The following is a 40,783-nucleotide window of genomic DNA, read 5'->3' as shown; positions in this document are numbered from 1 at the left end:
GCGCCGCGATGGCCGCCCTGATGGTGGGCGACCTCGACGGCGCGACCGCCGCCAGCGGCCTCACCTTCCCGCCGGACCTGGCCGACGGCCGGATGCTGGGCGTCTGGGCCCGCCGCTACCACCAGATCGGTGACGACCCGTCGAGCGCCGAGTGGGTGACCCGGGCGGTGCTGGCCGACGGCGTGGTGATCGGCGCGGCCGGCTTCCACGGCCCGCCGGACGAGCGCGGCATGGTGGAGGTTGGCTACGGCGTGGCCGAGGGGCGGCGCCGCCAGGGGTACGCCAAGGCGATCCTGGCCGCGCTGCTCCGGCAGGCCACCGCTGAGCCGACGGTGACCGTACTCCGGGCCACCATCAGCCCGGACAACGCCGCCTCGCTGGCCACGGTCGCGGGCTTCGGCCTGGTCCACGTCGGCGAGCAGTGGGACGACGAGGACGGTCTGGAGCTGATCTACGAACTCCCCACCGCAGCCGCGTAGTCGGCGGCCGCCCGGACGAACCGCGAGGCGAGTTCGGGCGCCCCGGCCCAGTGCAGGTGCAGGTACGAGGCGTGCACCGAGCCGCTCACGAAGCCCTCGGTGCATGACCCGGCCGGGCCCCGCCAGCCCCAGCCCGGCGGATCGCCCGCGCCCGGTTCGCAGACCGTCCGGTGGAACTCGTGCCCGCGCAGCCGCGACCCGGTCGGCGCCAGCACGCTGTCGGTGAGCGCGACCGCCTCCCGGTAGCCCAGGGTGAGCCGCTCGGTCATCCGGGCCGTGGTGTTCAGCACACCGCACATCGGCGCACCGTCCAACTCCTGCCCCAGATACAGCAACCCGGCGCACTCGGCGCTGACCGGCGCCCCGGCGGCGGCCAGCGCGGCGATCGAGGCGCGCAGCCCGGCGTTCGCGCTGAGCTCCTTGACGTACATCTCCGGGAACCCGCCGCCGATCACCAACCCGGCTGCCCCAGTGGGGAGTTCAGCCTCGTGCAGCGGATCGAACGGCACCACCTCCGCGCCCGCCGCCGCCAGCAGCTCCGCGTTCTCCGCGTACGAGAACGAGAACGCCGCCCCGGCCGCCAGTGCCACCCGCGGCCGTCCCGCCACCGGCGAGACCTCTTCCGCGGCCGACCACGGCTCGGCATCCAACGGCGGCGCACTGCGCGCCAGTTCGAGCAGCGCATCCAGGTCGACCGAGGCGCCGATCAGCTCGCCCATGTCCCGGACAGCGCGCAGGGCGTCCGCCGAGCGCTCCACGGCCGGGATCAGGCCCAGGTGCCGGGACGGCGTGGCGACGGCGGCCGAACGCCGGACGCAGCCGAGTACCTGCACCCCGCCGCCCTCCTCCAGCGCCTCCCGGAGCAGCTGCTCGTGCCGGTCCGAGGCGACCCGGTTGAGGATCACCCCGGCGAGCCTGACCTCGGGGTCCCAGGAGGCGAAGCCGTGTACCAGCGCGGCCACCGAGCGGGACTGCGAGGAGGCGTCCACCACCAGCACCACCGGTGCCTTGAGCAGCTTGGCTACGTGCGCGGTGGAGGCCAACTCGCCCCGCCCGGCTGCTCCGTCGTACAGGCCCATGACGCCCTCGACCACGGCCACGTCGGCCCCGGCAGCCCCGTGCAGGAAGAGCGGGGCGATCCGCTCGGGCCCGCACATGAAGGCGTCCAGGTTGCGGCCAGGACGCCCGGCGGCGAGCGCGTGGTAGCCGGGGTCGATGTAGTCCGGGCCGACCTTGTGCGGGGAGACCGCCAGGCCGCGCGCGGCGAGGGCGGCCATCAGGCCGGTGGCGACGGTGGTCTTGCCCGCGCCCGAGGAGGGCGCGGCGATCACGAGGCGGGGGATGTTGTTCAACGGGCTACCACTCGATACCGCGCTGGCCCTTGCGGCCGGCGTCCATGGGGTGCTTCACCTTGGTCATCTCGGTGACCAGGTCGGCGAGTTCGAGGAGTTCGTCCTTGGCGTACCGGCCGGTGATCACCACGTGCTGGTTGCCTGGACGGTTCCGCAGCACCTCGACCACCTCGGCCACGTCGACCCAGCCCCAGTGCATGGGGTAGGTGAACTCGTCCAGCACGTAGAAGCGGTACGTCTCGGCGGCCAGGTCGCGCTTGACCTGCTCCCAGCCCTCCTTGGCCGCCTCCTCGCTGGACTCGACCATGTCGGCGGAGCGCTGGACCCAGGACCAGCCCTCGCCCATCTTGTGCCAGTCCACCGTGCCGCCCTCGCCGGAGGCGCCGAGCACCTTGAGCGCGTTCTCCTCGCCGACCTTCCACTTGGCCGACTTGACGAACTGGAACACCCCGACCGGCCAGCCCTGGTTCCAGGCCCGCAGCGCCATCCCGAAGGCGGCGGTGGACTTGCCCTTGCCAGGTCCGGTGTGCACGGCGGTGATCGGCAGCGTACGGCGCTGGCGGGTGGTCAGACCGTCGTCGGGGACGGTCTCTGGCTGGCCCTTCGGCATGGTCAGGCTGCCTTTCGGATCGAAGAGGAGGAGGGCCGGTGCGCGTGCACCAGGGCGGCGACGCCCTCGGCCCGGAGGTCGTCCAAGGTGACGGCGGAGGCGTTCAGTTGGGCCGCCAGTGTGTGCGCGAGGCCGAGCCGGACGTGGCCGGACTCGCAGTCCAGTACGACGCTCGCCACGCCCTGGGCGGCCAGCAGTCCGGCCGCCCGCCCGGCCTGCGGCAGGGCGTCCTTGCCGCCGGTGGCCCGGCCGTCGGTGACCACCACCAGCAGCGGGCGGCGGTGCGGGTCGCGCATCCGCTCCACCCGGAGCGTCTCGTGCGCCCGGAGCAGCCCGGCGGCCAGTGGAGTCCTTCCCCCGGTGGGGAGTTGCTCCAGCCGGGCCGCGCCGACCTCGACCGAGGAGGTCGGCGGCAGCGCCAGCTCGGCGCCGCTGCCCCGGAAGGTGATCATGCCGATCTTGTCCCGCCGCTGGTAGGCGTCCATCAGCAGCGAGAGCACCGCGCCCTTGACGGCGGTCATCCGCTGCCGGGCCGCCATCGACCCGGAGGCGTCCACCACGAACAGCACCAGGTTGGACTCCCGCCCCTGGCGCACCTGTTCGCGGAAGTCGTCCTTGCGCAGCACCAGCGCCCGCGAGTCCCGCCCGCGCGCGGCCTGGTGCGGCGCGGCCGCCTGGAGGGTGGCGCTCAGGTGCAGTCGGCTGAGCTGGCCCTGTGGGCGGCGGGAGCGGATGGTGTGCCCGCCGTCCGTCTCGGCGGGCGAGCGGCGCCCCTGGGCGCCCTTGCCGGTGCCGGGCACCTTGAACAGCCGGGTCCGGTACGGCTCCCCGGCCGTGGCCACCGGCGCCTTCGTGCCGCCGCCCTGCGCCTGCGAGGGCAACTCCGGTTCCCCGGCGGGTTCTTCGGCGGCCGTCGAGCCGTCGGGGGCGTCGCCCTGCGGCTCGGGTGCGCCGCCGCCGTCACCGTCGGGGCCACCGCCGTCCGGGTCCTCGGGGCCTTCGGAGTGCTCGTCCAGGGTGCGGTCGAGCTGCTCCTCGTCCAGCCCCGGAGCGTCGAACGGGTTGCGCCGACGGCGGTGCGGCAGGGCGAGCTGGGCGGCCTTGCGGACGTCCTGCTCGTTCACCTCGGTCCGGCCCTCCCAGGCGGCCAGCGCGATGGCGGTGCGGGCCATCACGATGTCCGCGCGCATCCCGTCCACCTCGAACGCGGCGCAGACGGCGGTGATCTGACGCAGTGCCACATCGGTCAGTACCACGCTGGGCAGCAACTCCCGGGCGGCGGTGATCCGTTCGGCGAGCTCCCGCTCCTCGGCCGCGAACCGGGCCGCGAAGCCGTCCGGGTCGGCGTCGTACGCCAGTCGGCGGCGGACCACCTCGGCCCGCTCGTCCGGCTCCCGGGTGGCGGCGATCTCCACCGTCAGGCCGAACCGGTCGAGCAGCTGCGGCCGCAGCTCGCCCTCCTCCGGGTTCATCGTGCCGACCAGCAGGAAGCGCGCCGCGTGCCGGACCGACACGCCCTCGCGCTCGACGTACGAGCGGCCCATCGCGGCGGCGTCCAGCAGCAGGTCCACCACGTGGTCCTGGAGCAGGTTCACCTCGTCGATGTAGAGCACGCCCCGGTGCGCCTTGGCCAGCAGGCCGGGCTCGTACGCCTTGACGCCCTCGGCCAGTGCCCGCTCCAGGTCGAGCGAGCCGACGATCCGGTCCTCGGACACGCCGACCGGCAACTCGACCAGGTGGGCCGGGCGTCGGTGGCCGTCGACCGAGGCGTGCGGGCCGTCCGGGCACCCCTGGTCGGGGGAGGCCGGGTCGCAGGAGAAGCGACATCCCGGCACGGTGTCGATCGAGGGCAGCAGCCCGGCCAGGGCCCGCACCATGGTCGACTTGGCGGTGCCCTTCTCGCCGCGCACCAGCACCCCGCCGACGGCCGGCGAGACGGCGTTCAGCAGCAGCCCGAGCCGCAGGTCGGCCATGCCGACGATCGCGGTGAAGGGGTAACGCACGTCGGTCATCGGTCGGTCTCCGTAGCTCGGGGTGCCCCGGGTGGGACGAACGGCAGGTGGGCGGGGGCGCCGCCCTCGATCAGCTTCCACAGTGCGTCGGTGTCGGCGTGCTCCTCGATCAGGTCGCCCAGCCGGTCCAGGCGTTCCTCCCGGGCGGCGGCGAAGGACGTGTCCGGCGCCGGGACGAAGGCCCGACCCGCCAAGCCGGCCACCGTACGCAGCAGTTCACGCCGGAAGCCGTCGTTCTCCAGCGCGCCGTGCCAGGTGGTCCCCCACACGGAGCCGACCCGGCAGCCGTCCAGGAAGGGGTCCCCACCCTCGACCGTCACCACGCCGTGGTGGATCTCGTACCCCTCCACCCGCTCGCCGAAAGCCTCGCCGACCGGACGGGCCAGCACCTTCTCCCGGCCGAACACCACCCGGGTCGGCAGCAGGCCGAGACCTTCCACCGTGCCCGCCTTCGACTCCACCTGATCCTCGATCAGCTGACCGAGCATCTGGTATCCACCGCACACCCCGAGCACCGGCAGCCCCGCCGCCGCCCGGGCCTTGAGCACCGGCTCGATCCCGCGCTCGCGCAGCCAGGCCAGGTCGGCCACGGTGGCCCGGGTGCCGGGCAGCACCACCAGATCGGCGTCGGCCAGCTCCTCGGCCCGGGTGGCCCAGCGCACCAGTACGCCCGGCTCCTGGGCCAGCGCATCCAGGTCGGTGAAGTTCGACAGCCTCGGGAAGCGCACCACCGCCACTCGCAGCACGTCGGCCCCGACCGGACCGCGCACCGAACCCTGGTCCACCACCGTGGTCAGGTCGAGCGAGTCCTCGGCGTCCAGCCACAGGCCGGACAGCATCGGCAGGGTGCCGAGCACCGGACGGCCCGTCAGCTCGCGCAGCATCTCAAGGCCGGGCGCCAGCAGGCGCGCATCGCCCCGGAACTTGTTCACGAACCAGCCCGCCACCAGCGCCTGGTCCTCGGCCGAGAGCAGCGCCAGCGTCCCGTACATCGCGGCGAACACCCCGCCCCGGTCGATGTCGCCGACCACCACCACCGGCAGCTTGGCTGCCGTGGCCAGGCCCATGTTGGCGATGTCCCGGTCCCGCAGGTTGATCTCGGCGGGCGAGCCCGCGCCCTCGCAGACCACCACCTCGTACCGGCTGCGCAGGTCGGCCAGGCACTCCAGCGCCCGCTCCAGCAGGACGGGCTTGCGCTCGCGGTAGTCCAGCGCACCGACCTCGGCCACCGCCCGACCGAGCAGCACCACCTGACTGCGGCCGTCCGCGCCGGGCTTGAGCAGCACCGGGTTCATCGCCGCCTCCGGCTCCACCCGGGCGGCCTGCGCCTGCATCGCCTGGGCGCGGCCGATCTCGGCGCCGTCGGCGGTGACGAAGGAGTTCAGCGACATGTTCTGCGCCTTGAACGGGGCCACCCTGACGCCCTGTCGGGCCAGCCAGCGGCAGATGCCCGCGGTGACCACGCTCTTGCCCGCGTCCGAGGTCGTTCCGGCGACCAGCAGTGAACCGCTCACGACTTCCTCCACGAGTAGCACGAGTACAGGGCCCGGCCGGTCACGGTGACCGCCAGCGCCAGGGCTCCGACCCGCCGGGACAGCGCGCAGGCCCGCTCGATGTCATCGACCGTCACCGGCCGCAGCTCGCCGCCGAGTACGGGCCGGTGCTCCACTCGCTCGCCGTACCGGAGCGTGCCGCCCAGCCGCACCCCGAGCGCCCCGGCGAAGGCCGACTCGGCCTGTCCGGCGTTGGGGCTCGGGTGTGACGAGCCGTCACGGCGCCAGACCCGCCAGGCGGTCCGCGGCTCGGCCGCGGCCGCCACGGTGAGCAGTGCGGTCAGCCGGGCGCCCGGCCAGCCCGCCAGGTCGTCCAGCCGGGCCGACGCCCAGCCGAACCGCAGGTGGCGCGGGGAGCGGTGACCGACCATCGCGTCCAGGGTGTTGACGGCCCGGAAGGCGAGCAGTCCGGGTGTACCGGCCAGCGCGCCCCAGGTGAGGGCGTTGACCACGGCGTCGGCGGTGTTCTCGGCGACCGACTCCACCACCGCGCGGGCGATCTGCGGCCCGTCCAGCGCGCTCGGGTCCCGGCCGCACAGGTGCGGCAGCCGCTCCCGGGCGGCCGCCAGGTCGTCCGCCGCCAGCGAGCGGCCGATGGTGCGGGCCTCCCGGGTCAGCGAGGTGCCGCCCAGCACCGTCCAGGTGGCGGCGGCGGCCAGGCAGGCCCGGGTCAGCGGCGCCCGGCGCAGGGCCCGCTCGGCGAGCACCGCCCCGGCCGCGACGGTGCCCACACAGGCGGCGGTGTACGCGGCGCCGGTCGCACGGTGGTCACGCCAGAGGCGGCGCTCCAGCCGGGTGGCGGCGGAGCCGAAGACGGCGACGGGGTGACCCCGACGGGGGTCGGCGAACCGCGCGTCGGCGAGGTAGCCGGCGACGGAACCGAGCAGGAACGGGAGCGCGGGGGTCAGTCGGCGCACGACGGCGACGGGTCGGCTCGGTCCTGGGTGGCCGGCATGGCGTGGGTGTCCTCACTCAGGGTCCGCGCCCTGGATCGACGTACCGGGGGTGAGAGTCTCCTGGCTTCCGGGTCCGACACACCCTCGGGCCTTCCAACAGCCGCCGCAGCGGGCCGTCGTGACCATATGTCGAGAGTGCTCCCCGGTGACAGTGGCGGGACCGCGCCGGACTCGCACCGGCTTCCTCTACTTGCCTCCGTTTGGCTGAAGGATCCCATCACGCGGCCGGACAGGCAGTCAACAACGGGCGCGGAGGGGTTGGTCACACGTCTGTTCGCCCCACCGAGCGAGGCGCTCCCGGGCGGGTGAAGCTGGCCCTGGCGCGGCGTCGGTCCGCGCCCGAACTGGAGGACGGTCATGACCGATCTCGGCAAGCTTCTCGGGGGACTGCTCGGCGGCACGGGCGGAGGCGGGGGAAACCTGCTGGCGATGCTGCTCGGCACACTCGGCGGCGGCCAGGGAGCGGCGGGCGGTCTGGGCGCACTGCTCCAACAACTGACCCAGGGCGGCCTCGGCTCCCAGGCCCAGTCCTGGGTCGGTACCGGCGACAACCACCCGGTCACCGGCGCCGAACTCGCGGCCGCCCTGCCCGACCGCGAGCTGGACGCCCTGGTCGAGCAGTCCGGCCTCTCCCGCGACCAGGTCGCCCAGCAACTCGCCGCCCAGCTCCCCACCGCCGTCGACCAGCTCACCCCGACCGGCGAAGTGCCGACCCCGGCCACCCTCGACGAGCTCTTCGGCAAGCAGAGCTGACGCAGCCGGGCAAGGTGGCACACGCCAGGGGCTCGGGGAACTGCGACGCCGACCTCGGAACAAGGTGATCCTTGCGTAGGTGGTCAGGCACTTTCGCAGTGACCCCGGCGCCAGATCTCCTCGCAGTTCCCCGAGCCCCTGGACCGTAGATTGCTGAGCATCTGCCTACAGCGCAGCCCTGCAACGTGGCTACCTCCGAGTACGGGGGCTGATCAGGCGTCAGCGGCTGTAGGAATCACCAATGCCCCGGCAGGGCGGCCCCAGGGGCTTCGTGTGTTCAGCGGGTGATCGGGCAGCCCGCCCCGGGCCTAGCGTCTGGTGGCATGCGACGAAGACCGCCCGCCCCCACCCCCGTGCCCTTCTCGCCGACTGCGGCGCGGTCCCACCGGGCCGGCCTCGGCCTGACCCCCGATCAGGTCGCCGAAGGGATGGCCGCGCACGGCGTCCGCCTGCTGCCGACGCACGTGATCGGCTGGGAGACCGGTGAGTTCCGGCCGTCCGAGGAGGAGTTCATCGCGCTGGCCCGGGCCCTCTGGTGTCCGCCCGCCCAGCTGATGGGCGCTGCACCGGCCACCCTGCGGGACTTCCGGGTGAGCCGAGAGCTGTCCCAGGACCAGGCCGCCCAACGGATCGGCGTGACCCTCCGGGCGTACGAGCAGGCCGAGCTGACCGGCAAGTGGGGCGGTGACGCCGCTCAGACGTACGCGTTGGCCCACGCGCTCGGCATCGGCCTGCGGATGCTGGTGCACGTGACCCACCGTCAGGACGAGCTCGACCGCTGCCTGCGCCAGTGCGTGGACGGCCGCTGGCAGTCCCAGGTGAAGCCGATCGCCAAGATGGTGCCGGCGCCCCGGCCGGTGCTGGAGCAGGCCCTCGCGGAGCTGCAGGGCGAGTACCTGGTGCCGATGCACTGGGGCTCCTCGCCGAGCCCGGCCGAGCAGCAGCCGGTGAAGCCGCACGCGCAGCGGTTCTGGGAGCTGCTGTCCGGGCACCCCACCGACATCCCGGTCTGACGGACCGTCCGCTCCCAAGACCGTCCGCTCCCGGACGGCCCTGCCCCGGTGGCACCGCGGCGCCCGTGCCGATGGAATGGACCGCATCGTCCCGTCCGCCACAGCACACCGGGGAGCGCAATGCGTTGGGGAACCGCGGCCATGGTGGCCGCCGCCGCAGTCGGAGCAGGTGCCGCGGCCGTCCTGCTGCTCGGCCGCAAGGCGTCCGACGGGGTGGTCAGGCCCGGGCGGGCCGAGCCCGGTGCCGGCGCCGACCTGCGGGTGCACGACCTGGCCCCCGGCGGGGTGGTGATCACCCGCAGTACCGCCACCGCCCGACCCGGCCGGTACGCGCTGGAGTGGCGCGACGGCGGCCACGCGGTGGTCGGCGAGGTGCTCGGCACCGGCCCGCAGACCGTCACCCGTCGCCTCGAACGGGTGGACGGCGGATCCCTGCAGATCGGCGACAAGGTCGAACTGACACCCCGGGTGTACGTCGGCGACCCGCGCTCGGCCCTCGGTCTCCGCTACACCGAGACCGTGGCCAAGGGCGACCTCGGTGAGCTCCCGGCCTGGTACATCGACGCCACGCGCGGTACCTGGGTCATCCTGGTGCACGGCCCCGGCGCGGACCGTTCGCAGGCGCTGCCCGTCCTCCCGCTGCTGCACACACTCCAGCTGCCCACCCTGACCGTCACCTACCGGGGTGACGGGGACGCCCCGGCCTCGCCGGACCGGCTCGGGCACTTCGGCGAGACCGAGTGGCAGGACGTCGAAGCGGCGATCCGGCTGGCCCTGGACAGCGGCGCGGGCCGGGTGATCCTGTACGGCTGGTCGGTCGGCGCCACCATGGTGCTGCAGGCCGCCGCCCGGACGGCCTGGCCGGAGGCGGTGGCCGGGCTGGTGCTGGACTCCCCGGTGCTGGACTGGTCGCAGACCGTCCGCCGGGAACGCGCCAAGGCCGGGGTGCCCGCCGCGCTCGCCGAACTCGGCGCCCTGGCCGCCGAGGGCCGCAGCAAGGTCGACCTGGCCGGCTTCGCCCGGCTCGCCTCCGGCGCCGACCTGCACGTGCCAGCTCTGCTGCTGCACAGCCCCGCCGACTCGATCGCCCCCTGGGACGCCGCCGCCAGGCTGGCGGAGCTGCGCGGCGACCTGGTCAGCCTGCACCCCGTCCCGCACGCCGAGCACGCCGCACTCTGGAACGCCGACCCGGCCGGCTACACGGAGACCCTCCGCCGCTGGCTCACCCCGCTGCTCTAGCGGTGGCCCCGAATCGGGGAACGAGCTCGTGAAATGACCGCTGGCGTCTGGTTTGCCCCTTGCCCGGGAAAAGGCGATGTGACAGAAGGCCCACGCACGGGGAAGACTGCACGGCGTGACGTCTCGGAATTCGCGCGACCGTGATGCCCCGCTCCCGCCGACGATCGGTACCGGGGCGACGGTGACCCGTCTCCCCGGCACGGCCCGCCGCGGTGACACCGCACAGCCGGGCAGCACCCCCAGTACCACCTCCGCCCCCCGCCGCCGTACCCCCGCACCCAAGCCCGGCCGTGGCCGGGCCCCGGTCCCGGAGGGCTTCCCCGCACCCGCCGAGCTGGCCCCACTGGCCCGCCGGATGCTCGCCGACGCGGTCCGGATCGCCCGCTGGGCCGGCGAACTCGACGAGGTCGACAAGCGCGGCGAGCTGCTCCCCGAGGACGCTCGCGCGGCCGGCCGGGCGCTCGCCATGACCGTCGGCGCCGCCGCCAACGCCTGGGGCCAGGCCCTGCTGGTCGGCCTGGTCGAGGCCCGGGACGGCGGTGCCACCCCCGGGTGGCGGCTGCATGCCTGGGAGCACGACGACGAGGCCGTGGTCCGTGGCTGGTCCGCGCTGTTCGACGCCTGGACCCTGGTCGCCCCGATGCCGCCCGCCGCGATGCGCGGCGTCTTCGCCGTGCTGGCCGGGCAGGCCGTGGACCAGGCACCCCAGCTGCTCTCCTTCCTGCACCTGGTGGACGGTCCGGTGGCCGACAGCGAGCTCCTGGAGCTGCTCCGCCGGGGCCTGGACGAGCGCAGGGTGGCCGCCGGGGCCACCCCGCTGTCGCCCGTCCCGCACGCCGCCTCCGCCGTCTCCGCGGTCCGCGGCACCTGCCGCGAGCCGCAGATCGACACCCCGCACTCGCCCGCCGACGTGGCGGCCGTACTGGACTGGATGCTGGACGGCCTGGCCGCCGTCGGCGCGCTCACCCGCCAGGACGAGGCGGCCGAGCTCTCGCCGCTCGGGCACTGGGCGGTCCGGGCCAAGCTGGAGGAGATCTGCACCGTCGCGCAGACCGCCGCCGGCCACATCGAGCAGAGCGCGCTGGAACTGCTGGACGCCTGCGCCAGCTACTCGCCAGGACCTGCCAGGGCCGAGTACCGCGCCTGGGTCGCGGCCCGGCCGGTGGACCGCGCGGTGGCCGAGCTGCTGGACGCCGCCCGGGGCGACGACGCGCTGCTGCGCGGCCTCGCCTTCGAGGCGCTCCGGGTCGCCGGGGGCACCGCCGAGCAGGCGGTCCGGGCGGCCGTGGACGAGGGCGTCCTGCGCCCCTACGCGCTGCTCTGGCTGGCCGAGCAGTCGGACGAGGTCGGTGTGCTGCCCTCGGACGTCCTGACGGCCGAGGACGCCGCCTGGCTCTGGGTCGACACCGCCGCCGCCGTGCTGGACCACGGCGAGACCGGCCTGCTGGTCGGTCACGTCGAGGGCGCCTCGGCGGGGGAGCCGGTCCGGCTCTTCAACCGGGCCCGGCAGTCCGGTCACCCGCGGGCCGCCTCGGTCCTCACCGCCGTCGCCGGGGTGCACCCCGACCCCGCGGTGGCCCGGGCGGCGCGACGGTCGGCCTTTAGCGTGCACAAGGGCGGCGCTTAAGCCGTCCGGCCTAGCCTCGGTCCCAGGAGCTCGGGGAGGGGCGGCGGGTATGCGGAGTGCGGACCGGCCCGCGACCGCGCCTGGCCTCCTGAACGGGTGCGCCGTTCTGCGAAGTCGGCGCTGCTGCTCCCCGAGCCCCTACACGTGTGACGAGACGCGGAAGGGCCCCTCTCCCGAGCGGGAGAGGGGCCCTTCGCGTGCTGTCCGGGATCCGGGGTCAGCAGCCGCGCGACTCGGCGCGGCGGGCGCGGACGTCCCCGACCTTCTGGCCCACCTTGCGGCGGATCACCAGCAGCGGTGCCATCGCGGCCAGCGTGATCTGGGCGATCGCACCGACGTGCATCAGGGTGTCACCACCGGGCAGACCGGCGGCCCAGGCCGCCAGGCAGCCGATCGAGACCACGATCCAGCAGAGCGTGGCGGTGGCCAGCAGGCCCTGTGGCTTGGGGTACTCGATCCGACTGACCATCAGGTACGCCACCCCGAAGATCATCAGCAGACCCGGCACGAACGGCGGGTCCAGCAGGACGATCGCGATCACCGTCATGGCACCCATCGGGCAGGGCATGCCCTGGAAGATCCCCGGCTGCATCTTGACGGCCGAGAACCGGGCCAGCCGGAGCACCACCGCCAGCAGCACGGTGAGGGCGATCAGCGCGGAGAAGCGCTGGTCCTGGCCCGGGCTGACGATGCCCCAGACCGCCACGAAGTAGGCGGGGGCGATGCCGAAGCTGATCAGGTCGGCCAGGTTGTCGAGCTCCGCACCCAGCGCCGAGGAGCGCAGCTTGCGGGCCACCAGGCCGTCGAACAGGTCGCACATCGAACCGATCAGCAGCAGCGTCACCGCGGTGGCGGCACTGTGCTTGTCGGGGCCGGCGGCGGATGCGCCGGTGATGTGCGGCATCAGGACCCCGGTGGTGATCGAGTAGATCGCCAGGAAGCCGCAGACGGCGTTCCCCAGGGTCAGGAAGTCGGCGGTGGAGAGGTGCTGCGGCGAGCGCGGCGCACGGAGCTCGCGGTCGCGCGCCCAGCGGCGGCGGCGCAGGTCCGTCTCCTCGTCCTCGTTGAGGCCGACTAGCGTCTCAGGATCAGTCACGGTCAAGGCGCGTCACCCCGGCAGTGGTCTTCTGGCCGACCTCGACGCCGACCTCGACGCCGGCCGGCAGGTAGGTGTCGACCCGGGAACCGAAACGGATCAGACCGATCCGGTCACCCTGCTCGACCTTGGTACCGGCGTCGACGTACGGCACGATGCGACGGGCCACGGCCCCCGCGATCTGCACCATCTCGATGTCGCCGAGCTCGGTGTCGAAGTGCCACACGACCCGCTCGTTCTGGTCGCTGTCCTTGTTGAACGCCGGGACGAAGCCCCCGGCGACGTGCTCGACGGACGTCACGGTGCCGGGCAGCGGTGCGCGGTTGACGTGCACGTTGAGCGGGCTCATGAAGATCGCCACGCGGGTGCGGCCGTCCGGCCAGGCGTCGATCGACTGCACGACACCGTCGGCGGGTGAGATGACCCTGCCGGTCCCGATCTCACGCTCGGGGTCGCGGAAGAACCACAGCATGCCCGCGCTGAGCGCACAGGCCGGTACCGCCGCCACGGCCCACTTGCCGCTCCGCCTGGTGAGGGCGGTGGTGAGGGCGGCGGTGGCCAGCGTGGGGACGAACCAGGGGGTGGCTCCGCGCGCGATGGTGACGCGTGGGCGCCGACCGTTCGCCGGGGCGAGGGCATCGCCGACCGGAGCGGAGGAGTGAGGGGACGGGCTGATGGGCATCGAATACCTTAGTCGCGGGCCCCGACTGGCGGAGCTTGGCACCTGGACGGGGGCCAACCGCGGGATCGAGTGATAAAGGGACGGCGTGCTGTCCCGGAGGATGCTATCGGGACCAGGCGGTAGGTGGGCAAGCCGCCTGCTGCTTGAGGTGTCCTGTGCGGTGCCGATCCGTGCCTGCTATGTGTACGACCGTAGCTCGGCCGACACCGGTTCCCCAAGGGGTCCGACATGCCGCGTGACCCATGTCTCAGTGCGTACGCGGCCCACGGAGGGGCCTCCGGGGGCGTGCGGATGCAGCCGTAGGGCGCATACCGACCGGTACACGCCCTACGGTTCCGCCGGGGCCGGCCCGCACGCCGGGCCCCGGTATTCCGTGCCGGACTCAGTCCGCCAGGCGGTACTCCTCCAGGAGCCGGCGCCCGACGATCATCTTCTGGATCTCCGCAGTGCCTTCACCGATCAGCAGCATCGGAGCCTCCCGGTACAGCCGCTCGATCTCGTACTCCTTCGAGAAGCCGTAGCCGCCGTGGATCCGGAAGGAGTCCTCGACGACCTCCTTGCAGTACTCGGAGGCCAGGTACTTGGCCATTCCGGCCTCCAGGTCGTTCCGCTCGCCGCTGTCCTTCTTGCGGGCGGCCATCACCATCATCTGGTGCGCGGCCTCGACCTTGGTGGCCATCTCGGCCAGCTTGAACTGGATCGCCTGGTGCTCGCAGATCTTCTTGCCGAAGGTGGAGCGCTGCTGGGCGTACGAGATGCCCAGCTCGAAGGCGCGACGGGCCACTCCGCAGCCACGGGCGGCCACGTTGACCCGGCCGACCTCGACGCCGTCCATCATCTGGTAGAAGCCCTTGCCGGGGACGCCGCCGAGCACGCGGTTGGCCGGAATGCGTACGTCCTGGAGCACCAACTCGGTGGTGTCGACGCCCTTGTAGCCCATCTTCTCGATCTTGCCGGGCACGGTCAGGCCCGGGACGGTCGGGTTCGGTCCGAAGCCCGGCGTCTTCTCGATCAGGAAGGTGGTCATGTTCTTGTACGGGCTGGAGCCGCCCTCGTCGGTCTTGCAGAGCACCGCGACCAGGGTGGAGGTGCCGCCGTTGGTCAGCCACATCTTCTGGCCGTTCAGGACGTACTCGTCGCCGTCCCGGACGCCCTTGGTGGAGATCGCGGCGACGTCGGAGCCGAGGCCGGGCTCGGACATCGAGAACGCGCCACGGATCTCACCGGCGGCCATCCGGGGCAGGAAGTACTCCTTCTGCTCCTGGGTGCCGTGCGCGTTGATCATGTGGGCCACGATGAAGTGGGTGTTGACGATGCCGGAGACCGACATCCAGCCACGGGCGATCTCCTCGACCACCAGCGCGTAGGTGAGCAGCGACTCGCCGAGCCCGCCGAACTCCTCGGGGATGGTGAGGCCGAAGAGGCCGAGCTGCTTCATCCCCTCCACGATCGCGGTGGGGTACTCGTCCTTGTGCTCCAGCTCGTTGGCGACCGGAATGATCTCCTTGTCGACAAAGTCCCGCACGGTGGCGAGGATGTCCCGCTGGATCTCGGTGAGGCCGTCGGTCTGTGCGAGGCGTCCCATCGTGCGGCTCCGAATGTCTAAGAGGGTGGGCGGTGATTGCGGGGCCCCACCGGCGTGACTCGGTGGGGCCCCATGACCGGAGAGGAGCCGATGACGGCGGCTCCTCGGCCGGGGCTCTGGGTGGCCGGTCTCTAGGAGAGCGGCTCGGGGCGGCCGGGCTGCTCGCCGCCGCGCGCCTTGATGTACGTCTCGGTCGGCACCATCACCTTGCGGCGGAAGATGCAGACGACCGTGCCGTCCTGCTTGTAGCCCTTGGTCTCGACGTAGACGATGCCGCGGTCGTCCTTGGACTTGGACGGCCACTTGTCGAGCACCACGGTCTCGCCGTAGATCGTGTCGCCGTGGAAGGTCGGCGCGATGTGCCGCAGCGACTCGATCTCCAGGTTGGCGATCGCCTTGCCGGAGACGTCCGGGACGGACATGCCGAGCAGCAGCGAGTAGATGTAGTTGCCCACCACGACGTTCTTGCCGAAGTCGGTGGTGTTCTCGGCGTAGTTGACGTCCATGTGGAGCGGGTGGTGGTTCATGGTGAGCAGACAGAACAGGTGGTCGTCGTACTCGGTGACGGTCTTTCCGGGCCAGTGCTTGTAGACCGCGCCGACCTCGAACTCCTCGTAGGTGCGTCCGAACTGCATCGCGTCAGGCCCCCGGAATCTCGAACTTGCTGGTGCGCTCCATGCCGGCGGCCCGGCCCTTGCCCGCGATGACCAGGGCCATCTTGCGGCTGGCCTCGTCGATCATCTCGTCGCCGAGCATCGCGGAGCCCTTGGCGCCGCCCGCCTCGGAGGTGCACCAGTCGTACGCGTCGAGGATCAGCTCGGAGTGGTCGTAGTCCTCCTGCGAGGGCGAGAAGATCTCGTTCGCCGCACCGACCTGGTCCGGGTGCAGGACCCACTTGCCGTCGAAGCCGAGGGCGGCGGCGCGGCCGGCCACCTCGCGGTAGCCGTCGGGGTTGCGGATCTGCAGGTACGGGCCGTCGATGGCCTGCAGGTCGTGCATCCGGGCGGCCATCAGGATCCGCATCAGGATGTAGTGGTACGCGTCGGCCGGGTAGCCGGGGGGCTGCTGGCCGACCACCAGGGTCTTCATGTTGATCGAGGCCATGAAGTCGGCCGGGCCGAAGATGATGGTCTCCAGCCGGGGGGAGGCGGCGGCGATCTCGTCGACGTTCACCAGGCCCTTGGCGTTCTCGATCTGCGCCTCGATGCCGATCTTGCCGACCTCGAAGCCCATGGTCTTCTCGATCTGGGTGAGCAGCAGGTCGAGCGCCTTGACCTGGGTGGCGTCCTGGACCTTCGGCAGCATGATGCAGTCGAGGTTCGGGCCGGCGCCCTCGACCACGGTGATCACGTCGCGGTACGTCCAGTGGGTGGTCCAGTCGTTGACCCGGACGACCTTGGTCTTGTTGCCCCAGTCGCCGTTGTTCAGGGCGTCCACGATGTTGTGGCGGGCGCTCTCCTTGACCAGCGGGGCGCAGGCGTCCTCCAGGTCGAGGAAGACCTGGTCGGCCGGGAGGCCCTGGGCCTTCTCCAGGAAGCGCGGGTTGCTACCCGGCACGGCCAGGCAGGAGCGGCGGGGGCGCAGGCGGTTGACAGTCATGAGGGTGGGTCGGTCCTTCCGGGTCAGCTGGTCGCGGCGGTGGAGGTCGCGGCCCAGGGCTGAAGCCTGTTGGCGAGCCGGATCTCGTCGACGATCCGGCCGATGATGGTGGTGATGCCGAAGTCCTTCGGGGTGAAGACGGCAGCGACGCCGGCGGCCTTGAGGGCCTCGCCGTCCGCTGCGGGGATGATGCCACCGACGATCACGGGCACATCCTCCACCCCGGCCCGGCGGAGCCGGTGCAGGACGTCCGGAACCAGCTCGGGGTGAGCACCCGACAGGATCGAGAGGCCGACGCAGTGCACGTCCTCGGCGACGGCGGCGGAGACGATCTGCTCGGGCGTCAGACGGATGCCCTGGTAGACCACCTCGAAGCCGGCGTCGCGGGCCCGGACGGCGATCTGCTCGGCGCCGTTCGAGTGCCCGTCCAGGCCGGGCTTGCCGACCAGCAGCCGGAGCTTGCCGGTGCCCAGCTCGGCGGCGGTGGCCGTGACCGCCTCACGGACGGCCGCCAGCTCGCCGCCGGGCTCGGCCGCAACCGCGACCGGGGCGCCGCCGACGCCGGTGGGCGCGCGGTACTCGCCGAAGACGTCCCGCAGGGCGAAGGACCACTCGCCGGTGGTGACGCCGGCACGGGCGCAGGCGAGCGTGGCCGGCATCAGGTTGTCGGTGGTCACCGCGGTGGCCTTGAGAGCCGCCAGGGCGGCCTGGGCGGCCGTCTCGTCCCGCTCGGCGCGCCACTGCTGAAGCGCAGTCAGGACGGACTGCTCGGAGGCCGGGTCGACCACCATGATGGCGGTGTCCAGGTCGGCGGTGAGCGGGCTCTCCTCGGTGGTGTCGAAGCAGTTCACCCCGACGATCTTGTCCTCGCCGGACTCGATCCTGGCCCGCCGGGCGGCGTGCGAGGCGACCAGGTTGGACTTGAGGTAGCCGGACTCGACGGCCGGGATCACCCCGCCCATCTCCAGCACCTTGGCGATCTCGGCCTCGGCGCCGGCCAGCAGCTCGGCGGTCTTGGTCTCGATCACCTCGGAGCCGTTGAAGATGTCGCCGTACTCCAGCAGGTCGGACTCGTAGGCCAGCACCTGCTGGATCCGCAGCGACCACTGCTGGTCCCACGGCCGGGGCAGGCCGAGCGCCTCGTTCCACGCGGGCAGCTGGACGGCGCGGGCGCGGGCGTCCTTGGAGAGCGTGACGGCGAGCATCTCCAGCACGATGCGCTGGACGTTGTTCTCCGGCTGAGCCTCCGTCAGGCCGAGCGAGTTGACCTGGACGCCGTAGCGGAACCGGCGCTGCTTGGGGTCCTGGATGCCGTAGCGCTCCAGGGTGACCTGCTCCCAGAGCCGGGCGAAGGCGCGCATCTTGCACATCTCCTCGACGAAGCGGACGCCCGCGTTCACGAAGAAGCTGATCCGGGCCACCACCTCGCCCATCCGCTCGGCCGGGACCTGCCCGGAGTCGCGGACCGCGTCGAGCACCGAGATCGCCGTGCACATCGCGTACGCGATCTCCTGGACCGGGGTGGCCCCGGCCTCCTGGAGGTGGTAGCTGCAGATGTTGATCGGATTCCACTTCGGGATGTTCCCGACCGTGTAGGCGATCATGTCGGTGATCAGGCGCACCGAGGGGCCGGGCGGGAAGACGTGCGTCCCGCGGGAGAGGTACTCCTTGACGATGTCGTTCTGGGTGGTGCCGGTGAGCTTGGCGATGTCGGCGCCCTGCTCCTCGGCGACCACCTGGTAGAGCGCCAGCAGCCACATCGCGGTGGCGTTGATGGTCATCGAGGTGTTGGTCTGCTCGACCGGGATGCCGTCGAACAGCGCCCGCATGTCGCCGACGTGACCGACCGGCACACCGACCCGGCCGACCTCGCCGCGGGCCAGGATGTGGTCCGAGTCGTAGCCGGTCTGGGTGGGCAGGTCGAAGGCGACCGAGAGACCGGTCTGACCCTTCGCCAGGTTCTTCCGGTAGAGCGCGTTGGAGTCACTCGCGGTCGAGTGGCCCGCGTAGGTCCGCATCAGCCACGGACGGTCCCGGTCGGCCATCAGACGTTCCTGAAGCGGTTGATCGCCGGCAGGTGCTTCTCCCGGAGCTCCTGGTCGCGGACGCCCAGGCCCTCCTGCGGGGCCAGGCAGAGCACGCCGACCTTGCCCTGGTGCCTGTTCTGGTGCACGTCGAGGGCGGCCTGCCCGGTCTGCTCCAGGGTGTAGACCTTGGAGAGGGTCGGGTGGATCTTGCCCTTGGCGACCAGGCGGTTGGCCTCCCACGCCTCGCGGTAGTTGGCGAAGTGCGAGCCGACGATCTTCTTCAGCGACATCCACAGGTAGCGGTTGTCGTACTGGTGCATGAAGCCCGAGGTGGAGGCGCAGGTGACGATGGTGCCGCCCTTACGGGTGACGTAGACCGAGGCGCCGAAGGTCTCCCGGCCGGGGTGCTCGAAGACGATGTCCACGTCCTCACCACCCGTCAGCTCGCGGATCCGGCCGCCCAGGCGCTTCCACTCGCGCGGGTCCTGGGTGTTCTCGTCCTTCCAGAACTTGTAGCCCTCGGCGCTCCGGTCGATGATCGCCTCGGCGCCCATGGCCCGGCAGATCTCGGCCTTGGCGTCGTTGGAGACCACGCAGATCGGGGTGGCGCCGCCGGCCAGCGCGTACTGGGTGGCGTACGAGCCGAGGCCACCGCTGGCGCCCCAGATCAGCACGTTGTCCCCCTGCTTCATGCCCGCACCGTTCTGCGAGACGAGCTGGCGGTACGCGGTGGAGTTGACCAGGCCGGGGGAGGCGGCCTCCTCCCAGGTGAGGTGCTTCGGCTTGGGCATCAGCTGGTTGGTCTTCACCAGGGCGATCTGGGCCAGGCCGCCGAAGTTGGTCTCGAAGCCCCAGATCCGCTGCTCCGGGTCCATCATCGTGTCGTTGTGGCCGTCCGAGGACTCCAGCTCGACCGAGAGGCAGTGCGCGACGACCTCGTCGCCCGGCTTCCAGGCGTTGACCCCGGCGCCGGTGCGCAGCACCACGCCCGCGAGGTCGGAGCCGAGCACGTGGTACGGCAGGTCGTGACGCTTGGTCAGCGGCGAGAGGCGGCCGTACCGCTCCAGGAAGCCGAAGGTGGAGACCGGCTCGTAGATCGAGCTCCACACGGTGTTGTAGTTCACCGCGCTGGCCATCACCGCGACCAGGGCCTCGCCCGGGCCGAGCTCGGGCAGGGCGACGTCGTCGAGGTGGAGGGACTGGCGCGGGTCCTTGTCGCGGCTGTCCAGGCCGGCGAACATCTGCTCCTCGTCCTTGTGGAGCGTCACCGCCCGGTAGGACTCCGGCAGCTTGAGCCCGGCGAAGTCCGCCGGGGTGCTGTCGGTGCTGAGGATCGCGTCGAGGATTTCCTTCATGGCTGCCTCCGAAGGCGTACCTGTGTGAGGGCGCACAGGGCGTCTGGGGGAGCCGGGAGCGGACACCGGCTTCGCTGGTTCGGTCTGTGGGTGGGAAGTCTGGAGTGGCTGCGACGGATGGTGGTGTCGCACCCGGACACGGCGCGCCGAGGTGGGGAGCCGCGGCGCCGCGACTGGTGAGGAACAAGGTAGTGGCACCCTGTGCCACTAGTAAAGACACCGGGTGCCATCAATTCGAGTGAATCCGACGACCGTTCGACCGGACCCCAAGGGGCGCACAGAGGGCCCGCCCCGGCGAACCGGAACGGGCCCTCTGAAACTGCTCTGACCTGCGTAAACCTCAGCCTGCGGCCGAAGTCAGGGCGGCCCTGATCCGGTCCACCACCTGCTCCAGCGGGGCGTCCGTCCGGGTCACTGTGATGAGAACCTCACCACCGGGGCTGGCACTCAGTGCGCTCACCGTGGCGGCCTCCAGCGACGACCCGGGTGCCACAGTGGCACCGGGTGCCACTGTCGTCCCACGCCGTCGCACCCCGGTCGGGGCCGTCGCCCAGAAGGTCGTGCGGATGACGTCGAAGGAGTGGTCGAGCTGCGCCTCCACGTCGCCCATCCCGCCGGCCCGCAGCCAGCGCCGCAGCACGTGGTTGTGGGCCGCCACCACCGCCGCCGCCGAGACCTCGGCCAGCATCGAGTCGTCGTCCCCGCCGCGCTGCCAGCCCGGCGGGATCTCCTCGGCCGCGTCGAAGCGGCCCAGCAGGTAGCGGGTGAACAGCCGCTCGTACCGGGAGACCACCGCGATCTCCCGCTCGCGCAGTGCCGCGACCTGACGGATCAACTGGTACCTGGCCACCGAGACGCCCGGGGTGGAGGCGTACATCCGGAGCACCTCCTTGATCCCGCGGCACACCACGTCGAGCGGGTGCTCCTCGGAGTCGGCGCTGGCCAGCAGGTCGGCCACCCGGACCAGGGTGTCGTCGTGGTCCGGGAAGATCGCCTCCTCCTTGGACCTGAAGTACCGGAAGAAGGTCCGCCGGGCCACCCCGGCGGCGGCCGCGATCTGGTCGACCGTGGTCTCCTCGTACCCCTGGGTGGCGAACAGCTCCATCGCGGCCGAGGCGAGATCCTGCCGCATCTGCTGTCGCTGGGCGGCCGCCCGGCGGTTGCCGGCCCCGGCCTCGGTGGCCGGCCGGACGCCCTCCGGACGCTCCGGGGCTGACTGTTCGGATGACTGTTCCCGGTCCATGGCCGGAACGCTACACGTACCGGGTGGCGGGCCAACCGGCTTTGTCCGGCGCAGTGGCGGCACCGGGGCGGCCACCACCGGACGGGGCCACCGCCCGGTCACCGAGCCCGGACCCCAAGCAGGCCGTACGGCCCGTCCGCCGACCGGGTGCTGACTGCCCGGCAGCCCGCCCGGAGGTGGCGCCTGGCCGGTCATCGGCGGGCGTGGTCGCGGAATCCGCGACCGGTCTTGCGGCCCAGGCAGCCGGCCGCGACGAGGTGTTCCAGCAGCGGTGCGGCGGCCAGTCCCGGCTCGCGGAACTCCTGGTGCAGCACCTTCTCGATGGTCAGCGAGACGTCCAGACCGACCACGTCCAGCAGCTCGAACGGACCCATCGGGTAGCCGCAGCCGAGCTTCATCGCGGTGTCGATGTCGTCCACCGTCGCGTAGTGCTCCTGGAGCATCCGGACCGCGTCGTTCAGGTACGGGAAGAGCAGCGCGTTCACGATGAACCCGGCCCGGTCGCCGCACTCCACGGCGTGCTTCTTCACCGTGCCGCAGAGCGCCAGCACGGTGCTGGTGACGTCCGGCGCGGTCAGCACGGTGGAGACCACCTCGACCAGCTTCATCGCCGGGGCGGGGTTGAAGAAGTGCATGCCGATCACGTCCTGCGGCCGCGAGGTGGCGGTCGCGCAGCTGATCACCGGCAGGCTGGAGGTGGTGGTGGCGAGCACCGCGCCGGGCTTGCAGATCTTGTCCAGGGTGGCGAACAGCTCGCGCTTGACCGCCAGGTCCTCGGCCACCGCCTCGACCACCAGGTCGACCTCGGCCAGTTCGGCGTACCGGCCGCTCGGGGTGACCTGGGCCAGCGCGGCGTCGCGCTGATCGGCCGTCAGCCGGCCCTTGGCCACCGAGCGCTCCAGCGAGCGGGCCAGCTGGGCCTTGGCCTTGTCGGCCTTCTCCTGGCTGCGGGCGGTCAGGATCACCTGGTAGCCGGCCTTGGCGAACACCTCGGCGATGCCGGTGGCCATCGTGCCGGAGCCGCAGACCCCGACGCTGCGCACCACGCGCCCGGCCACCCGGGCCGCCTGCGCGGCGCCGGACTCGGCGACCACCCTGGAGGAGCCGGGTGCCTCGTAGGTGTAGAAGCCGCGGCCGCTCTTCCGGCCCAGCAGCCCGGCCGCGACCAGCTGGCCGAGGATCGGGGCGGGGGCGTGCAGCCGGTCCTTGGACTGCTCGTACATCGCCTCCAGCACCGTCCGCGCGGTGTCCACGCCGATCAGGTCGAGCAGCGCCAGCGGGCCCATCGGCAGGCCGCAGCCGAGCCGCATCGCGGCGTCGATGTCCTCCCGGGTGGCGTACTTGGACTCGAACATCGCGGCGGCCTGGTTGAGGTACGCGAACAGCAGCCCGTTCACCACGAAACCGGCCCGGTCACCGGCGGCGACCGGCTCCTTGCCCAGCTCGCGGGCGAAGTCGGCGGCCTGCTCGGCGACCTGAGGAGTGGTCAGCACGGTGCGGACCACCTCGACCAGCTTCATGGTGTGCACGGGGTTGAAGAAGTGCAGGCCGAGCACCCGCTCCGGGCGGGCGGTGGCGGCGGCGATCCGGGTCACCGAGAGTGCGGTGGTACCGGTCGCCAGCACCGTTTCGGGCGGGCAGATCCGGTCCAGCTCGGCGAAGATCTCCCGCTTGAGCTCCAGCTGCTCGGGGACCTCCTCGATCACCAGGTCGGCGATCGCGGCCGCGTCCAGCTGGTCGCCGACCGAGATCAGCGCCAGCAGCGTGGTGCGCTCCTGCGGGGTCAGCCGCTCGCGGCGGACCGCCTCGGCGGTGGCCTCCTCGATCCGGGCCAGCGAGCGGGCCGCGCTGTCGGGGCCGGCCTCGATGCCGATCACCCTGCGCCCGCTGTGTGCGACGGCGACGGCGATGCCGGCGCCCATGGTGCCGAGTCCGACGACCGCGACGGTGGGGAAGGGACGCTCCATTGTCCTGACTCCTTGTCATGGGGCCCCGCGCCGCCCGTCCGCGCCGGGCGCATCCGCTCGTCGTCGAGCAGCGGCCGTCAGGGCAGGGAGGAGGGTACGGCGGAGCGGGGAGAAGGTGATGACGGTTGCGGCGTCACGCGGCATGCCGGTCCGCTCCGGCTGTGCTGCGGCTGTGCCGTGGTACTCAGGCGCACTGAGAGATGTCGCTGTGCGAGATGTCGTTGTCGCGCTGAAGTCCCGTACCGCGTCCGGAAGGCGTGCGATGGCACGTCGGACGGCGGCCCCGCCAGTGCGGCTCCCGAAGCCCGGCGGTGGTGCGTGCGGTCACTGTAGCGAAGTTACTTCGAGGTAGGAAGGGTGCCCAGGGTTTCCTTCCGGCGCAGGGTGCGCACCGCCGGGACGCTCAGCAGGACCAGGAAGGTCAGCAGGCAGATCACGCTCGATCCGAACAGCGCGGGCCGCGCCCCGACCGCCTCGCTGACCGGACCGGCCAGCACCTGGCCCGATCGGGAAGGCGATCAGCGAGCCGCAGACGTCGTAGCCGTACACCCGGTTCAGCCCCTCGGCGGGCACCTGGGTCTGCACGCTGGTCGCCCACATCACACGCCGAGCACGCTGCCGATCCCGAACGCCGTCCAGACCAGGCCGAGACCGGCCGAGCCGTGGTCCTCCGCCACCAGCAGGGTGGTCAGCGGGTGGATCGGGCCGAAGGCGGTGACGCCGTTCACCACCCAGGCCAGGATCACCGCCCAGAGCCAGGTCCTGGAACGGAACTCCTGCCAGCCCTCCCGCAGGTTCTGCCAGGTGGAGGCTGTGCGGGCGGCGGTGGTCGTGGCGGCCTGCGCGGCGGTGGGCAGCCGGAGCAGCAGCAGGCAGAGCCCGCTGACCGCGAACGTCCCGGCGTCCAGCGCGAGCACCAGCGGGACGCTGCCCGCCGTGAGCAGCAGCGCGGCCAGTGCGGGACCGCCCATCGCGGCCAGCGACTCGGCCACCCGCAGCGTGCCGTTGGCACGTTGGATGTCAGTCGCCACCTGCGGCACCACGCCGGCCACGCCGGGCTGGAACATCGCGGCGGCCGGGAAGGGCTCCTTCTGGTCCGGACGCCAAGGGATCACCCGAGGGCTGGACAAGGGCCGTCTCGCGGGGCGAACGAACGGCCGACGGCCCCCGCTCCTCGGTGGGAGCGGGGGCCGTCGGGTGGAGCAGAGCGGTATCAGTGCACGAGCACCGGGACGGCCTCGTCCGCACCGGCGGCCGCGGCCTGGTGGGCGTCCGGGCGACCGGTGTTGATCAGGACCGCCGCGATCGCGGCAGCCAGCAGCATGATGCCGAAGGACCACCAGATGGCGACCTGGGTGCCGTGCACCATGGCGTTCAGCTGGAGCAGCTGCGGGCTGGTGGCACCGGCCGCGTGCGAGGCGACGTACGCGGTGCCGGCACTGGCCGCGATGGTGTTCAGCAGCGCGGTGCCGATGGCGCCGCCGACCTGCTGCGAGGTGTTCACCATGGCCGAGGCGACGCCCGCGTCCCGCGGCTCGACGCCGTAGGTGGCCAGGCTCATCGCGGGCATGAACGCGGTGCCCATGCCGAGGCCCATCAGGATCAGACCGGGCAGGATCACCGCCGGGTAGGAGGTGTCGGTGCCGATCTGGGTGAAGATCAGCAGGCCGAGGGCCGCGGTCACGAAGCCGGGAGCCATCAGCTTGCGCGGGGCGACCCGGGTCATCAGCCGGGTGCCGATCTGGGTGGAGCCGATGATCATGCCCGCCACCATCGGCAGGAAGGCGACGCCGGTGGTCACCGGGCTGTAGTGCAGCACCTTCTGCAGGTAGTAGGTGAGGAAGAGGAACAGCCCGAACATTCCGATGATCGCGACACCGAGCGAGAGGTAGACGCCGCCCCGGTTGCGCTCCAGGAGCACGCGCAGCGGCAGCAGCGGGGCCTTCACCTTGGACTCGACCAGGACGAAGAGCGCGAGCAGCACGGCGGAGGCGACGAACAGACCGATCGTCACACCCGCGGCCCAGCCGTCCTCGTTGGCCCGGGTGAAGCCGTAGACCAGCGCGACCAGACCGGTGGTGACCAGCAGCACGCCGGGGATGTCCAGCTTGTTGCGGTTGCGGCCCTCGGCGGGCTCACGGATCACCATGATGGCCCCGGCCGCGGCGACCACCGCGAACGGGATGTTGACGAAGAAGGTCCAGCGCCAGTTCAGGTACTCGGTGAGCAGACCGCCGAGGATCAGACCGATGGCGCCACCACCACCGGCGATCGCACCGTAGATGCCGAACGCCTTGGCCCGCTCCTGGCCGGTGGTGAACATCACCGCGAGCAGCGAGAGGGCGGCCGGGGCGAGCAGCGCGCCGAACACACCCTGCAGGGCGCGGGCGCCGAGCAGCATGCCGGTGTTGGCGGCCGCGCCACCGAGGGCGGAGGCCAGCGCGAAGCCGATCAGGCCGACGATGAAGGTGCGGCGACGGCCCCAGAGGTCGGCGATCCGGCCGCCGAACAGGAGCAGGCTGCCGAAGGCGAGCGCGTAGGCCGTGATGACCCACTGGCGGTTGCCGTCGGTGATGCCGAGGTCCGCCTGGGCGGACGGCAGGGCGATGTTCACGATGGTGGCGTCGAGGACGACCATCAGCTGCGCGAGGCCGATGAAGCCGAGCGCCTTCCAGCGGCGTGGATCGGGCGGTGCGACGGTTCCGGACATGGAGGTACCCACTTAGGTGCGAGGTTCTGTGAAAGCTGGGAGAACTGGGCGCGCCGGATCGCTGGTACGGCGCAGAAGTCGATGAGGTGTCAGGTGCGGCGTCGGAGCTGGTGTGGCGCTGGTGTGGCGTCAGGTGGCGCGAGGTGTGGCGTCAGTCGGATCGGCGGAGGTCCTCCATGGTCACGGCGTGACCTGGCAGCTCGGAGCGGGCCGGGGCCCGCATGCCGTCCAGCAGGATCTGGAGGTGGCGGTGGACGAAGCCGTCCACCGCCATGCAGTCGGTGCCGGGCAGCGGCCGGGTGAGCTGGGTGACGGTGGCCAGGTAGTCGCCGGGACCGATGTCGGTACGGAACAGCCCCGCCTGCTGGGCCCGGGTGATCAGCTCGACCACGGTGTCCTTCAGCTGCTCACCGGCCTGCTCCAGTTCGAGGGCGTCCGGGTCGCCGTGCTGCGAGATCAACGGGCAGAGCGCACTGATCCGCTCGTCGGCGGCCGCGTGCGTGAAGCGGGCGACCGCCGCGAAGGCGTCCGGCTCCTCGGCCGTCGCGGCCCGAGCGTGGCCGATCATGTTGTGCATCACCGAGAGGGTGACGTGGTGGATCAGCTCACGCCGGTCGGCGAAGTTGCGGTAGACCGTCGCGTTGCCGACGCCGGCCCGACGGGCGATCTCGTCGAGCGGGACATCCGGCCCCTGCTCGACGAACGCCTCCCGGGCGGCTTCGATGATCCGCGCCCGATTGCGTGAGGCGTCGGCCCGTAGGCGTGGCGCGGTCGCCTTCTCGGCAGCGGTGACAGTCATGGTCCAACTCCCCTCGGGCCCCCGTACCGGGGACTGGTTCCCCGGATAACTCGAACATAGCGTCAAACGGGGAGGATGTCCCCGGATATTTCGGCTGATGATGTGACCTGCGTCACAGATGAAAACCAGTGGGTTGACAGGGCCCCGGCCGCTTAGGGTGAGCGCCGCGGGGGCGGCTCCGCGGCGTGCTTCCTTCTCACTCACTCCTATTGAATCCGAGTGCGCCCATTCTCCGCCCCCGCACTGACATCTCCGCCCGGGGCACCGCCCCGTGAGGCGTCCCGAGGGGGAAGAAGCCACCGCGATGAGCCGCGATCTCGACACACTCCTGCTGCACCGCCAGAGCCTGGTCGTCGTCCCGACCCGCCCCGGCGCCGAACCGGACCGGCGCAGCCGGGACGGGCTGGCCGTGCTGGAGTCCGACCTCGCACTCCGTGGTTACCGGCTGACCGCCCCGCTGCACGCCGCGCTCGCCCGGCAGAGCCCGGTCGCGCTCAAGCAGACCGGCACCGAACTGCTCCGCCGGATCGACCTGCTGACCGGCAACGAGCGCCGCCACCAGCCGCTGTTCCACGGCTTCCCGGACAGCGTCTCCCGCGAGGCGCACTCGCTCTACTCGGCCCGGATCCACGCCTTCCTGCGCAACCAGCCCGATCTGACGTGCAGTTGGTGTGACCTCGGGCGCTCCGTCGAGGTGCTGGCCCCGTGCGGGCACCTGATCTGCGAGGACTGCCTGGACGAGGTGGTCTCGCTCGCGGGCTGCCCGCTCTGCGGGACGGCGCTGACCCGCGCCGATGCACCGCCGGCACCGCTCGCCAGCCGCGAGATCCGGGCCGACGCCGTACTGCACCGCCTCCGGCTGGCCGTCGACCCGGCTGCCGCTGCCCTGCTGGAGCTGGGCCGACTGCTCGCCCGGCAGACCCCGCTCAGCCCGCAGGACCGTGACGACCTCGCCGTTCTGCTCGACAACGCGTCTGCCGATCCCGGCAGTTGGCTGCCCGAGGCGATCCCGGTCCGGGAGACCAAGGCCACCGTGCTGGCCGAACTCCTGCACCGTGACCTGCCCGGCACACTGCCCGCCCTGGCGGCCAGGCTCGGCACCGCCACCGACGGGCTGCGGTTGCTCTGGGCCTGGTGCGGCGCCGACCCCGACCTGCTGGCCGACAAGCCGCCCCGGCTGCTCGGCGTCCCGCGCCCGCTCCGCCGGGCGCTGCTCGCCGCCCTGGACGCGCTGCCGCTCGCCGGTGCGGCCGAGGACATGCTGCGCCACCGCGCCGCCTGGCAGCGCGCGGGCGAGGCACTGCACCCGTACGAGTACCACCGCCGGTTCCCGAACGCGGCTGCCGCCTTCGCCGTGATCCGGGGCACCGACCTGCTCCAACACCCGCTGGGCGACAGCCTGTTGGCCGCCTCGCTGCCGACCGCGGGCACCGCCGGCGGACGGAACCGACTGACCGTCACCACTTTCGCGTCCCGGATCGAGGCCGCGCTGGCGACCGGCGACGTACCCGGAGCCGTCACCCTGCTCGCCCACCGCCCGGGCGAACTGGCGCGCCGACTGCACCACCTGCTCCGCACTCACCACCGCTGGGCGCCCGACGCACCCTGCCCGCCCGCACTGCTCGCCGTCCTCCCGGAGACATTGCGCAAGGTCGCGCCCGGCCCGCTGCTCGGCGCGTACGGGCGGCTGCGCGCGCCCCGGCCGGACAACGAGCGCCGGCTGTACTTCCCGCGCGGCCACACCGCGCACACCCACGCCCGTACCGACTGGGGCGCCGCGCTGCCCGCGCGGCTCAGCGCACCGGTCTGCGCGCTGATCGAGGCCGAGCTGCTCCGCCGGGCCGCCGCCGGTCAGGACCGGTACGATCTCGCGCTGCTGGACGAGGAGTTGACGGGTCTGACCGTACCGGCCGTGGAGCGGGCCAGTGCCCGCTCGCTGGTCGCGGTGCCGCGCGGCAGCGTGCTGTCGCTGCCCGACGGTGGCCGCCTGCGGCTTTTCCTGCACTGGCTCCAGCCCAAGGGCGTCCGGGTCGACCTCGACCTCTCGGTGGCGTTCTACGACGCGGACTGGGCGCTCACCGGTCTGTGCGACTACACCAAGCTGGTGTACGGCGCCCGGACGGCGGTGCACTCCGGCGACTTCACCTCGGCGCCGAACGGCGCGACCGAGTTCGTCGACCTCGACCTGGCCGGGCTGGCCGCCGCCGGCGCCCGGTACGCCGTGGTCGTGGTGTTCAGCTACAACGACGTCGCCTTCGACGAACTCCCGGACGCCTACACCGGTTTCATGACCCTGAGCGAGCCCGGCCGGTCGTCCGGCCCGCTCGACCCGAAGCACGTCACCCAGCGGCTCGACCTGGCCGGCGCCGCCAAGGTCGCCGTTCCGATGATCATCGACTGCACGACGTCCGCCGCCACTCCGGCCGCCTCGGCGTGCTCGCCTCCGACGTCCTGAACCACTTCGCCCCCGGCGCCCGGGCCACCCTCGGCGACCTGGCCGTCGCCACCGCGGCCGCCACCACCGACCAGGTCCTGATCCGCTCCGGCAGCACCGTCGCCACCTACCACCGCGCCCCGGACGAGCCCGTAGCCACCTTCGCCACCCGCATCCGCGACCGCCACCACCCCGACCACACCGGCCCGTTCGACCCCGCCGATCTCACCGACCGGTGCGCCTTTCTGGCCCTCCTGAACGCCGACCTCCCCGCCGTCCCCGCCCTGACCGGTACCCTCTACCGCCTCTACCCCGGCGCCCTCGACTCCACCTCCGGCCTCGACCGGCTCACGGCCGGTGACCTGGTCGCCCGCTTCGCGCCGGAGGCGTAGGGAGGATGGGGGCATGGCCCAGCTATCCGCACGCCACCTCCGGCTCCTGGAGTATGCGCAGAGCCTCAGCCCTCCACCGGGCTTCAAGGTGGAAGTCTCCGGCGACGCGATCATCGTGAAGGCGGTGCCGTCGCTGATTCATCAGCGCAACCTGCTGGTGGTCCGTCAGCAGTTTGACGCCCACCTACCGTCCGACCTGAGGCCCACGGAGAACACCGACCTCGCGTCACCGACGGTCGGCAAGCTGCGCAACCCCGACCTGGCGTACCTTCCGTTCGAAGCGACGCTTGCCGCCGCGAACGAGATCCCGGCCGACCTCGCGGTGATAGCGGTCGAGATCGTCTCGCCGTCGAACCCCGAGAACGACTGGGTGGGTAAGGTCCGTGATTACCCTCTGATGGGGATCCCGGTGTACCTGCTCATCGACCCGAGGGACAGTTCCATCGCCCTGTTCACCGAACCCGGCCCCGATGGCTACCGGCAGCGCTACACCGCGAAGTTCGGGCAGTCGGTGCCGATTCCGGAGCCGTTCGGCTTCGATCTCGCCACCACCGGGCTGGTCCCGTACGCGTAGCCACCCGCACGGGTGGCCGACTGCCGCCGGACGAGTGACAGGGCGTTCTCCGAGCCCTTGTGATGCGTGAGCATGGCGGCATGAACAGCGCCCCGTCCCGCGCCGAGCGGGCTGCCCAGGCCAGGTTGGCCGCCGCCAGGCTGACCGGTGAAGGTGTCGACGGGGTGGCGACCAGCTGGGTCGACAACTCCGGGATCAGCCGGGTGAAGACCTTCCCCGTACGGCAGTTGGAGCATGCCGCCGAGTGGGGAGTGGGCGCGGCGCCGTGCTTCGACATGTTCCTGCTGGACGACTCGATGACCAGCAGCCCGTTCAGTCAGGGCCCGGACGGCGACCTGCGGTTGATCCCCGACCTCGACCGGCTGGTGCCGCTGGCAGCTCAGCCCGGCTGGGCCTGGGCCCCGGCGGACCGGTACGCCCAGGACGGGACGCCGCACCCCGGCTGCCAACGGCGGTTCGCCCGGCGGATGGTGGAGGCGGCCGGGCGGCATGGCCTCACCGTGCAGGCCGGGATCGAGGTCGAGTGGGTGGTCACCGACGCGACCGGGGCGCCGGCCACCACCGCACCCGCGTACGGGCTGCACCGGTTCGCCGACCTCTCCGACTACCTGCGGGACGTGCTCCGGGCGCTGACGGAGCAGCAGTTGACGGTGCTCCAGCTCCACCCCGAGTACGCGCCGGGCCAGTTCGAGGTCTCGGTCGCCCCGGAGGCCCCGGTCGAGGTGGCCGACACGACCGTGCTGGTCCGGCACACCATCCGTGCCGTCTCGGCCCGGCACGGTCTGCGCGCCACCTTCGCGCCCGCGCTCACCCCCGACGGGGTCGGCAACGGCGGCCACCTGCACTTCAGCCTCTGGCGCGACGGCCAGAACCTCGGCCACGGCGGCCCCGGCCCGCACGGCCTGCACCCCGAGGCCGAACACTTCCTGGCCGGAGTGCTGGACCACCTGCCCGCACTGCTCGCGCTCGGTGCCCCGAGCGTCGCCAGCTACCTGCGGCTGCAGCCTTCCCGCTGGTCGGGACCGTTCCGCTGCTGGGGGCTGGAGAACCGGGAGGCCGCACTGCGCCTGATCAAGGGCTCCATCGCCGGCCAGGCCAACGCCGAACTCAAGTGCTTCGACGCCATCGCCAACCCCTACCTGATGATCGGCGGAGTGCTGGCCGCAGGTCTGGACGGCCTGGACACCGGAAAGCCGCTGCCCGACGAGGTGAACGGCGACCCGGCCGCCCTGGGCACCGTCGAGCGCCTGCCCGCGAGCCTGGCGGAGTCGGTGGCGGCGTTCGAATCCTCGGTGCTGCTCCGCGAAGCGCTCGGCGCCTCCCTCCACGCCGCAGTCCTGGCGGTCCGTCAGGCGGAGATCGAGCTCTTCGCCGGCAGCACACCCGAGCAGGTCATCGCGGCGACGGTCGACAGGTACTGAGACCGTGATCGACCAGCACTGTCACAGCATCACCCTCGCCGACCTCGACGACGCCTCCTTCGCGAGCCTGCTCACCGAGTCCGACCGCCCACCTGCGCCCGGGACTTCACCCTTCGACAGTGCGCTCGGCCTGGCCGTCCGCCGCTGGTGCGCACCGGCCCTCGGCCTTCCCGCACACACTCCGATGGCCGACTACCTGGCCCGTCGCCGCGAGCTCGGCCCGGCCGAAGCCGCTCGCCGCCTGCTCGCCGCCACCGGTATCAGCCACTGCCTGATCGACACCGGCCTCACCGCTGCGGCCGGCCACCCGCTGCTCCCGCTGCCCGCCTTCGCCGAGCTGTCCGGTGCCCAAGTCCGGGAAGTGGTACGGCTGGAGAGCATCGCGGAGCCGATCGACGCCCCGGCTGCGGACTGGGCAGCCGCCGTCGAGGCGGCCCTCCGCACAGCTGCCGCCTCCGCCGTTGCCTTCAAGTCGGTTCTCGCCTACCGCCACAGCCTCGCCATCCCCGCCGAACGCCCCGACCGGGCGGAGGTCACCCGTGCCGCCGCCACCCATCGACCCGGCCGCCGCCTGACCGATCCGGTCCTGCTCCGCAAACTGCTCTGGACCGCCGTGGACCTGGGCCTGCCGATCCAACTCCACACCGGCTTCGGCGACCCGGACCTGACCCTCCATCACGCAGACCCGTCGCTGCTCACCGACTTCATCCGCGCCGTCGAACCGACCGGCACCCCGCTGGTCCTGCTGCATGCCTACCCGTACCACCGCCAGGCTTCCTGGCTCGCCCAGGCCTTCCCGCACGTGTACGCAGACCTCGGCCTGACCCTCTCCTACGCGGGCCCCCGGGCCACCACCGTCCTCGGCGAGTACCTCGAACTCGCCCCGTTCGGCAAGCTGCTGTTCTCCACCGACGCCTACGGCCTCCCCGAGCTGTACGTGGTCGGGGCCGCCCAGTACCGCCACTCCCTGCACCGGCTGCTGACCGACTGGCAGGGCGAGAGCGCCTGCACCGCCACCGACGCCGAGCGGATCACCCAGCTGCTCTCGGTGCAGAACGCCCAGCGGCTCTACCGGCTCTGACATCCCGTGTCAGGCCCCGACAGGAGGATCGACCGCCTGCACCAGCACCCCCGTACCACCGCCTGGCTGCGCCGCTGGAGCGCGGCTGCCCTGGAGGAGAAGCGGTTGTGACGCTGCTCCCCTGTGAGGGGCGGCAGGGCGCGCCTCGGGCCGGCTGACGGGCGTTGCCCTCAGCGCCTGCCGGGATGGCGGGTCAGGGGCAGCTGGTGCCGGGCCGGACCGGGTAGCGGTTGACCACCAGGTGCCAGTTCTGGAGCTCGAACACCGCGTTGGTGCTGGCGAGCACCTGGACCTTGGTGGTGGCGTCCCGGGGTTCGAATTGGCCGGGAAGACAGACGGTGCGGGTGTAGCCGTGCGCGCTCCACTCCGGATTGCCTCGGGCGGTGACGAACCGGGCGTTGGTGTCGCCGGGCCGGCCGACCTTGTCGCCGACCAGAATGCGGACGCTGCAGACGGCGTTGTCACTGCCGGGAATCGTGCACAGGGCATCGGCGTCGAAATGCACGACGAAGACTCCGTCGTATCCGACGGTCTGACCGGTGGAGTCCGTGATGGCGGCGCCGGGCAGGTCGATCCAGGAGTTCGACCCGGTGGAGAAACGGGTGGCGTCCCAGACCGAGTTGACGGTGGGTGTGCCGCTGCCGGAGGCCGGGGCCTGCGGTGGCACCCGGTCGGCGGCCTCGGTGGCGGGGACGAAGAGCGCGAGGCCGGTCAGTGCGGCGACGGCGGCAATGGTCCTGTTTCGGGGCAGGCGGAATCGCATGGCGAGGTGACCTCCGTGGGGTGCGGCCAGGGAGATGCGGCCCCGGACGGCCACACTCTGTCCTCGCCCGGAAACAGAGTCAAGGAACGAAGTTCGTGTCCGATCTCATGTGAAAAAGTGATGGCCCGTCCGAAGTGGACCGGACGGGCCATCAGTGGTCAGCCGAGCGCCAGCAGGTGGTCGCGGAAGCCGATCCCAAAGCCGGTCGGGGTGCCGTCGTAGTTGGAGATCAGGGCTGGGCCGGAGTTGCAGTTCCAGGTGTTCCAGGTCCAGCCCAGGTAGGAGATCTTCTTGCTGTCGAGCCAGGACATCACCTGGTCGATGAAGGCGTGGCCGCAGGTGTTCTCGCCGATCTCACCGGCCAGCAGCGGGACCTGGGCCGCGACCGGGGCCAGCGTGGAGTCCCAACAGGCTGCGGTGGAGCAGGTGTTGAAGTTGTACACGTGCCAGGCCGCGCCCAGGTTGCCGGTCGGGTCGGTGGGCTTGTGGGCGAGCCACTGGCCGAGGTCGTTGGAGTAGGCCAGGCCGCCGAGCAGGATGACGTTGGTGGAGCCGGTGGCCCGGACGGTGTTGACCAGGGTCTGCATGCCGCTCACCTGGTACCCGATGCCGGGGCAGGCGCCGCCGCCGTCCCGCCAGCAGAGCCAGCCCTGGGCGAGCGAGGACTCGGACCGGTCCGCGTACGGCTCGTTGAACAGGTCGAAGACCACCGAGTTGGTGCCCTTGAAGGTCTCGGCGACCGAGGTCCAGAACGGGACGGCGTTCGCGCCCGGCATCGGCTTCTGGCAGGTGGCGTTGGTGTCGGAGCAGCCGGACGAGTTGCCGGTGTAGAGGCCGCGGCTCCAGTGCATCTCGACGATCGGGGTCAGCCCGGCAGTGCGCAGCGAGTCGACCCAACCCTTGATGGCGGAACGGTAGTTGGCACCGCCGTAGGCTGGGCTGACGTTCGACTGGCCGAGCCAGCAGTCCTCGTTGAGCGGGACTCGGACGGCGTTCACCTTCCAGCTCTTGATCGCGGCGATCGCGGCGGCGTCCACCGGACCGTCGAAGAATCCGTACCCCTGGACGCACATGTACTCGGTACCGGAGCGGTTGACGCCGTGCAGGGCGACCGGCGAACCGGCCGCGTTGACCAGGGAGTTGCCGGAGACCTTGAGGTCGGGCGCGACCCCCGGGGGTGTGGACGTGGTCGGCGAGGGCGACGGGGAGGGCGAAGGTGAAGGAGAGGGCGACGGAGACGCGGAGGGCGAAGGTGACGCCGCCCCGTTGCACGCCACCCCGTTGACCGCGAACGACGTGGGCGCCGAATTCGCCCCGCTGTAACTGAAGTTGGCACCGGGGGTGGCACTCCCGCCGGGCGCGATAGCCGCGTTCCAGGAGAGGCTGCTGACGGTGACGTTCTTGCCGGTCTGGGCCCAGGTGCCGCTCCAGCCGCTCCCGGAGAGGGTCTGGTTGCCGGTGTAGGCGTAGCTGAGGGTCCAGCCGTTGAGGGCAGCGGTCCCGACGTTGTTAATCTTCACATTGGCACTGAAGCCACTGCCCCAGTCGTTCACGGAGTAGTCGACGGTACAGGCGACGGTGGCGGCCGAGGACGAACCGGCGATCGGTCCGACCAGTGCGACCGTGGCGGCGAGCGCGCCGCCGAGGGCGAGCGCGGTGTGGCGCAGGGACATGTCCCGCTCCTAGCAACTGACGAAATATGGGCGCGCTCCCACAGGCCCGCCCAGAAACATAGCCAGCCGCAGGGGAGTTGCCAACTGTCCCGGCTGCGCAATCTCTTGACAGGCGCTCAGCTGCTCCCGATATTTGGGAGCGCTCCCACAGTTGCGAGTGCCATGCCTCGCGCTCAGCGAACAGTTCCCCACACGCAGCCCCCACCCCGCAGGAGCCGTCATGTCACCCCCCACCTCTCGCAGTTCCCGCCTGCCCGCACTCGGTACAGCGCTCGCGCTGCTGGCCGCCGGGCTCACCACGATGGTCGGCACGCCGGCCTCGGCGGCCGTGATCCAGTGCGCCGTCGACTACTCCGTGAACGACTGGGGTAGTGGCTTCACCGCCAACGTGAAGATCAACAACGTCGGGACCGCCGCCGTCGACGGTTGGACCCTCAGCTACGCGTACAGCGGCAACCAGACCCTCTCCGGCAGCGGCTGGGGCGGCACCTGGGCCCAGACCGGCAATAACGTCACCGTCAGCAGCCTCTCCTGGAACGCCACCATCGCGCCCGGCGGCAACGCCACCCCAGGCGCCAACTTCGCCTACAGCGGCACCAATGCGGCTCCCACCGCATTCGCCGTCAACGGCACCACCTGCGCCGGCGCCCACCAGCCGCCGGTCACCGCGCTCACCAGCCCGGCCCCCGGGGCGAGTTACGCCGCCGGAGCCGCTGTCCCGCTGGCCGCCACGGCGACCGCGAGCGACGGTGCGAGCATCAGCAAGGTGGAGTTCTACGACAACGCCACCCTGCTCGCCACCGACACCACCGCGCCGTACTCCTTCAGTTGGGCCGGTGCCGCCTCCGGCAGCCACTCGGTCTACGCCAAGGCGTACGACAGCACCGGTGCGACCGGTGAGTCGGCCCCGTCGGGCATCACGGTGGCGACCGGGCCGGCCATCACGGCCACGCCGGTCAGCCTCTCGGTCACCCAGGGGAAGACCGGTACCTTCACCGTCAAGCTCTCCGCCCAGCCCACCGCCAACGTCACGGTGACCACCGCCCGCACCTCGGGCAACACCGGGCTGACCGTCAGTGGCGGCGCCAGCCTGACCTTCACGCCCACCAACTGGGCCACCGCACAGACCGTCACGCTCACCGCCGACGCGACCGGCACCGGCTCGGCGACCTTCACCGCCTCGGCCACCGGCCACACCGCCGCCGCCGTCACGGTGACCGAACTGGCCGCCGGCACGGGCGTGTACAACGACCGCTTCCTCCAGCTCTACAGCAAGCTGAAGGACCCGGCGAACGGCTACTTCTCGCCGGAGGGCATCCCGTACCACTCGGTGGAGACCCTGCTGGTCGAGGCGCCGGACCACGGGCACCAGACCACCTCGGAGGCCTACAGCTACCTGCTCTGGCTGGAGGCCCAGTACGGCCGGGTCAGCAAGGACTGGTCCAAGTTCAACGCGGCGTGGACGCTCATGGAGACGTACATGATCCCCACCCACGCGGACCAGCCGACCAACAGCTTCTACAACGCGGCCAAGCCCGCCACCTACGCCCCCGAGATGCCGCTGCCGGGCAACTACCCGGCACCGCTGGACACTTCGGTGACCGCGGGGCAGGACCCGATCGCGGCCGAGCTGTCCAGCGCGTACGGCACCAGTGACATCTACGGCATGCACTGGCTGCAGGACGTCGACAACGTCTACGGCTTCGGCAACTCGCCCGGCAAGTGCGAGGCCGGACCGACCGACACCGGTCCTTCGTACATCAACACCTACCAGCGCGGTTCGCAGGAGTCGGTCTGGGAGACCATCCCGCAGCCGACCTGTGACAAGTTCGCCTACGGCGGCAAGAACGGCTTCCTCGACCTGTTCGTCAAGGACAACTCCTACGCGAAGCAGTGGAAGTTCACCGACGCTCCGGACGCCGACGCCCGGGCGGTCCAGGCCGCCTACTGGGCGGACACCTGGGCCAAGGCGCAGGGCAACGGCGGCGAGGTCTCGACCACCGTCGCCAAGGCGGGCAAGATGGGCGACTACCTGCGGTACTCGTTCTTCGACAAGTACTTCAAGAAGATCGGCAACTGCGTCGGCGCCTCCACCTGCCCGGCGGGCAGTGGCAAGGACTCCTCGCACTACCTGCTCTCCTGGTACTACGCCTGGGGCGGCGCGACCGACACCAACGCCGGCTGGGCCTGGCGGATCGGCGACGGTGCCGCGCACGGCGGGTACCAGAACCCGATGGCGGCCTACGCCCTGGCGAACGACCCGGCGCTGGCTCCCAAGTCCGCCACCGGCAAGGCGGACTGGGCCACCAGCCTGGGACGTCAGGTGGAGTTCCTGCAATGGCTGCAGTCCAGCGAGGGTGCCATCGCCGGTGGGGCGACCAACAGTTGGGATGGCAGCTACGCCACCCCGCCCACGGGTACCTCCACCTTCTACGGGATGTTCTACGACGAGGCGCCGGTCTACCACGACCCGCCGAGCAACCAGTGGTTCGGCTTCCAGACCTGGGGTCTGGAGCGGCTCGCCGAGTACTACTACGCCAGCGGCGACGTCAAGGCCAAGGCGGTACTGGACAAGTGGGTGACCTGGGCGCTGAGCAAGACCACCTTCAACGCCGACGGCACCTACCAGATCCCGTCCACGCTGGCCTGGAGCGGCAAGCCGGACACCTGGAACGCTGCCACCCCGGGTGCCAACACCGGTCTGCACGTGAGCGTGGTCGACTACACCAAGGACGTCGGGGTGGCCGGCTCGTACGCCAAGCTGCTCTCGTACTACGCGGCGAAGTCCGGCAACGTGGCCGCGAAGACGGCGGCGCAGAAGCTGCTGGACGGGATGTGGAGCAACAACCAGGACGCGCTGGGCATCGCGGTGCCGGAGACCCGGACGGACTACAGCCGCTTCAAGGACACCGTCTCGGTGCCCTCGGGCTGGACCGGGACCATGCCGAACGGCGACCCGGTCAACTCCAGCTCCACCTTCCTCTCGATGCGTTCCTTCTACAAGAACGACCCCGCCTTCGCCAAGGTCCAGGCCTACCTGGACGGCGGTCCTGCACCGGTCTTCACCTACCACCGGTTCTGGGCCCAGGCGGACATCGCGACCGCGATGGCCACCTACGGTGAGCTGTTCGGGTAACTGACCCACCGTCAGTGAGTGCTGGGCACACGGTCGGAAGATCGTGTGTCCAGCACGAGCCGGCGGTGCGTACCTCTTGCGGAGGGCGCTCCTTGGTCACTACCGTCCCGGGCAGCTCATGCGCCTGCCATCCGCAGGCGCGGGCGGAGACTCGGGAGGGCCAACCCCTATGAGAGTTCCTAGGACAGGCCGGTTCGGACGCGGGATGGCCGGGCTGGCCCTGGTGGCGGCGGGGACACTGACGCTGCCGACCGGCACCGCCGTCGCTGCGGGCAGCGCCACGGCGGAGACCGGTCCGCTGCTCAACTACCTGGTCAACACCAAGGCCAACCACGGCCAGGTCATGCTGGCCGAACGTGCGATAGCCAGGCTCGGCGGCACGGTGGTGCAGTCCTACGAGCAGATCGGCGTGATCATCGCCCGCTCGGACTCCACCACCTTCGCAGCCGCGCTGCGCGCCTCCCACCAGGTCGACTCGGTGGGCGCCAGCCGGACCAAGGCGGTCACCGCGGGCATCGGCGACGACACCGTCGAACTCGCCGCCCCACCGGCCGGGTTGCTGGCCGCCACGCCGGCCGCCGGAACGGACGAACCGCTGCAGGCGGACCAGTGGTCGCTGGGCACCATCGGTGTCCCCGAGGCGCACCGGACCAGCCTCGGCAGCCGCCGGGTGACGGTCGGCGTGCTCGACTCGGGCATCGACGCCACGCACGAGGATCTGGCCGCCAACGTCGACGCGGGGCAGTCGGTGTCCTGCATCGACAACGGCCGGCCGAACACCGACTTCCAGGCCTGGCAGCCCACCACCAGCGACCACGGCACCCACGTCGCGGGGACCATCGCCGCCGCCAAGAACGGCAAGGGCGTGCTCGGGGTCGCCCCGAACGTCAAGCTGGCGGCGGTGAAGGTGGTGGACGACGGCGGGTTCATCTACCCGGAGTACGCGGTCTGCGGGTTCGTCTGGGCCGGTGAGCACCACTTCCAGGTCACCAACAACAGCTACTACGTGGACCCTTGGCTGTTCAACTGCGCCAGTGACCCGGACCAGGCGGCCATCCTGACCGCCGTCCGGCGGGCCACCGCCTTCGCCGAGCGCAACGGTGTGCTGAGCGTCGCGGCGGCGGGCAACGAGAACATCGACCTGGCGCACAAGACCACAGACGACAGCAGCCCGGACGACACGGTGCCGCTGCCCCGGCCGGTGGACGCCGGCTGCCTGAGCCTGCCGACCGAGCTCCCCGGCGTGGTGAACGTGGCCTCGACCGGTGTGAACGGCGACAAGTCCTTCTTCTCCAGCTATGGCCAGGGCAAGATCACGGTCGCGGCCCCCGGCGGCGACTCCCGCTACCAGATCCCGAACACCCCGGCGAGGAACGGTCGCATCCTCTCCACCGTCCGGGGCAACAAGTACGGCTACATGCAGGGCACTTCGATGGCCTCCCCGCACGCGGCGGGTGTCGCCGCGCTGCTCGCCTCCAGCCACCCGTTCGCCGGTCCCGACCAGCTCCGGCGGATGCTGACCGGCCAGGCCACCGAGCACGCCTGCCCGGCGGTGTTCGACCCGAGCGGTGACGGCGCCTGGGCGGCGGTCTGCGAGGGCGGCACCGGGCAGAACGGCTTCTACGGTGCGGGCATCGTCAACGCGGCCACCGCCGTGCAGTGGTGGCGCGGCTGAGGCGCTGACCCCCTCGCCTGAGTACTCGTACTCAGGCGAGGACGCTGCCGGGTGGGGATGCTGGTGCCCATGGAAATGAACAGCGCCGAACACCCGGCCCGCCACCGTCGTCAGAGCCTGGCCGTGCTGACGGTCAGTCTGGTGGCGGCCCTGCCCGTGTTGGCGGGGCTGACGCTCGTGGTCAGCCACGGAGTGGGCAGTGCGGCGCGCGGGGAGCAGCCGGTCAGGGCGCTCGGGACGGTCGGCCTGTCGCTGACCGGGTCGGTGCTCGGGCTGCTGGCGGCGGGGTTGGTGATCCGGTACAGCAAGGTCCGCCGGATGGACGGGATCGCGAAGGTCGCGCTGCTCGCGGTCGGGCTGTGCATCGGGACGTACGGCGAGTTCCTGGTGCCGTACCTGATGATGGACCTGCCCGCTTTCGAGCCGGAGCAGGCGCCGCCGGGCTGGACGCCGTACACCGGCCCGGTGCCGCCGGAGCTGCCGCTGCTCCCCGACCCGGCGGCTTCGTAAACGGTAGGGCCGGTCAGCGCGCTCGGGGCCGGCCGGAGAGGTCGGGGACCTCCTGGAGCCAGCTCGGGCGGCCCGCCCGGGTGGCGGCGGCGCGGTCGGCGGCGGTCTGCCTGAGCTGATCGGGTGTGGCGAAGCCGTCCGGCAGCCAGGCGGCCGACTGGGCGGCACGGGTGGCGAGTTGGGTCACGTACGCGTCCCTGAGCTGCTCGACCGAGTCGAAGCCGGGCTCGTCCGTCAGCCACTCCTCGGGCACCAGGGCGACCACCTCGCGCAGCAGCTCCGGGGTGACCAGCGGGGCCAGCGCGGCGTCGGCGGCCCTGACATCCGGGTGGTGGGCGCCGAGTGCGTGGTCGCTGAGGTCGTACCGCTTGAGCAGTGAGCCGGCCGCGCCGGACCAGCGGTGGTGGAAGATCAGCCCGGCGCCGTTGTCGATCAGCCAGAGCCGGTTGTGCCAGACCATCAGGTTG

General features: G+C 71.8%; 34 protein-coding genes and 1 riboswitch (1 of these 35 cut by a window edge). Of the genes, 13 read left to right on the top strand and 21 right to left on the bottom strand.

From position 1 onward, the window contains the following. Positions 1-479: GNAT family N-acetyltransferase (locus ASC99_RS36030; RefSeq protein ID WP_369825218.1), on the top strand; the 479-nt coding region annotated here is incomplete at its 5' end. Here ASC99_RS36030 and ASC99_RS36025 read toward each other — a convergent pair. The 5 genes from ASC99_RS36025 to ASC99_RS36005 are packed head-to-tail and all read right to left on the bottom strand — an operon-like array spanning position 452 to position 6,914. Beyond that, complete coding sequence (locus tag ASC99_RS36025) at positions 452-1,831, bottom strand: cobyrinate a,c-diamide synthase (protein WP_057240207.1); 1,380 nt, start codon at positions 1,829-1,831, stop codon at positions 452-454. The two genes, ASC99_RS36030 and ASC99_RS36025, sit on opposite strands and share 28 nt — an antisense overlap. Positions 1,832-1,835: 4 nt before the next feature. After that, on the bottom strand, positions 1,836-2,441 hold the full coding sequence (cobO, locus tag ASC99_RS36020; RefSeq protein ID WP_057240205.1) for a cob(I)yrinic acid a,c-diamide adenosyltransferase: 606 nt from the start codon (positions 2,439-2,441) through the stop codon (positions 1,836-1,838). 2 nt (positions 2,442-2,443) lie between these two features. After that, positions 2,444-4,453, bottom strand: a complete 2,010-nt coding sequence (locus tag ASC99_RS36015) for a putative cobaltochelatase (RefSeq protein ID WP_057240204.1) — start codon at positions 4,451-4,453, stop codon at positions 2,444-2,446. Further along, positions 4,450-5,967 carry a cobyric acid synthase gene (locus ASC99_RS36010; protein ID WP_057240202.1) on the bottom strand — a complete coding sequence of 506 codons (1,518 nt, stop codon included), beginning with the start codon at positions 5,965-5,967 and terminating at the stop codon, positions 4,450-4,452. Before ASC99_RS36010 ends, ASC99_RS36015 begins: the two co-directional genes overlap by 4 nt. Continuing rightward, complete coding sequence (locus ASC99_RS36005; RefSeq protein ID WP_082598930.1) at positions 5,964-6,914, bottom strand: cobalamin biosynthesis protein; 951 nt, start codon at positions 6,912-6,914, stop codon at positions 5,964-5,966. Before ASC99_RS36005 ends, ASC99_RS36010 begins: the two co-directional genes overlap by 4 nt. Before the next feature lie 81 nt (positions 6,915-6,995). Then, a riboswitch (cobalamin riboswitch) is annotated at positions 6,996-7,196 on the bottom strand. A gap of 123 nt (positions 7,197-7,319) precedes the next feature. On the opposite strand from ASC99_RS36005, the gene ASC99_RS36000 reads away from it, so the two are divergent. The 4 genes from ASC99_RS36000 (at position 7,320) to ASC99_RS35985 (ending at position 11,594) form a co-directional block, all read left to right on the top strand. Beyond that, positions 7,320-7,715, top strand: coding sequence for a YidB family protein (locus ASC99_RS36000; RefSeq protein ID WP_057240201.1), 396 nt, complete (start codon positions 7,320-7,322; stop codon positions 7,713-7,715). A 323-nt stretch (positions 7,716-8,038) separates the two neighbouring features. Next, positions 8,039-8,728: a helix-turn-helix transcriptional regulator gene (locus ASC99_RS39265; protein WP_157531971.1), complete on the top strand. Its 690-nt coding sequence runs from the start codon at positions 8,039-8,041 to the stop codon at positions 8,726-8,728. Positions 8,729-8,848: 120 nt separating this feature from the next. Then, entirely contained in the window at positions 8,849-9,967 is a 1,119-nt protein-coding gene (locus ASC99_RS35990) for a S9 family peptidase (protein ID WP_057240197.1), read from the top strand. A 181-nt stretch (positions 9,968-10,148) separates the two neighbouring features. Beyond that, positions 10,149-11,594, top strand: a complete 1,446-nt coding sequence (locus ASC99_RS35985; RefSeq protein ID WP_057240195.1) for a hypothetical protein — start codon at positions 10,149-10,151, stop codon at positions 11,592-11,594. Positions 11,595-11,811: 217 nt separating this feature from the next. On the opposite strand, the gene ASC99_RS35980 is transcribed toward ASC99_RS35985, so the two are convergent. The 13 genes from ASC99_RS35980 to ASC99_RS35925 all read right to left on the bottom strand — a co-directional run bounded on the left by ASC99_RS35980 (position 11,812) and on the right by ASC99_RS35925 (position 26,657). Further along, the gene (locus ASC99_RS35980; RefSeq protein WP_057240193.1) at positions 11,812-12,696 is read right to left on the bottom strand and encodes a phosphatidylcholine/phosphatidylserine synthase; all 885 of its coding nucleotides are present in this window, start codon (positions 12,694-12,696) and stop codon (positions 11,812-11,814) included. Beyond that, positions 12,683-13,372 (bottom strand): phosphatidylserine decarboxylase, encoded by a 690-nt coding sequence (locus ASC99_RS35975; RefSeq protein WP_221503563.1) that lies wholly within the window; start codon positions 13,370-13,372, stop codon positions 12,683-12,685. The genes ASC99_RS35980 and ASC99_RS35975 overlap by 14 nt, the downstream gene beginning before the upstream one ends. A gap of 382 nt (positions 13,373-13,754) precedes the next feature. Beyond that, on the bottom strand, positions 13,755-14,957 hold the full coding sequence (locus tag ASC99_RS35970) for an acyl-CoA dehydrogenase family protein (protein ID WP_057240191.1): 1,203 nt from the start codon (positions 14,955-14,957) through the stop codon (positions 13,755-13,757). Between the two features lie 131 nt (positions 14,958-15,088). Further along, positions 15,089-15,592, bottom strand: coding sequence for a MaoC family dehydratase (locus tag ASC99_RS35965; protein ID WP_057240189.1), 504 nt, complete (start codon positions 15,590-15,592; stop codon positions 15,089-15,091). A 4-nt stretch (positions 15,593-15,596) separates the two neighbouring features. Next, positions 15,597-16,556: a CoA ester lyase gene (locus tag ASC99_RS35960; protein WP_057240187.1), complete on the bottom strand. Its 960-nt coding sequence runs from the start codon at positions 16,554-16,556 to the stop codon at positions 15,597-15,599. Between the two features lie 23 nt (positions 16,557-16,579). Continuing rightward, a complete protein-coding gene (locus ASC99_RS35955) occupies positions 16,580-18,601 on the bottom strand; it encodes a protein meaA (protein WP_057240185.1) in 2,022 nt (673 codons plus the stop codon). Further along, positions 18,601-19,938, bottom strand: a complete 1,338-nt coding sequence (gene ccrA / locus ASC99_RS35950; protein WP_057240183.1) for a crotonyl-CoA carboxylase/reductase — start codon at positions 19,936-19,938, stop codon at positions 18,601-18,603. The genes ASC99_RS35955 and ccrA overlap by 1 nt, the downstream gene beginning before the upstream one ends. Positions 19,939-20,278: 340 nt before the next feature. Further along, positions 20,279-21,181: a TetR family transcriptional regulator gene (locus tag ASC99_RS35945; protein ID WP_057240181.1), complete on the bottom strand. Its 903-nt coding sequence runs from the start codon at positions 21,179-21,181 to the stop codon at positions 20,279-20,281. Between the two features lie 191 nt (positions 21,182-21,372). Continuing rightward, positions 21,373-23,148: a 3-hydroxyacyl-CoA dehydrogenase family protein gene (locus ASC99_RS35940; RefSeq protein ID WP_057240179.1), complete on the bottom strand. Its 1,776-nt coding sequence runs from the start codon at positions 23,146-23,148 to the stop codon at positions 21,373-21,375. Between the two features lie 338 nt (positions 23,149-23,486). Further along, complete coding sequence (locus ASC99_RS39260; protein WP_157531970.1) at positions 23,487-23,645, bottom strand: hypothetical protein; 159 nt, start codon at positions 23,643-23,645, stop codon at positions 23,487-23,489. A gap of 102 nt (positions 23,646-23,747) precedes the next feature. Beyond that, a complete protein-coding gene (locus tag ASC99_RS35935; protein ID WP_157531969.1) occupies positions 23,748-24,263 on the bottom strand; it encodes an MFS transporter in 516 nt (171 codons plus the stop codon). Between the two features lie 98 nt (positions 24,264-24,361). Further along, positions 24,362-25,858, bottom strand: coding sequence for an MFS transporter (locus ASC99_RS35930; protein ID WP_057240175.1), 1,497 nt, complete (start codon positions 25,856-25,858; stop codon positions 24,362-24,364). Between the two features lie 151 nt (positions 25,859-26,009). After that, positions 26,010-26,657 carry a TetR/AcrR family transcriptional regulator gene (locus tag ASC99_RS35925; RefSeq protein WP_057240173.1) on the bottom strand — a complete coding sequence of 216 codons (648 nt, stop codon included), beginning with the start codon at positions 26,655-26,657 and terminating at the stop codon, positions 26,010-26,012. Positions 26,658-26,961: 304 nt separating this feature from the next. Here ASC99_RS35925 and ASC99_RS35920 point away from each other — a divergent pair, with 304 nt between their 5' ends. From ASC99_RS35920 to ASC99_RS35900, 5 genes are all read left to right on the top strand, one after another. Continuing rightward, positions 26,962-29,112, top strand: a complete 2,151-nt coding sequence (locus ASC99_RS35920) for an MXAN_6230/SCO0854 family RING domain-containing protein (RefSeq protein WP_057240171.1) — start codon at positions 26,962-26,964, stop codon at positions 29,110-29,112. Continuing rightward, positions 29,091-29,483 carry a hypothetical protein gene (locus ASC99_RS41620; protein ID WP_057240169.1) on the top strand — a complete coding sequence of 131 codons (393 nt, stop codon included), beginning with the start codon at positions 29,091-29,093 and terminating at the stop codon, positions 29,481-29,483. Before ASC99_RS35920 ends, ASC99_RS41620 begins: the two co-directional genes overlap by 22 nt. Positions 29,484-29,496: 13 nt before the next feature. After that, entirely contained in the window at positions 29,497-30,057 is a 561-nt protein-coding gene (locus ASC99_RS35910; RefSeq protein ID WP_057240167.1) for a Uma2 family endonuclease, read from the top strand. Between the two features lie 80 nt (positions 30,058-30,137). Continuing rightward, positions 30,138-31,478, top strand: coding sequence for a glutamine synthetase family protein (locus tag ASC99_RS35905; protein WP_057240166.1), 1,341 nt, complete (start codon positions 30,138-30,140; stop codon positions 31,476-31,478). Between the two features lie 4 nt (positions 31,479-31,482). Then, a complete protein-coding gene (locus ASC99_RS35900) occupies positions 31,483-32,559 on the top strand; it encodes an amidohydrolase family protein (RefSeq protein ID WP_057240164.1) in 1,077 nt (358 codons plus the stop codon). Between the two features lie 193 nt (positions 32,560-32,752). Here ASC99_RS35900 and ASC99_RS35895 read toward each other — a convergent pair whose 3' ends face one another. Together ASC99_RS35895 and ASC99_RS35890 are read right to left on the bottom strand one after the other, a co-directional pair. Continuing rightward, positions 32,753-33,322, bottom strand: a complete 570-nt coding sequence (locus ASC99_RS35895; RefSeq protein WP_057241158.1) for a hypothetical protein — start codon at positions 33,320-33,322, stop codon at positions 32,753-32,755. A gap of 158 nt (positions 33,323-33,480) precedes the next feature. Then, entirely contained in the window at positions 33,481-34,995 is a 1,515-nt protein-coding gene (locus tag ASC99_RS35890; RefSeq protein ID WP_157531968.1) for a cellulase family glycosylhydrolase, read from the bottom strand. A 220-nt stretch (positions 34,996-35,215) separates the two neighbouring features. On the opposite strand from ASC99_RS35890, the gene ASC99_RS35885 reads away from it, so the two are divergent. From ASC99_RS35885 to ASC99_RS35875, 3 genes are all read left to right on the top strand, one after another. After that, on the top strand, positions 35,216-38,131 hold the full coding sequence (locus ASC99_RS35885; RefSeq protein ID WP_057240160.1) for a glycoside hydrolase family 48 protein: 2,916 nt from the start codon (positions 35,216-35,218) through the stop codon (positions 38,129-38,131). A 205-nt stretch (positions 38,132-38,336) separates the two neighbouring features. Continuing rightward, entirely contained in the window at positions 38,337-39,806 is a 1,470-nt protein-coding gene (locus tag ASC99_RS35880) for a S8 family serine peptidase (protein ID WP_235502796.1), read from the top strand. A 69-nt stretch (positions 39,807-39,875) separates the two neighbouring features. Continuing rightward, positions 39,876-40,316 (top strand): hypothetical protein, encoded by a 441-nt coding sequence (locus tag ASC99_RS35875; RefSeq protein WP_157531967.1) that lies wholly within the window; start codon positions 39,876-39,878, stop codon positions 40,314-40,316. Positions 40,317-40,329: 13 nt separating this feature from the next. Here ASC99_RS35875 and ASC99_RS35870 read toward each other — a convergent pair whose 3' ends face one another. Further along, positions 40,330-40,783 carry the 3' portion of a HipA family kinase gene (locus tag ASC99_RS35870; protein WP_057240153.1) on the bottom strand. Its footprint extends 416 nt past the window's final position, so only the last 454 of its 870 coding nucleotides appear in the window; its start codon lies beyond the right edge, outside the window; its stop codon occupies positions 40,330-40,332.

Origin of the sequence: Kitasatospora sp. Root107, from assembly GCF_001424875.1 — a bacterium.
Taxonomy (GTDB): domain Bacteria; phylum Actinomycetota; class Actinomycetes; order Streptomycetales; family Streptomycetaceae; genus Kitasatospora.
This window is presented reverse-complemented; position numbering and strand designations above follow the sequence as displayed.

Bases quoted from the DNA above. Each gene is read 5' to 3' on its own strand.
- cobO (WP_057240205.1), bottom strand. From the start codon at position 2,441: ATGCCGAAGGGCCAGCCAGAGACCGTCCCCGACGACGGTCTGACCACC.
- ASC99_RS36015 (WP_057240204.1), bottom strand. From the start codon at position 4,453: ATGACCGACGTGCGTTACCCCTTCACCGCGATCGTCGGCATGGCCGAC.
- ASC99_RS36000 (WP_057240201.1), top strand. From the start codon at position 7,320: ATGACCGATCTCGGCAAGCTTCTCGGGGGACTGCTCGGCGGCACGGGC.
- ASC99_RS39265 (WP_157531971.1), top strand. From the start codon at position 8,039: ATGCGACGAAGACCGCCCGCCCCCACCCCCGTGCCCTTCTCGCCGACT.
- ASC99_RS35990 (WP_057240197.1), top strand. From the start codon at position 8,849: ATGCGTTGGGGAACCGCGGCCATGGTGGCCGCCGCCGCAGTCGGAGCA.
- ASC99_RS35975 (WP_221503563.1), bottom strand. From the start codon at position 13,372: ATGCCCATCAGCCCGTCCCCTCACTCCTCCGCTCCGGTCGGCGATGCC.
- ASC99_RS35970 (WP_057240191.1), bottom strand. From the start codon at position 14,957: ATGGGACGCCTCGCACAGACCGACGGCCTCACCGAGATCCAGCGGGAC.
- ASC99_RS35965 (WP_057240189.1), bottom strand. From the start codon at position 15,592: ATGCAGTTCGGACGCACCTACGAGGAGTTCGAGGTCGGCGCGGTCTAC.
- ASC99_RS35960 (WP_057240187.1), bottom strand. From the start codon at position 16,556: ATGACTGTCAACCGCCTGCGCCCCCGCCGCTCCTGCCTGGCCGTGCCG.
- ASC99_RS35955 (WP_057240185.1), bottom strand. From the start codon at position 18,601: ATGGCCGACCGGGACCGTCCGTGGCTGATGCGGACCTACGCGGGCCAC.
- ccrA (WP_057240183.1), bottom strand. From the start codon at position 19,938: ATGAAGGAAATCCTCGACGCGATCCTCAGCACCGACAGCACCCCGGCG.
- ASC99_RS35945 (WP_057240181.1), bottom strand. From the start codon at position 21,181: ATGGACCGGGAACAGTCATCCGAACAGTCAGCCCCGGAGCGTCCGGAG.
- ASC99_RS35940 (WP_057240179.1), bottom strand. From the start codon at position 23,148: ATGGAGCGTCCCTTCCCCACCGTCGCGGTCGTCGGACTCGGCACCATG.
- ASC99_RS35930 (WP_057240175.1), bottom strand. From the start codon at position 25,858: ATGTCCGGAACCGTCGCACCGCCCGATCCACGCCGCTGGAAGGCGCTC.
- ASC99_RS35925 (WP_057240173.1), bottom strand. From the start codon at position 26,657: ATGACTGTCACCGCTGCCGAGAAGGCGACCGCGCCACGCCTACGGGCC.
- ASC99_RS35920 (WP_057240171.1), top strand. From the start codon at position 26,962: ATGAGCCGCGATCTCGACACACTCCTGCTGCACCGCCAGAGCCTGGTC.
- ASC99_RS35910 (WP_057240167.1), top strand. From the start codon at position 29,497: ATGGCCCAGCTATCCGCACGCCACCTCCGGCTCCTGGAGTATGCGCAG.
- ASC99_RS35905 (WP_057240166.1), top strand. From the start codon at position 30,138: ATGAACAGCGCCCCGTCCCGCGCCGAGCGGGCTGCCCAGGCCAGGTTG.
- ASC99_RS35895 (WP_057241158.1), bottom strand. From the start codon at position 33,322: ATGCGATTCCGCCTGCCCCGAAACAGGACCATTGCCGCCGTCGCCGCA.
- ASC99_RS35890 (WP_157531968.1), bottom strand. From the start codon at position 34,995: ATGTCCCTGCGCCACACCGCGCTCGCCCTCGGCGGCGCGCTCGCCGCC.
- ASC99_RS35885 (WP_057240160.1), top strand. From the start codon at position 35,216: ATGTCACCCCCCACCTCTCGCAGTTCCCGCCTGCCCGCACTCGGTACA.
- ASC99_RS35880 (WP_235502796.1), top strand. From the start codon at position 38,337: ATGGCCGGGCTGGCCCTGGTGGCGGCGGGGACACTGACGCTGCCGACC.
- ASC99_RS35875 (WP_157531967.1), top strand. From the start codon at position 39,876: ATGGAAATGAACAGCGCCGAACACCCGGCCCGCCACCGTCGTCAGAGC.